At 45.2% G+C, this 57,671-nt stretch carries 49 protein-coding genes, 9 tRNA genes and 1 pseudogene; 12 read left to right on the forward strand and 47 right to left on the reverse strand.

The genetic code is table 11. From position 1 onward, the window contains the following. The 22 genes and pseudogenes from NB504_RS11750 to cysP form a co-directional block, all read right to left on the reverse strand. A pseudogene (locus NB504_RS11750) lies at positions 1-138 on the reverse strand (NADP-dependent oxidoreductase); the annotation flags it as partial. 117 nt (positions 139-255) lie between these two features. Beyond that, a complete protein-coding gene (locus tag NB504_RS11755; protein ID WP_013857700.1) occupies positions 256-1,386 on the reverse strand; it encodes a sodium ion-translocating decarboxylase subunit beta in 1,131 nt (376 codons plus the stop codon). Between the two features lie 9 nt (positions 1,387-1,395). Then, a complete protein-coding gene (oadA, locus tag NB504_RS11760; protein WP_258428953.1) occupies positions 1,396-3,174 on the reverse strand; it encodes a sodium-extruding oxaloacetate decarboxylase subunit alpha in 1,779 nt (592 codons plus the stop codon). 30 nt (positions 3,175-3,204) lie between these two features. Further along, entirely contained in the window at positions 3,205-3,459 is a 255-nt protein-coding gene (locus NB504_RS11765) for an oxaloacetate decarboxylase subunit gamma (protein ID WP_029388148.1), read from the reverse strand. 373 nt (positions 3,460-3,832) lie between these two features. Next, positions 3,833-3,909, reverse strand: a tRNA-Arg gene (locus tag NB504_RS11770). 66 nt (positions 3,910-3,975) lie between these two features. Continuing rightward, a tRNA-Arg gene (locus NB504_RS11775) sits at positions 3,976-4,052 on the reverse strand. A gap of 36 nt (positions 4,053-4,088) precedes the next feature. Continuing rightward, positions 4,089-4,165 (reverse strand) — tRNA-Arg (locus NB504_RS11780). A 66-nt stretch (positions 4,166-4,231) separates the two neighbouring features. Next, positions 4,232-4,308: transfer RNA gene (locus NB504_RS11785), tRNA-Arg, on the reverse strand. 36 nt (positions 4,309-4,344) lie between these two features. After that, positions 4,345-4,421 (reverse strand) — tRNA-Arg (locus NB504_RS11790). 66 nt (positions 4,422-4,487) lie between these two features. Continuing rightward, positions 4,488-4,580: transfer RNA gene (locus NB504_RS11795), tRNA-Ser, on the reverse strand. Between the two features lie 31 nt (positions 4,581-4,611). Next, positions 4,612-4,688: transfer RNA gene (locus NB504_RS11800), tRNA-Arg, on the reverse strand. A gap of 41 nt (positions 4,689-4,729) precedes the next feature. Beyond that, a tRNA-Ser gene (locus NB504_RS11805) sits at positions 4,730-4,822 on the reverse strand. A gap of 186 nt (positions 4,823-5,008) precedes the next feature. Next, entirely contained in the window at positions 5,009-5,206 is a 198-nt protein-coding gene (csrA, locus tag NB504_RS11810) for a carbon storage regulator CsrA (protein ID WP_010320440.1), read from the reverse strand. A 92-nt stretch (positions 5,207-5,298) separates the two neighbouring features. Further along, a complete protein-coding gene (locus tag NB504_RS11815) occupies positions 5,299-6,486 on the reverse strand; it encodes an aspartate kinase (RefSeq protein WP_064624385.1) in 1,188 nt (395 codons plus the stop codon). A 205-nt stretch (positions 6,487-6,691) separates the two neighbouring features. Further along, positions 6,692-9,274, reverse strand: coding sequence for an alanine--tRNA ligase (gene alaS / locus NB504_RS11820; RefSeq protein WP_258428954.1), 2,583 nt, complete (start codon positions 9,272-9,274; stop codon positions 6,692-6,694). Positions 9,275-9,395: 121 nt separating this feature from the next. Further along, a complete protein-coding gene (gene recX / locus NB504_RS11825; protein WP_094123545.1) occupies positions 9,396-9,899 on the reverse strand; it encodes a recombination regulator RecX in 504 nt (167 codons plus the stop codon). A gap of 35 nt (positions 9,900-9,934) precedes the next feature. Then, positions 9,935-10,981: a recombinase RecA gene (gene recA / locus NB504_RS11830; RefSeq protein ID WP_010320444.1), complete on the reverse strand. Its 1,047-nt coding sequence runs from the start codon at positions 10,979-10,981 to the stop codon at positions 9,935-9,937. A 133-nt stretch (positions 10,982-11,114) separates the two neighbouring features. Beyond that, the gene (gene pncC / locus NB504_RS11835; protein ID WP_013857707.1) at positions 11,115-11,606 is read right to left on the reverse strand and encodes a nicotinamide-nucleotide amidase; all 492 of its coding nucleotides are present in this window, start codon (positions 11,604-11,606) and stop codon (positions 11,115-11,117) included. Positions 11,607-11,720: 114 nt separating this feature from the next. After that, positions 11,721-12,848: a sulfate/molybdate ABC transporter ATP-binding protein gene (locus tag NB504_RS11840; RefSeq protein WP_094131718.1), complete on the reverse strand. Its 1,128-nt coding sequence runs from the start codon at positions 12,846-12,848 to the stop codon at positions 11,721-11,723. Further along, entirely contained in the window at positions 12,845-13,708 is an 864-nt protein-coding gene (gene cysW / locus NB504_RS11845) for a sulfate ABC transporter permease subunit CysW (protein WP_017046720.1), read from the reverse strand. Before cysW ends, NB504_RS11840 begins: the two co-directional genes overlap by 4 nt. Before the next feature lie 10 nt (positions 13,709-13,718). Next, positions 13,719-14,576, reverse strand: a complete 858-nt coding sequence (gene cysT, locus NB504_RS11850; protein ID WP_017046719.1) for a sulfate/thiosulfate ABC transporter permease CysT — start codon at positions 14,574-14,576, stop codon at positions 13,719-13,721. A gap of 66 nt (positions 14,577-14,642) precedes the next feature. Beyond that, positions 14,643-15,644, reverse strand: coding sequence for a thiosulfate ABC transporter substrate-binding protein CysP (cysP, locus tag NB504_RS11855; protein ID WP_258428957.1), 1,002 nt, complete (start codon positions 15,642-15,644; stop codon positions 14,643-14,645). 213 nt (positions 15,645-15,857) lie between these two features. Here cysP and cysM point away from each other — a divergent pair, with 213 nt between their 5' ends. Together cysM and mutS are read left to right on the forward strand one after the other, a co-directional pair. Then, complete coding sequence (gene cysM, locus NB504_RS11860) at positions 15,858-16,748, forward strand: cysteine synthase CysM (RefSeq protein WP_029388150.1); 891 nt, start codon at positions 15,858-15,860, stop codon at positions 16,746-16,748. A 242-nt stretch (positions 16,749-16,990) separates the two neighbouring features. Beyond that, positions 16,991-19,579, forward strand: coding sequence for a DNA mismatch repair protein MutS (gene mutS / locus NB504_RS11865; protein WP_258428958.1), 2,589 nt, complete (start codon positions 16,991-16,993; stop codon positions 19,577-19,579). A 116-nt stretch (positions 19,580-19,695) separates the two neighbouring features. Here mutS and rpoS read toward each other — a convergent pair whose 3' ends face one another. From rpoS to folB, 11 genes are all read right to left on the reverse strand, one after another. After that, a complete protein-coding gene (rpoS, locus tag NB504_RS11870; protein WP_017047531.1) occupies positions 19,696-20,697 on the reverse strand; it encodes an RNA polymerase sigma factor RpoS in 1,002 nt (333 codons plus the stop codon). 72 nt (positions 20,698-20,769) lie between these two features. Next, entirely contained in the window at positions 20,770-21,702 is a 933-nt protein-coding gene (nlpD, locus tag NB504_RS11875; RefSeq protein WP_258428976.1) for a murein hydrolase activator NlpD, read from the reverse strand. A 5-nt stretch (positions 21,703-21,707) separates the two neighbouring features. After that, on the reverse strand, positions 21,708-22,334 hold the full coding sequence (locus tag NB504_RS11880; protein WP_013857716.1) for a protein-L-isoaspartate(D-aspartate) O-methyltransferase: 627 nt from the start codon (positions 22,332-22,334) through the stop codon (positions 21,708-21,710). Next, the gene (surE, locus tag NB504_RS11885; RefSeq protein WP_010320454.1) at positions 22,334-23,080 is read right to left on the reverse strand and encodes a 5'/3'-nucleotidase SurE; all 747 of its coding nucleotides are present in this window, start codon (positions 23,078-23,080) and stop codon (positions 22,334-22,336) included. Before surE ends, NB504_RS11880 begins: the two co-directional genes overlap by 1 nt. Before the next feature lie 12 nt (positions 23,081-23,092). Beyond that, a complete protein-coding gene (truD, locus tag NB504_RS11890) occupies positions 23,093-24,190 on the reverse strand; it encodes a tRNA pseudouridine(13) synthase TruD (RefSeq protein WP_194567659.1) in 1,098 nt (365 codons plus the stop codon). A 157-nt stretch (positions 24,191-24,347) separates the two neighbouring features. Further along, complete coding sequence (gene ispF / locus NB504_RS11895) at positions 24,348-24,833, reverse strand: 2-C-methyl-D-erythritol 2,4-cyclodiphosphate synthase (protein WP_013857718.1); 486 nt, start codon at positions 24,831-24,833, stop codon at positions 24,348-24,350. Further along, the gene (gene ispD, locus NB504_RS11900) at positions 24,826-25,557 is read right to left on the reverse strand and encodes a 2-C-methyl-D-erythritol 4-phosphate cytidylyltransferase (RefSeq protein ID WP_010320457.1); all 732 of its coding nucleotides are present in this window, start codon (positions 25,555-25,557) and stop codon (positions 24,826-24,828) included. The genes ispF and ispD overlap by 8 nt, the downstream gene beginning before the upstream one ends. Then, positions 25,558-25,839 (reverse strand): cell division protein FtsB, encoded by a 282-nt coding sequence (gene ftsB, locus NB504_RS11905; protein ID WP_026027578.1) that lies wholly within the window; start codon positions 25,837-25,839, stop codon positions 25,558-25,560. A 129-nt stretch (positions 25,840-25,968) separates the two neighbouring features. Continuing rightward, entirely contained in the window at positions 25,969-26,772 is an 804-nt protein-coding gene (locus NB504_RS11910; protein WP_096035982.1) for an undecaprenyl-diphosphate phosphatase, read from the reverse strand. 12 nt (positions 26,773-26,784) lie between these two features. Further along, positions 26,785-27,276: a 2-amino-4-hydroxy-6-hydroxymethyldihydropteridine diphosphokinase gene (gene folK / locus NB504_RS11915; protein ID WP_258428961.1), complete on the reverse strand. Its 492-nt coding sequence runs from the start codon at positions 27,274-27,276 to the stop codon at positions 26,785-26,787. Then, positions 27,273-27,626, reverse strand: coding sequence for a bifunctional dihydroneopterin aldolase/7,8-dihydroneopterin epimerase (folB, locus tag NB504_RS11920; protein ID WP_013857722.1), 354 nt, complete (start codon positions 27,624-27,626; stop codon positions 27,273-27,275). The genes folK and folB overlap by 4 nt, the downstream gene beginning before the upstream one ends. 187 nt (positions 27,627-27,813) lie before the next feature. On the opposite strand from folB, the gene plsY reads away from it, so the two are divergent. Continuing rightward, positions 27,814-28,416 (forward strand): glycerol-3-phosphate 1-O-acyltransferase PlsY, encoded by a 603-nt coding sequence (gene plsY / locus NB504_RS11925; RefSeq protein WP_017047525.1) that lies wholly within the window; start codon positions 27,814-27,816, stop codon positions 28,414-28,416. A gap of 111 nt (positions 28,417-28,527) precedes the next feature. Here the strand turns inward: plsY and NB504_RS11930 are convergent, their stop codons facing one another. Then, positions 28,528-29,376 carry an alpha/beta fold hydrolase gene (locus tag NB504_RS11930; RefSeq protein WP_013857724.1) on the reverse strand — a complete coding sequence of 283 codons (849 nt, stop codon included), beginning with the start codon at positions 29,374-29,376 and terminating at the stop codon, positions 28,528-28,530. Positions 29,377-29,511: 135 nt separating this feature from the next. Then, positions 29,512-30,528: a tRNA (adenosine(37)-N6)-threonylcarbamoyltransferase complex transferase subunit TsaD gene (gene tsaD / locus NB504_RS11935; protein WP_258428962.1), complete on the reverse strand. Its 1,017-nt coding sequence runs from the start codon at positions 30,526-30,528 to the stop codon at positions 29,512-29,514. Positions 30,529-30,768: 240 nt separating this feature from the next. Between tsaD and rpsU the strand changes: the two genes are divergently transcribed. The 5 genes from rpsU to NB504_RS11960 all read left to right on the forward strand — a co-directional run bounded on the left by rpsU (position 30,769) and on the right by NB504_RS11960 (position 35,469). Further along, positions 30,769-30,984 (forward strand): 30S ribosomal protein S21, encoded by a 216-nt coding sequence (rpsU, locus tag NB504_RS11940; protein ID WP_004396009.1) that lies wholly within the window; start codon positions 30,769-30,771, stop codon positions 30,982-30,984. A gap of 29 nt (positions 30,985-31,013) precedes the next feature. Next, complete coding sequence (locus tag NB504_RS11945; protein WP_010318215.1) at positions 31,014-31,457, forward strand: GatB/YqeY domain-containing protein; 444 nt, start codon at positions 31,014-31,016, stop codon at positions 31,455-31,457. A gap of 95 nt (positions 31,458-31,552) precedes the next feature. After that, positions 31,553-33,295, forward strand: a complete 1,743-nt coding sequence (gene dnaG / locus NB504_RS11950; RefSeq protein ID WP_013857726.1) for a DNA primase — start codon at positions 31,553-31,555, stop codon at positions 33,293-33,295. Between the two features lie 98 nt (positions 33,296-33,393). Beyond that, positions 33,394-35,250, forward strand: a complete 1,857-nt coding sequence (gene rpoD, locus NB504_RS11955) for an RNA polymerase sigma factor RpoD (RefSeq protein ID WP_013857727.1) — start codon at positions 33,394-33,396, stop codon at positions 35,248-35,250. A gap of 143 nt (positions 35,251-35,393) precedes the next feature. Next, positions 35,394-35,469 (forward strand) — tRNA-Ile (locus NB504_RS11960). 263 nt (positions 35,470-35,732) lie between these two features. Here NB504_RS11960 and NB504_RS11965 read toward each other — a convergent pair. From NB504_RS11965 to NB504_RS11995, 7 genes are all read right to left on the reverse strand, one after another. After that, positions 35,733-36,029, reverse strand: coding sequence for a Dabb family protein (locus NB504_RS11965; RefSeq protein ID WP_258428964.1), 297 nt, complete (start codon positions 36,027-36,029; stop codon positions 35,733-35,735). A 144-nt stretch (positions 36,030-36,173) separates the two neighbouring features. Next, entirely contained in the window at positions 36,174-36,458 is a 285-nt protein-coding gene (locus tag NB504_RS11970) for a type VI secretion system PAAR protein (RefSeq protein ID WP_010318209.1), read from the reverse strand. Positions 36,459-36,669: 211 nt separating this feature from the next. Continuing rightward, complete coding sequence (locus NB504_RS11975; RefSeq protein WP_094165400.1) at positions 36,670-37,605, reverse strand: hypothetical protein; 936 nt, start codon at positions 37,603-37,605, stop codon at positions 36,670-36,672. 37 nt (positions 37,606-37,642) lie between these two features. After that, positions 37,643-41,173, reverse strand: a complete 3,531-nt coding sequence (locus NB504_RS11980) for a toxin VasX (protein WP_258428966.1) — start codon at positions 41,171-41,173, stop codon at positions 37,643-37,645. Then, positions 41,163-41,969, reverse strand: coding sequence for a DUF4123 domain-containing protein (locus NB504_RS11985; protein ID WP_094163458.1), 807 nt, complete (start codon positions 41,967-41,969; stop codon positions 41,163-41,165). The genes NB504_RS11980 and NB504_RS11985 overlap by 11 nt, the downstream gene beginning before the upstream one ends. Continuing rightward, the gene (locus NB504_RS11990; protein ID WP_258428968.1) at positions 41,966-44,071 is read right to left on the reverse strand and encodes a type VI secretion system Vgr family protein; all 2,106 of its coding nucleotides are present in this window, start codon (positions 44,069-44,071) and stop codon (positions 41,966-41,968) included. Before NB504_RS11990 ends, NB504_RS11985 begins: the two co-directional genes overlap by 4 nt. Positions 44,072-44,210: 139 nt before the next feature. Then, on the reverse strand, positions 44,211-44,729 hold the full coding sequence (locus NB504_RS11995; RefSeq protein ID WP_013857791.1) for an Hcp family type VI secretion system effector: 519 nt from the start codon (positions 44,727-44,729) through the stop codon (positions 44,211-44,213). Between the two features lie 303 nt (positions 44,730-45,032). On the opposite strand from NB504_RS11995, the gene arfB reads away from it, so the two are divergent. Together arfB and NB504_RS12005 are read left to right on the forward strand one after the other, a co-directional pair. Then, the gene (arfB, locus tag NB504_RS12000) at positions 45,033-45,446 is read left to right on the forward strand and encodes an alternative ribosome rescue aminoacyl-tRNA hydrolase ArfB (RefSeq protein ID WP_017043428.1); all 414 of its coding nucleotides are present in this window, start codon (positions 45,033-45,035) and stop codon (positions 45,444-45,446) included. A gap of 381 nt (positions 45,447-45,827) precedes the next feature. Next, the gene (locus tag NB504_RS12005) at positions 45,828-47,579 is read left to right on the forward strand and encodes a lysophospholipid acyltransferase family protein (protein ID WP_258428970.1); all 1,752 of its coding nucleotides are present in this window, start codon (positions 45,828-45,830) and stop codon (positions 47,577-47,579) included. A 247-nt stretch (positions 47,580-47,826) separates the two neighbouring features. On the opposite strand, the gene accD is transcribed toward NB504_RS12005, so the two are convergent. Continuing rightward, positions 47,827-48,693 (reverse strand): acetyl-CoA carboxylase, carboxyltransferase subunit beta, encoded by an 867-nt coding sequence (accD, locus tag NB504_RS12010; RefSeq protein ID WP_258428971.1) that lies wholly within the window; start codon positions 48,691-48,693, stop codon positions 47,827-47,829. A gap of 106 nt (positions 48,694-48,799) precedes the next feature. Here accD and NB504_RS12015 point away from each other — a divergent pair, with 106 nt between their 5' ends. Next, positions 48,800-49,705 carry a LysR family transcriptional regulator gene (locus NB504_RS12015; protein WP_405054810.1) on the forward strand — a complete coding sequence of 302 codons (906 nt, stop codon included), beginning with the start codon at positions 48,800-48,802 and terminating at the stop codon, positions 49,703-49,705. Between the two features lie 521 nt (positions 49,706-50,226). Here NB504_RS12015 and glmS read toward each other — a convergent pair. Then, on the reverse strand, positions 50,227-52,059 hold the full coding sequence (gene glmS, locus NB504_RS12020) for a glutamine--fructose-6-phosphate transaminase (isomerizing) (RefSeq protein ID WP_017045440.1): 1,833 nt from the start codon (positions 52,057-52,059) through the stop codon (positions 50,227-50,229). A gap of 87 nt (positions 52,060-52,146) precedes the next feature. After that, complete coding sequence (locus tag NB504_RS12025) at positions 52,147-52,908, reverse strand: DeoR/GlpR family DNA-binding transcription regulator (protein WP_088720821.1); 762 nt, start codon at positions 52,906-52,908, stop codon at positions 52,147-52,149. A gap of 424 nt (positions 52,909-53,332) precedes the next feature. On the opposite strand from NB504_RS12025, the gene pykF reads away from it, so the two are divergent. After that, complete coding sequence (gene pykF, locus NB504_RS12030) at positions 53,333-54,745, forward strand: pyruvate kinase PykF (protein ID WP_026027602.1); 1,413 nt, start codon at positions 53,333-53,335, stop codon at positions 54,743-54,745. A gap of 103 nt (positions 54,746-54,848) precedes the next feature. Here the strand turns inward: pykF and NB504_RS12035 are convergent, their stop codons facing one another. After that, positions 54,849-56,714, reverse strand: a complete 1,866-nt coding sequence (locus tag NB504_RS12035; RefSeq protein WP_258428974.1) for a sensor domain-containing diguanylate cyclase — start codon at positions 56,712-56,714, stop codon at positions 54,849-54,851. A gap of 165 nt (positions 56,715-56,879) precedes the next feature. Then, complete coding sequence (locus NB504_RS12040) at positions 56,880-57,572, reverse strand: oxidative stress defense protein (RefSeq protein ID WP_170889067.1); 693 nt, start codon at positions 57,570-57,572, stop codon at positions 56,880-56,882. Positions 57,573-57,671: the final 99 nt, after the last annotated feature.

The raw sequence follows: 57,671 nt of genomic DNA on the forward strand, positions 1-57,671 counted from the left end.
TACATCAATAGGGTTTACACCAGCAAAAGCCACTTTCACTAACACTTCGCCAGCTTTAGGTTGAGGAACGTCACTGGTTTGAATAACGAGCACCTCTGGTCCACCAAACTCAGTAATTGCGATCTGTTTATTATCCATGTCAAACTTCCCTATTGATAAAAAGAAAGGGATGCCTCAGCATCCCTTTGAATATATACCATTTTATTGCTTCTAGTTAATCTTTAGCTCGCAAAATAACCATCGGCTCGTCTAGGCTTAGCCAACAAGAGCAAGCAAAACGCCTGCTGCAACAGCAGAGCCCAGTACACCTGCTACATTTGGCCCCATGGCGTGCATCAGTAAGAAGTTCTGTGGATTAGCTTCAAGCCCCACTTTGTTCACTACTCGCGCCGCCATCGGTACCGCAGACACACCAGCAGCGCCAATAAGAGGGTTAATATCCTCTTTCGAGAATTTATTAAGCACTTTCGCCATCAACACACCACCAGCCGTACCAATACTGAAAGCAATAGCACCGAGCGCCAAAATACCTAATGTTTCCAAGTTCAAAAACTTATCAGCCTGCAGTTTAGAACCAACGCCTAAGCCTAAGAAGATAGTAACGATGTTGATCAGTTCATTTTGCGCTGTCTTGGATAGACGCTCAACCACACCCGATTCACGCATTAAATTACCTAGACAGAACATACCCACTAATGGCGTTGCTGACGGTAAAAATAGAATCGTCATCAATAGCACCGCCAAAGGAAACAGTATTTTTTCTGTCTTCCCAACGTGGCGTAGCTGAGCCATTTTGATTTTTCGCTCTTCAGGTGTTGTGAGTGCCTTCATAATCGGTGGCTGAATGATAGGGACTAATGCCATATAGCTATAAGCCGCCACAGCGATTGCACCTAATAAATCCGGCGATAATTTACTGGCAAGGAAAATAGCGGTTGGGCCATCGGCTCCACCAATGATGGCGATGGACGCAGCATCGGCCATGGTAAATTCCATACCCGGCACATAGTTGAGTAATATCGCACCAAACAGGGTGGCGAAAATACCAAACTGAGCGGCCGCACCTAGCCATAACGTTTTAGGGTTTGCAATCAATGCCCCGAAATCGGTCATCGCGCCCACACCCATAAAGATCAGCAGTGGAAAAACGCCCGTCTCAATACCAACATGATAAACGTAATAAAGCAGACCGCCGGGTTCGGTAAAACCCGCATTCGGAATATTCGCTAAAATCGCACCAAAGCCGATCGGCAATAACAGCAGTGGCTCAAAGCCTTTGCGAATAGCCAAAAACAGCAGTAAACAACCGACCAAAATCATGCAGATTTGGCCTAGCTGAAAATTAGCGATCCCTGTTTCAGACCATAAGGTCAATAATCCGTCCATGGTTCTCCCTTACGCTAAGCTCAGCAATGGTGCACCAACAGTCACAGCATCACCCTCTTTGACATGAAGATCTTGAACAATACCGCCACGTGCCGCACGGATCTCAGTTTCCATCTTCATCGCTTCCAGAATCACTAACACATCCCCTTCTAACACCTCAGAACCGGCTTGAACATTCACTTTAAAAATGTTGCCAGCGAGTGGTGAAGGAACCGCTTCTGCATTGTTACTTGCCGGCACGCTTGATGGCTGTGCTGCTTGAGGCTGGCTGGCAGAAATCGAGCTAAGCTGGCCTTGTGGCCCCACTTCAACCGTGTAAATTTGCCCATCCACTTTAACACTGTAGGTTTCAATACCACCTTTTGTCACAACAGTGGCAGGTGTAGGTTTGGCTGACTCCAAGGTTGGCGCAGGCTCAAATGCATCCGGATTGTGACGATTTTTCAAGAACTTCAAACCGACTTGTGGAAACAATGCATAAGTCAGAACATCATCCACCGTATCTGTAGCTAATGAAATTCCCTCTGCTTTTGCCTTTTCAAGCAATTCAGTGGTCAACACGGCCATTTCTGCATCCAACAAATCGGCTGGACGGCAAGTGATCGGCGTAAGATTACCCAACACCTTGGCTTGCAACTCAGCATTCACTGGCGCAGGCGTTGCACCGTATTCACCTTTTAATACCCCTGCAGTTTCTTTCGTGATGCTCTTATAGCGCTCACCAGTCAGGACGTTGATCACCGCTTGTGTTCCCACGATTTGAGATGTTGGAGTCACAAGGGGAATGAAACCTAAATCTTTTCGCACACGAGGGATCTCTTCAAGAACCTCATCAAGGCGATCGGCCGCTCCTTGTTCTTTTAGTTGACCTTCCATATTAGTCAACATACCACCAGGAACCTGCGCAATAAGAATACGAGAATCGACACCTTTTAACTGCCCTTCCCATTTAGCGTATTTCTTACGCACTTCACGAAAATAAGTGGCAATCGGTTCAAGCTGTGTCAGGCTCAGGCCCGTATCACGCTCGGTTCCTTCAAGCATAGCGACCACTGTTTCGGTTGGTGTGTGCCCGTAAGTTTGGCTCATTGACGAGATAGCGGTATCCAAAATATCGATACCAGCCTCTACCGCTTTAACGGCTGTTGCCGCTGAAAGACCAGTCGTGGCATGACTGTGCAGCGCTAAAGGTACGGCACAAGAGGATTTAATACGGGTGATCAGATCTTCAGCTTCATACGGCTTGAGCAACCCAGACATATCTTTAATACACAAAGAGTGGCAGCCGAGATCTTCCAACCGCTTGGCAAGATCAACCCAAGTATCTGAATTATGAACAGGGCTAGTGGTGTAAGACAGTGTGCCCTGCGCGTGTGCGCCAACATCAATTGTCGCTTTGACCGCTTTTTCAAAATTGCGAACATCATTCATCGCATCAAAAATACGGAAAACATCCATACCATTCGCGTGAGCTCGTTCGACAAACTTTTCAACAACATCGTCAGCATAGTGGCGATAGCCTAGTAAATTCTGGCCGCGTAGCAACATTTGCATTGGGGTATTGGGCATCGCTTGCTTAAGCGAACGTAAACGCTCCCATGGATCTTCACCGAGAAAACGGATGCAAGCATCAAACGTTGCTCCTCCCCAAGTTTCCAGTGACCAATAACCGATCTTATCGAGCTCTGCTGCAATAGGCAGCATGTCTTCGATACGCATGCGCGTGGCAAATAGTGACTGATGGGCATCACGAAGGACCACATCCGTAATAGCTAGTGGTTTAGACATGCTCATAAACTCCTTTTCATCCTTTCTATGCTATTTAGCTAATGCGCGGTGCTGATGCACTGCTGCAGAAATTGCCGCCACAATTTGCGGGCTCACAGCTGAAGGGTTTGGTTGAACTTTTCGATGTTGAATCGGCGCTGCGATCGGTTGTGGTACTTCTTCCGGTACCAAGGTTGACATTAACCGAACGAGATAAACGAGAATAGTTAGAAAAATAAAGACTACAGCCATCCCCGTAATCATAAGGGTGGCGGCGTCAACTAATAGGCTTCCAATAGTAGTCATGTTGCTTCCTTTCTGTGTCATCCTGACAACAATTGCTACGCATTTTTACAAGTGCGATCTTGGCAAGTGGACTAGGATTATCTCGATTGGTTAATAATTGTCAATTTTGTTTAAGGGACTCTTGTAGATAACACACAAAATCGGCGAACAATTACTCACACAAATCACAAAACTCTGAATTTTCTCTATTAAGAAGGGCATTTAACTAGCCAATACGGCTACGTTAATCAAAAAATGATGCAGATACTGAGAGGGAGTTAAAACATTGCAGATTAACAAGATAAAACAAATAGTTGCCATTTTCAATTTAACAAAATAGCAACAAAAAACCAACATAAAAAAAGCCCCGCACAATGCGAGGCTTCTTAATAAATGGCGCGCTCAGGAGGATTCGAACCTCCGACCGCCTGGTTCGTAGCCAGGTACTCTATCCAGCTGAGCTATGAGCGCGCAAGGTTTTGATATTAATCAGCGATAATCGTTAACAATATCAGGGTCAATGACCCTTTGAATAAGTGGCGCGTCCTGGAGGATTCGAACCTCCGACCGCCTGGTTCGTAGCCAGGTACTCTATCCAGCTGAGCTAAGGACGCGCAGAGTTAATGAAAGTATCACTAACTTTAAATAAGTGGCGCGCTCAGGAGGATTCGAACCTCCGACCGCCTGGTTCGTAGCCAGGTACTCTATCCAGCTGAGCTATGAGCGCGCAAGGTTTTGATATTAATCAGCGATAATCGCTAACAGTATCAGGATCAGTGACCCTTTGAATAAGTGGCGCGTCCTGGAGGATTCGAACCTCCGACCGCCTGGTTCGTAGCCAGGTACTCTATCCAGCTGAGCTAAGGACGCGCAGAGTTAATGACAGTATCACTAACTTTAAATAAGTGGCGCGCTCAGGAGGATTCGAACCTCCGACCGCCTGGTTCGTAGCCAGGTACTCTATCCAGCTGAGCTATGAGCGCGCAAGATGTGAATTACATCACAAAAATTTTATTTCTGAACAAAAAAATTGACTCATGGTCAATAAATGGCGGTGAGGGAGGGATTCGAACCCTCGATACGGCTATAAACCGTATACTCCCTTAGCAGGGGAGCGCCTTCGGCCTCTCGGCCACCTCACCGCATTTTCACATTCAATCTTACGAAAGAATATGGCGCGTCCTGGAGGATTCGAACCTCCGACCGCCTGGTTCGTAGCCAGGTACTCTATCCAGCTGAGCTAAGGACGCACATTGTTCTTTATTTGGATGCTAAACCAAATAAGCAAGAATGGCGGTGAGGGAGGGATTCGAACCCTCGATACGGCTATAAACCGTATACTCCCTTAGCAGGGGAGCGCCTTCGGCCTCTCGGCCACCTCACCGTCTTGCGGAGGCACATATTACTTTTTACCAAAAATATGTCAAACACTTTCTTGGTAAAAGCGACAAAAATCAAATCAACCGTTGGCTATTTAATCAAAGCGCTGTGAAATTAAACTTTTCTGTCATATCAGTGACTTCAAAGCATAAAAAAGGCCAGCAAAATTCGCTAGCCTTCCTTGTGATAATTAGTAGTTGCTAGGTGCAACACTACCATTACCTTTTTCAGCTTGAATGCGCATGTAGATTTCTTCACGGTGGACAGAAACCTCTTTCGGTGCATTCACACCGATACGCACTTGGTTACCTTTTACACCAAGAACTGTTACTGTCACTTCATCACCGATCATTAGTGTTTCGCCAACGCGGCGAGTCAAAATTAGCATTCTTTGCTCCTTGAGTAATCTCTGTATTATATTGCAACTGCGCTATTATCCACTAAAAGTTATATTTTCGTAAACTATCTATTAGTGCGCTCTCACCCTAAAGATGCATGTTTTAGGTGAGAAGCTAACAGCTCATCTGACCCTATATAGGCCTCATGTAAAATATTGGCTGCTTTATCAACATGTTGTGGCTGCATAACCAGCATTAACGATTGTTTATCAACCGAAAGAGAACTTACTTCTATTCCTTGTTCTGCCAGTAATTCACATGAGCGCTCAACTAATTCCTGAGCCAGCAAACCTACCGTGGTCAATAAACTAACGGGTTCACTATTACGGATTTTGTCATTGAAAACCAGAGCTAATTTAGCACAAGCGTCTCGTTTTATAATGACACCTGTCCATTCTGCCTCTTCGATCACACTCCACACTTCCACACCGAGCATTTGGCACTGCTTGGCTAAACTCGGGAAATGATCATGTTGCACAGTAATAAGCGCCATATCGCGTTGAATCGCAATGCCACATACTGCTTTATGACACTGCTCACCTTTGATTAGACTGCCTGCGTTTACATCAAAAGTAGACAGTACGCGTAAAGGAACTTCATTTTCCCACGCATATTGCACACAAGGTAAATGCAGAACTTTAGCGCCTTTACGTGCCATTTCTTCCATTGACGGGAAATCAACGATCTCTAATTTTTGAGCCGTTGCAACCACACGTGGATCACATGTGTAAACACCATCCACATCAGTGAATATTTGACACTCATCGGCTTTAAGAGCTCCCGCTAGCGTCACAGCGCTAGTATCAGAACCTCCACGTCCTAAAGTGGTGATATCCCCATTCTCATTCACACCCTGAAAACCCGCTACCACCACAATATGATCTTGTGCCAGCAACTCGGTAATCGTTCGAGTATCAATCATTTTAATCGTCGCGTCATTGTGTTGATTATCGGTCACAATGTTCGCTTGAGCTCCGGTTAGTGAGCGAGCTGAATAGCCTAATTTATTGAGTGTCATCGCTAATAGCGCCATAGACACTTGCTCACCAGCAGAGAGCAAAACATCAAGTTCCCTTGCAGTTGGTACACTATCGATTTGTTGTGCTAAGCCCAACAGTCGATTGGTTTCTCCTGACATTGCAGAAACAACTACAACCACTTGATTACCATCATTCTTCGCCTTAATGATGTGTTCAGCGACGGTATGGATTCGTTCTATTGAACCCACCGAGGTTCCGCCAAACTTTTGCACGATAAGGGGCTTTTTCACCTATCTTCACCTTCCCAAGACCAAAGTCTCATTAGGACCAAATCGAAAGCAGAGCACTATGTTGAGTATCGATTCAGTAGTTACAAAAACAAAACCAAGCAGATAACTGGCTCGTATCCTATTGCGCCAATTAGACCACTTGGTTTGGTAAATAAAATTACGCCCAATCAAAAAACAGTGATTGAGCGTGACTTATTACAGCGGTTTATAGATGCTCAGCAATCCAAGCATCTACTGAAGCTAAAGCGCCAGGCAAGGCATTAACATCCGTACCTCCCGCTTGAGCCATATCCGGACGGCCGCCACCTTTACCACCCACTTGCAAGGCAACCATATTGACCAGCTCCCCTGCTTTAACTTTGGCGGTAAGATCTTTGGTCACACCCGCAATCAAACCCACTTTATCATCAGCCACATTACCCAGCATGATAATGCCACTGCCTAACTGATTTTTTAGCTCATCAACCATACCACGCAGCGCTTTGTTATCAGCGCCATTAAGTTGAGCAACTAGCACTTTCACACCCGCAATTTCTTTTACATTGCTGATCAGATTGGCACTTTCTTTCGCTGCAAGTTTATCTTTTAACTGCTGCAACTCTTTTTCCAAAGATTTCGCTTTAGCCGCCATTTCAGCCACTTTGACTTCATATTGAGCCTGCTGTTGATCCAATAGATCCAGCGCGCCTTCACCCGTCACCGCTTCAATACGACGAATGCCAGCGGCAATACCGCCTTCAGAAACTATTTTGAATAGGCCGATGTCACCGGTGTTACTTGCGTGAATACCACCACACAGTTCGGTTGAGAAATCCCCCATCGACAATACACGAACTTCATCGTCGTATTTTTCACCAAACAGTGCCATAGCACCTTTGGCTTTTGCCGCTTCGATGTCCATAATATTGGTTTCAATCGTGTGGTTACGGCGAATTTGCGCGTTCACTAGACGTTCCACTTCTTTTAGCTCTACGGGCGTCATTGCTTCTAAATGAGAGAAGTCAAAACGCAAGCTTTCCGCTTTTACCAATGAGCCTTTTTGCGCCACGTGCGAACCTAATACTTGGCGAAGTGCAGCATGCAACAAATGTGTGGCGGAGTGGTTCAGTGAAATTGCAGCGCGGCGCTTAGCATCAACAATGGCTTTCGCTTCATCGCCTTTGGCGAGTACGCCCTCGATGAGTTCACCGTGATGAGCAATGGCGTTGCCGAGTTTTTGTGTATCTTCAACTTTAAACAAGCCCGTGGCCGTTTGAATAACACCCGCATCGCCACATTGACCACCGGATTCAGCGTAGAAAGGTGTTTCGCCCAAGATCAAAATCGCTTTATCACCCGCAGATAGAGTGTCAACTTCATTGCCGTCAACAAACATAGCGGCAATGCGGCTCTCGCCTTTTGTCGCGCTGTAGCCACAGAAAGCGGTATTGGCATCAACTTTAATGATTGCATTGTAGTCAGTGCCAAATTGGCCCGCTTCACGCGCTCGTTGACGCTGCTCTTCCATCGCTTTTTCGAAACCTAGTTCGTCAATGGTCAGCTCACGTTCACGTGCAACATCATTAGTTAAATCAGCCGGAAAACCGTAGGTATCGTAAAGTTTAAAGACAGTTTCACCATCCAGTACGCTACCCTCTAAATTATCGAGTGCATCATTGAGGATCGCCATACCGCGTTCAAGAGTGCGACCGAAGTTCTCTTCTTCAATGCGCAGCACTTTTTCTACAAGCGCTTGCTGCTTTTTCAGTTCTTCACCAGCCGTTCCCATCACTTGTGCTAATGGGCCAACCAATTTGTGGAAGAAGGCACCTTGTGCGCCCAATTTATTACCATGACGCACCGCTCGACGAATAATCCGACGCAGTACATAGCCACGGCCTTCATTCGATGGCATCACACCATCCACAATCAAGAAAGCACAAGAACGGATGTGATCAGCAACAACGCGTAGCGATTGATTGGAAAGATCGTCATAACCCGTTACATCAGCGGCGGCTTTAATCAAGGCTTGAAACACATCAATTTCATAGTTTGAGTGAACACCCTGCATGATCGCAGAAATACGTTCAATACCCATACCGGTATCAACGGAAGGTTTTGGAAGTGGCTCCATCGTGCCATCGGCATGACGGTTAAACTGCATGAATACGTTGTTCCAAATTTCAATGAAACGATCGCCATCTTCCTCTGCCGAACCTGGAGGACCACCCCAGATATGATCGCCATGATCGTAGAAAATTTCAGTACAAGGACCACACGGACCCGTATCACCCATTTGCCAGAAGTTGTCTGACTCATAAGCTTTACCACCCGGTTTATCGCCAATGCGAATAATGCGCTCAGCCGGAATGCCTACTTTTTTGTTCCAGATATCAAATGCTTCATCATCGGTTTCATACACGGTAACCAGTAGACGATCAGCGGGCAACTTGAGTGTTACAGTAAGAAACTCCCACGCGTATGCGATAGCGTCTTCTTTGAAGTAATCGCCAAAGCTGAAGTTACCCAACATTTCAAAAAAGGTATGGTGACGAGCGGTAAAACCAACGTTTTCCAGATCGTTATGCTTACCACCAGCTCGCACACAACGTTGAGCCGTTGTTGCACGTGTATAAGCACGCTTTTCTAAACCAAGAAAACAATCTTTAAATTGGTTCATTCCTGCATTTGTGAACAACAGGGTTGGGTCATTAGCGGGGACTAATGATGAACTATCAACAATTTGGTGTCCTTTACTTTCAAAGAACGAGAGGAACGCGCGGCGAACCTCATCAGTGCTCATAAACATGCAGCTCTTCCTGAAATACTCAAGTTAGAATTTTGCGTTATTGTAAAGCATGGATAAGAGTTCGACTAGTTTTCTTATAGAAAAGGCATGGCAGGAAATAAATTGCGGATCAGACGAAGAGTTAAGCTTCCGATGATGATAAAGCGTAGCTAATTTGCTCGAAGCTAAAGCCTCGATACTGCAAAAAACGCACTTGTTTGGCATGTTCTTTTGAACCTTTTTCCGCAGGTTCTCTGAATTTTTTTTCAGCCACCGCTTTTGCCAATTCAAACCAATCTTGAGGCTCTTGATGTAAAGCGGTTTCAATATCATCGCTATTGACTCTTTTTTGGCTCAGCTCTTGTCGAATACGCCGCTCACCATGACCTTTAGTGACATGTTGTCTTATTTGACTTGCGGCATAGCGCAGTTCATCCAAATAATGGTTCTCAAGGCAGTAACTCATGGTTTGAACGATAATTTCCGAATCATACCCTTTACTCATGAGCTTTTGCTGTAGCTCATGCTCGCTGTGATCTCGTCGGCTCAGTAATTGCAATGCGCACTCTTTGCACGATAACGTCGATTTGAATTTAGAGGAATACATACTGTCCCTATTAGTCATGGATAAAACAAAGCCCTGCATTGCAGGGCTTTGTTGAAATATAAACGTGGAGAAGATTACAACTCTTCTTCTTGAGGCATTTCGCTCAAAATAGGTTCTTCAACAATTAACTCGGCTGGATTGAGCAGCATTTCACGTAACTTAGTATCAAGAGCCATAGCTGCAGCTGGATTCTCTCTCAAGAATTTACAAGCGTTTGCTTTACCTTGACCAATTTTATCACCGTTATAGCTATACCAAGCGCCCGCTTTCTCAACCAATTTATGTTTCACGCCAAGATCAACCAATTCACCTTCACGGTTAAAACCTTGTCCGTAAAGAATTTGAGTATCCGCTTGTTTAAAGGGAGCCGCGATTTTGTTCTTAACCACTTTAATACGCGTTTCATTACCCACGACTTCGTCACCCTCTTTAATAGAGCCTGTACGACGAATATCTAAACGAACTGAAGCGTAGAATTTAAGGGCATTACCACCTGTTGTGGTTTCAGGGTTACCAAACATCACACCAATTTTCATACGGATCTGGTTGATGAAGATACACATGCAGTTGGACTGTTTTAGGTTACCCGTTAACTTACGCATCGCTTGAGAAAGCATACGGGCTTGTAGACCCATGTGGCTATCGCCCATTTCACCTTCAATTTCAGCTTTTGGTGTCAGTGCAGCCACAGAGTCAATGACGATAACATCAATGGCACCAGAACGGGCCAAGGCATCACAAATTTCAAGCGCTTGTTCGCCCGTATCAGGTTGTGAAACCAACAGCTCATCGATGTTTACACCCAGTTTTTTAGCATAAATTGGGTCAAGGGCATGTTCTGCATCGATAAAAGCACAGGTTTTACCCACTCGTTGTGCTGCTGCGATCAATTCCAGCGTTAACGTTGTTTTTCCTGATGATTCAGGGCCGTAGACTTCAACGATACGTCCCATTGGTAAACCGCCAGCACCCAATGCAATATCCAAAGAAAGTGAACCGGTAGAAATGGTTTCAACATCCATTGTACGGTTGTCACCAAGGCGCATGATCGAACCTTTACCAAATTGCTTTTCAATTTGACCCAGTGCTGCGGCTAGCGCCTTCTGCTTATTTTCGTCCATTACTTTCTCCAAACTGTCGCTGTGGGTAGCGGCTCGTTAAATTTTTTATCGACTCTTTAGTCGCCAATTGGGGTTAATTATACTGTTGATTCATACAGTGTCTATAGCTGTGTCGAAAAAATTTCGACTAGGTTCAATTTGGCTGCGATAAAAAGTGACTCACCACTTGTAATGCATGAGTAATCGCCTGCTTGCGCACCTGTGCGCGATCGCCTTTAAAACAAAGCGTCTCAGCACGTTCCCAGCCTTGCTTAGAAGCCCATGCAAAGCATACGGTTCCCACTGGTTTTTCTGCGCTACCGCCGTCAGGACCAGCAATACCACTGATCGCTACACCAATAGTGGCTTGGGAATGCAAAAGTGCTCCTTGTACCATTTCGCGCACAACGGGTTCTGAAACCGCGCCAAAATCCACCAGTGTCTGTGCTTTGACACCGAGCATCTCTTGTTTAGCGAGATTACTGTAGGTCACAAATGACCGTTCAAACCAAGCCGAACTTCCTGCAACCTCGGTAAGTGCAAATGCCACACCACCACCAGTGCATGATTCAGCACTGGTGAGGATCTCTTTTTGTGCTAACAATTGCTGACCTAATTGCTCACTTAATGCAAAAATCGCTTTCATTACGCCCTCTCCAAAGCCACGTTATTTTCGCTTGAACCTTTATAGCAGATTGAATCATCAGAAAACAGAATGGGCACGCAAGCGTGCCCATTCTGAATCGTTCGTCCGTTGTATTTAGATCTCAAACATTAAACTATCTGCGTCTAAGAATGGCCAACGAATGGTGTGCGGAGTGCTGCTCTCCCCACCAAAAAAGTAGCCCACTTGTGGTGTAGCAAAGGTTTTGTCACCTCGTGTGAGCGGTTGTTCACTCAATGCTCTATGGGTTAATTTTGCTTCCCATAATTGCTCACTCTCCCAGCCCACTGGCACGAGTTCCACTCGCACTTCCGCGCCAACAGGATTGACAGAGACCACTTCAAAAGGCAATGAAGCTTGGCTATTTTGTTTGTTCGATAGGCTCAACTCATGGCTGCGTACATACAACTTTCCTGATTGATTAATCGCGTGATCTTTCGGCGGTAAGATAAACGATTGACCGTTGACCCACTGCTCGTTATTCCAGTTGGCTTGGAAGACATTCACATTGCCAAAAAAGTCAAAGACGAAGCGACTGTTCGGTTGAGCATAAAGCTGCACTGGCGAGTCGATCTGTTCGATGCGGCCATTGCTCATTACGACCACGCGATCAGAGAGTTCAAGTGCTTCATCTTGATCGTGGGTGACAAATACGCTCGTAAAACCGAGCTCTTCATGCAAGCTGCGCAACCAGCGGCGCAATTCTTTACGCACTTTGGCATCCAGTGCGCCAAAAGGCTCATCCAGCAGTAGCACTTCCGGCTTTGTTGCAAGAGCGCGAGCCAAGGCGATGCGCTGCTTTTGCCCGCCGGAAAGTTGTTCAGGATAGCGCTCTGCTAAATGGCCAAGTTGCACAATATCCAATAGCTGTTTGACTCTTTTGGTGATCTCCGCCGCCGCTGGTCTATGACGGCGATCCATCACTTGCAAACCAAACGCGACATTGTCGGCCACCGTCATATGACGAAAAAGTGCGTAGTTTTGAAACACAAAGCCAACTCGGCGCTCGCGGACGTGGACATGAGTCACATCGCGATCTCTAAAATGAATGGTTCCGCTATCGGCTCCTTCAAGGCCGGCAATAATGCGCAACAAAGTGGTTTTGCCTGAGCCGGAAGGACCAAGTAAGCCAATCATCTCGCCATCATCAATCTGTAACGAGAGCGGAGAGAGCGCTTGAAATTGACCAAATTGTTTGGAAATGTTGTCTAAACGTATACTCATACCGTCTCTTGCTCTCTGTTCGTTTTTGTCTGATTGTTGTGTTGACGCCATTCAACATAAGCTTTAAAAACTAAGGTTAATAATGCAATGAAAGCCAATAGTGAGGCGCTAGCAAACGCCGCTTCCGATTGATAATCTTCATACAGTAGCTGCACATGTAGCGGTAAGGTATTGGTTTCACCACGAATATTGCCAGACACAACTGCTACTGCACCAAATTCACCAATGGCACGCGCATTGGTTAGGATGACACCGTAAATCAACGCCCATTTAATATTCGGTAAGGTGACGCGACGAAACAGTTGCCACCAAGATGCACCCAAAATAACCGCCGCTTCTTCATCGGAGCGACCTTGCTGCTGCATCAGCGGGATCAGCTCACGCGCGACAAACGGGCAAGTCACAAAAACCGTGACCAATAAAATTCCCGGCCAAGCAAACATCACTTGCAGATCGCGCTCAAACAACCACTCACCTAACCAGCCGCTGCTGCCGTAAAGCAGTAAATACAGAAGGCCTGCAACAACCGGTGATACGGCAAACGGAATATCAATTAAAGTGGTTAATATTTTTCTACCCGGAAATTCAAAACGAGTCACAGCCCAAGCCAATAACACGCCAAACACTAAGTTAATTGGCACCGTGAGTAGCGCAACTAACAGTGTTAAACCAATGGCATGACGCGTATCGGGTTCAATTAAATGACTAATATAAGTCGATAAACCACTGGCAAAGGCTTGTTTGAAAATGCTCACTAGCGGGATAATCAGCAACAATGCAACCCAAAACAGCGCAAAGCCAATCAAACTCCACTTCACCCAAGGTGCTTCTCCGACTCGTAACGGTTGATGTGCTTTCATCATCGGTTCCTTAACGTCCATGAATTCGACGCAGGTATGCGCCTTGCCATAGATTGATCAGTAGTAGCAGCGATAACGATGCCATCAATACTACCGAGGCAATGGCACTCGCCGCCGGAAAATCAAATTCTTGTAAGCGTACAAAAATCATTAATGAGGTAATTTCACTGACGTAAGGCATATTGCCCGCAATGAAAATCACTGCACCAAACTCGCCCAAGCTACGCGTAAATGAGAGTGCAATACCAACCAATAGTGCTGGACGAATCGAAGGCATGATCACTTTCCAAAATACGGCGCTGTCTGATGCGCCTAACGTCATTCCCGCTTCTTCCTCTTCTTTGGAGATCTCCTCCAAGACGGGTTGTACCGTGCGCACCACAAACGGAATACTGGTAAACGCCATCGCGACAACAATCCCCAAGGGGGTATAAGCCACTTTAATTCCAAGCTCGCCAAGTACGCTGCCCACCCAGCCATTGGATGAGTAAAGCGTCGCCAACGTGATGCCTGCAACGGCGGTAGGCAAAGCAAACGGTAAATCGACTAAAGCATCAAGAATACGTTTGCCATAAAAATCATAACGAACCAGCACCCAAGCGAGCAATAATCCTAGCAAGCCATTAAACAATGAGGCGATGAGTGCCGCGCCCACCGTTACTTTGTAACTGGCCAGTACACGAGGGTCCGCCACCACCTGCCAATACTCGGTGAGCGACATTTGGCTCGTCTGCATAATCAAACCACTGGCGGGCAATAGCAGCACTAAGCTGACAAAAAACAGCGAAGTACCGAGGCTAATACCAAATCCGGGTAGCACCCTTTTATGGCGTGGGCGAGATAAAGAAGCGGTGAAGGAATGGCTCATAAACCCTCGAAACAAAACGGATGCGTAAGAAAACCACCCACACTCAGCGCAGGTGGCGATGACGAATTAACGACGTTGAAGTTGGTCAAGCTTCGCGCCATTGGCAAAATGAAGTTTCATGGCACTTTCCCACCCGCCAGCAATGCTCTCAACTGTTAGCAATTCAACTTCAGGGAAGCGATCAGCAAATTCTGCGTTCACTTTTTCATCATGAACGCGGTAATTAAACCCAGCCAGCAAACGTTGCGCTTCTTCACTGTACAGATAAGCAAGATATTCGTTGGCTACCTCAAGCGTGCCTTTACGCTTGGCATTTTTTTCCACCACGGCCACGGGAAACTCGGCCAAGATAGAGGTCTTAGGCACCACTACTTGATATTCATCCACGCCATACTGCTGACGAATATTGTTCACTTCAGATTCAAACGTAATCAGCACATCGCCAATACCACGTTCAACAAACGAAGTAGTCGCACCACGGCCGCCAGTATCAAATACCGCTACATTAGATAAAAATTGTTTGAGGAATTGATCCTGCTCGGCTTGGTTTTCTTTGCCAAAAGTCTTTTGTGCATAACCGACCGCGGCCAAATAGGTATAACGTGCATTACCTGAGGTTTTAGGATTGGGGAATACAGAAGCCACATCAGCTTTAGCGAGATCGCCCCAATCTTGAATATTTTTTGGATTCCCCTTGCGCACTAAAAATGCGGTCGTGGAATAGTAAGGTGAGCTTGCATTGGGCAATTTTTCTTGCCAATTAGCATCGATAAGCTTGCCGCGATCGTGCAGCACCTGAACATCCGTTACCTGATTGAATGTCACTACATCGGCGGCTAACCCCTGCAAAATTGAGCGAGCTTGCGCAGATGACCCACCGTGCGACTGTTTGATCTCCACTGTTTGGCCTGTCTTTTGTTGCCAGTGTTTTTCAAACACTGGGTTATAAGAAGCAAACAGCTCGCGAGCGATGTCGTACGATGAGTTGAGAATGGTTTGATCCGCGGCCGAAACATTCAACGATCCTACGGCTAATAAGCTGGCTAAGGCTGACTTGATGAACTTCATATATTGCTACTCCCTAATCACTACGGCCAAAATGGCGTCCTTGGCAATTAGAGTATGAGGAAAATGAATTATAACAAAGAGGATAACTAGAACTTTTTGGAATAAACTCTAGCAATAAATTGTATGCCAATTACCAGCACGACTTTATAGTAGTGTTCGGTAAGGTGGATACGTCATCTTACTCTTCCGACTAAAAAAATTAAGGACAACATGATGGCGGACTTTCCAACGATTGAAGCATATGTCGGGCAAACGCCTTTAGTTCGCTTGCAGCGACTGGCGGCTCACACCTCAAGCACCGTATTGGTCAAGCTAGAAGGCAATAACCCAGCAGGTTCAGTCAAAGATCGCCCAGCACTCAATATGATAGTGCAAGCAGAGCGTCGCCAAGAGCTCCAACCGGGCGATACCATCATTGAAGCGACCAGCGGCAACACGGGTATTGCGCTGGCAATGGCGGCCGCCATCAAAGGCTACAAAATGATTTTAATCATGCCAGATAATGCCACCCAAGAGCGTAAAGACGCGATGAAAGCGTATGGTTGTGAGCTCATTTTAGTCAGCAAACAACAAGGCATGGAAGGAGCGCGCGATTTAGCATTAAAAATGCAAAGTGAAGGCAAAGGAAAAGTACTCGATCAATTCAATAACCCCGACAACCCGCAAGCTCATTTTGATTCAACTGGCCCAGAAATTTGGCAACAAAGCCACGGGGAAATCACCCACTTTGTCTCAAGTATGGGCACAACGGGCACCATCATGGGCACTTCTCGCTATCTAAAAACGAAAAATCCAGAGATAAGCATTGTCGGTTTACAACCAGCAGAAGGCAGTGCAATTCCGGGCATTCGCCGCTGGCCTCAAGCTTATTTACCCGGCATTTTTGAATCATCACGTGTTGATGTGGTACTCGATATCGAAGAGCAAGATGCCATCAATACGGCTCGTGCTTTGGCAACCCAAGAAGGTATTTGCGCTGGCGTCAGCTCTGGAGGCGCCGTTTTCGCTGCGTTACAAATCGCGCAACAAAATCCCGGAGCGGTGGTTGTCGCCATCATTTGCGATCGAGGCGATCGTTATCTCTCATCCGGTCTTTTTTCTTAGATCAAATATCCAACCCAACGGGCTAATCAGTGCTGACGCGCTCATCACTCTTTAGCCCTTGGCTTTGCTTCCACATCAGCATCCCTTGATTGCTCAGCAATAGCGAAGTTTGTTATCCTCTCCAACTATTTAAATGCATGTTCTGACGATTCTTTTTAACTCATGTCAGAGCTAAGGCCGCTGACATTCCTGTACAGTGGTCATTTTCACAGTCAGCCATTGATAATCGAGTGACGAATAACATGAGCAAATCCAGCGCATCTTCCGCCGAGTCTTCACCACAGCACACCCCGATGATGCGGCAATATCTGCAATTGAAAGCCGAAAACCCCGATATTCTGCTCTTTTATCGGATGGGCGATTTCTACGAGCTGTTTTACGATGACGCTAAACGCGCATCGCAATTGCTGGAAATATCACTCACCAAACGCGGTGCTTCTGCGGGTGAGCCTATTCCAATGGCGGGCGTTCCCTATCATGCCGTGGAAGGTTACTTAGCGAAATTGGTACAACAGGGCGAATCCGTCGCGATTTGTGAACAAATTGGCGATCCTGCCACCAGCAAAGGCCCCGTTGAGCGTAAAGTGGTACGGATTGTCACGCCCGGTACGGTCACGGATGAAGCCTTGCTCTCTGAGCGAGTCGATAACTTAATTGCTGCCATCTACCACCACGATGGTCGCTTTGGCTACGCAACCTTAGACATCACTTCAGGGCGCTTCCAACTGAGTGAGCCAGAAACCGAAGAGGCGATGGCCGCCGAACTGCAACGCACCGCACCGCGCGAACTGCTCTTCCCTGAAGATTTCACGCCAGTCACTTTAATGGGCAATCGCAAAGGCAACCGTCGCCGCCCTATTTGGGAATTTGAGTTAGAGACAGCAAAACAGCAGTTGAACCAACAATTTGGTACGCGTGATTTAGTCGGTTTTGGCGTAGAACAGGCTAAACTGGGTTTATGCGCCGCTGGCTGTTTGATTCAATACGTGAAAGATACACAGCGCACTGCACTGCCTCATATTCGTTCGCTGACGTTTGATCGCCAAGATCACTCGGTGATCTTAGATGCCGCCACGCGCCGTAATTTAGAGATCACGCAGAACTTGTCCGGTGGCTTTGATAACACCTTAGCGGAAGTGCTCGATCACTGCGCCACTCCTATGGGCAGCCGTATGCTCAAACGCTGGTTACACCAACCGATGCGCTGTATCGATACGCTGAATCAACGCCTTGATGCGATCGGCGAGTTGAAACAACTTACTTTGTTTAGTGAGTTACAACCTGTGCTGAAACAGATTGGCGATATTGAACGTATTCTTGCACGTTTGGCATTGCGTTCCGCTCGCCCAAGAGACTTAGCACGCCTGCGACATGCGATGCAGCAATTGCCGCAGCTCAGTGAAATACTGCAACCCTTGTCGCAACCCCACTTAGTTCAGTTAACTCATCATGTACAGCCATTGGATGAGCTGTGCACACTGCTTGAGCGAGCGATCAAAGACAACCCACCAGTTGTGATTCGTGATGGTGGCGTGATTGCCGATGGCTACAGCGCCGAACTGGATGAATGGCGTGATTTAGCCAACGGCGCAACCGAATACTTGAATAAATTAGAAGCTGAAGAGCGCGAACGTCACGGCATTGATACGCTAAAAGTCGGCTACAACGCGATTCACGGTTTCTACATTCAAGTCAGCCGTGGCCAGAGTCACCTTGTTCCTCCCCACTATGTGCGCCGCCAAACGCTGAAAAATGCCGAGCGTTATATTATTGCCGAGCTAAAAGCGCATGAAGATAAAGTGCTCAACTCGAAATCAAAAGCACTGGCAGTGGAAAAGCAGCTTTGGGAAGAGTTATTTGACTTATTGTTGCCTCATTTAGAGCAGATGCAAAACCTTGCATCTTCGCTATCGCAGCTCGATGTGTTGCAAAACCTTGCCGAGCGCGCTGAAAGCTTAGACTACTGTCGCCCGACCTTGAGTAAAGAGCCAGCGATCCATATTCAAGCGGGCCGTCACCCTGTCGTTGAGCAAGTGATGAATGACCCCTTCATTGCCAACCCAATTGAGCTCAATCCGCAACGAAAAATGTTGATTATTACCGGGCCTAACATGGGAGGTAAATCGACCTACATGCGCCAAACTGCATTGATTACTTTATTAGCGCATATCGGTTGCTATGTGCCAGCAGAAGCTGCACACATCGGTTCGATTGACCGCATCTTCACCCGCATTGGTGCATCGGACGATCTCGCCTCTGGTCGCTCTACTTTCATGGTTGAAATGACCGAAACTGCCAACATTTTGCATAATGCGACACAAAATAGCTTGGTATTGATGGATGAAATTGGCCGCGGCACCAGTACCTATGATGGGTTATCACTGGCTTGGGCAAGTGCACAATGGCTCGCAAGCCAAATTGGCGCGCTAACGCTATTTGCCACTCATTATTTTGAACTGACCGAGCTGCCAAACCAGCTACCTCACTTAGCCAACGTGCATTTAGATGCCGTGGAACATGGCGATAGCATTGCCTTTATGCATGCGGTTCAAGAAGGGGCGGCAAGTAAATCTTACGGCCTAGCAGTGGCAGGTCTTGCTGGCGTGCCTAAAACAGTGATCAAAAACGCGCGCGCTAAATTGTCGCAGCTCGAGTTATTGAGCCAACAACAGTCCAATGGCAGCAAAAGCTCAACCGTAGATATTGCTAATCAACTCAGTTTGATCCCAGACCCAAGCGAAGTCGAACAGGCATTAGCAGCTATTGATCCTGACGATCTAACGCCTCGCCAAGCATTAGAAGCGCTTTATCGCTTGAAGAAGCTAATGTAAAAATCTGATATTACAAATAAAAAAGGCATCGATTTTAAGTCGGTGCCTTTTGTGCTTTTATGCAATAGTTTTATAAATCAATGGTTCTATGAGTCAAGGTCTTGTTGAACCAACCTTTAGTCGTATTCAACATTAAACAGCGCTTCCATGTTCAAGCCTTGTTTAACCAAGATCTCTCTCAAACGACGTAGGCCTTCCACTTGAATTTGACGAACTCGTTCACGAGTTAAGTTAATTTCGCGCCCTACTTCTTCTAAGGTGGACGGTTCATAACCTAATAGTCCAAAACGGCGTGCAAGTACCTCTTTTTGTTTTGGGTTTAGTTCATCTAACCAATTCAGTAGTGATTCACGGATATCATCATCTTGCGTAGAAATTTCAGGATCAGAGTTGTTCGCATCTGGGATGATATCGAGTAGTGCTTTATCACCATCGCCGCCAATCGGTGTATCAACAGAACTGATACGCTCGTTCAGACGTAGCATTTTACTGACATCTTCTACTGGCTTATCCAGTTGGAACGCAATTTCTTCTGCGGTAGGTTCATGATCTAACTTCTGCGATAGCTCGCGAGCCGTACGAAGGTAGATATTCAACTCTTTAACGACGTGAATTGGCAAACGGATAGTGCGCGTTTGGTTCATTAATGCACGTTCAATGGTTTGACGGATCCACCAAGTAGCATAGGTTGAGAATCTAAAGCCACGTTCTGGATCAAATTTTTCTACCGCACGGATCAAGCCTAAATTACCCTCTTCAATTAGATCGAGTAAAGCTAAGCCACGATTACCATAACGGCGAGAAATTTTAACGACCAAACGTAAGTTACTTTCGATCATGCGTTTACGAGCAGCTTCATCGCCTCTCAGTGAACGACGAGCATAAAGTACTTCTTCTTGGGCTGTTAATAATGGAGAAAAACCAATCTCGCTAAGATACATCTGTGTTGCATCTAAGCTTTTTGTTGACGCGTCAAATCCTTCTTTGGCATCTTCGATTTGAACATCGTCATCGCTTTGGCTTTTAGTGGTGGTGAGTTCTTCATCAACCTCAATCGAATCCATGATCTCTTGGTCTTCAAACTCTTCGACTTTCGTTACTGCATTGCTGATACTCATAGCGCCTCCCCCTGGCGAGCTAGCAAGACATTACTACTTTCTAATGTCGCTACATGACTCTTTCAAGTATGTTTACGGTAAGTAGCGTTTTGGATTCACCGACTTACCTTGATAACGAATTTCAAAGTGTAAACGAACACTACTGGTTCCTGAGCTGCCCATGGTTGCTATTTTTTGGCCAGCTTTAACACTTTGTCCTTCTTTTACCAGTAACCGATCGTTATGAGCATAAGCACTGAGGTAGTTATCATTATGTTTAACAATCACAAGATTGCCGTAACCTCTTAATGCATTTCCCGAATAGACAACGGTTCCTGCAGCAGTTGATAAAATGGATTGACCACGCTGTCCTGCGATATCGATCCCTTTATTTCCTTGATCGCCTGCTGAAAAGTTTTTAATTATTCTCCCTTGTGTCGGCCATAACCATTTTGAAACTTTATCATCTTTTGGTTTAGCAAAGGTTACATTAGCATTAACATTTTGCTTACCTTTTGAATCAACATACTCTTTTGATTTCGATTGTTCAACTACCTTAGGAGGATCTTTCTTTGCGACTTTGGTCGAAGAACTTGCGGCATTAGATCCACTATTTTGATTAGAGTTTTTACTCACTCCGTCTACAACCATTGGGGGGGAAACTAAGCCAGCCATTGTGCTCGAAGGGGTTGCAGACACAATGACTTCTGTTACACCACTACCACCGTAAGCAGGAGGCGTGTAATTGGGGATCCATAATTTGAGTTTTTGACCGGGATGAATGGTGTAAGGTTTTTTTAAATTATTGAAACGGATCAAGTCGTTTACATTTTTATCTGTGACATAAGATATAAAATAGAGCGTATCGCCTTTTTGCACTTCGTAAAAACTGCCGCGATAACTACCACGAGGAATGGCATTATAGTCTTTATTGAGCCCAGAAACGGGTGCAGGAGTATGAGCAGCACATCCGATAAGGACGCTACTAATTAGCACCATTATTACTCTGTTTCTTAGGTTACTCATCATCACTAAGCTAAATCACCGGCAACTAAAGGAACAAAACGCACCATCTCAATGGTGTTAGAAATAAAATCATCGCCTTGGCGAACTATTTTCAATAACTGTTGCTCACTACTGCCGACAGGGATCACTAAACGGCCACCTTCCGCAAGCTGATCAAGCAGCGCATTTGGGACAAATTCGGCCGCTGCCGTAACAATGATCGCATCAAAAGGAGCTTTAGCATCCCAGCCCAACCAGCCATCACCATGCTTAGTGGAGACGTTATAAATATCAAGTTGCTTTAAACGACGCTTCGCGTCCCACTGTAATGACTTGATCCGTTCAATCGAATACACGTGCTCAACCAACTGGGCAAGCACAGCGGTTTGATAACCCGATCCTGTGCCAATTTCTAAGACCTTACTCTGCGGCTCAAGTTCTAAAAGCTGCGTCATTTTTGCCACAATGTAAGGTTGTGAAATCGTTTGTCCTTGGCCTATCGGCAAGGCATTGTTGTCATAGGCTTGATGCATCATCGCCTGAGAAACAAAGCTTTCTCTTGGCAAACAATGAATGGCATCCAAAACGGTTTGATCTTGGATACCATTCGCGATCAGAAATTCAATTAATCTGTCGGCATGTGGATTGGCCATTACCCTTTTTCCTTCAACCAGTTATCCATACTTGGCAGTGACTCATGAGCCGTGAGATCAACCTGCAACGGCGTCAAGGAGACATAACCATGCTCAATCGCATAGAAATCAGTCCCTTGCCCTGCATCTTGCTCTTTACCCGGAGGACCTAACCAATAAATATCATGCCCACGAGGATCTTTCTGCTTAATCATACTTTCTGCGTGATGGCGAGCACCTAAACGCGTCACTTGAATACCCGCTAACTCCTCAAATGGACGATCTGGTACGTTCACATTCAATAATCGATTGGTTGGGATCGGGGCATTGAGATGCTGTTCGACCAACTGGCGTGCTATCTGGGCTGCCGTAGTAAAATTAGCCGTCCCGACCAATGAAAACGCGATCGCTTGCACCCCAAGAAAATGCCCTTCCATCGCCGCCGCAACCGTGCCCGAATAGAGCACGTCATCGCCCAAATTCGCACCATGATTGATGCCTGTCAGCACCAAATCAGGCAGATCATCTTTGAGCAGTTCATTGAGTGCAAAATGCACACAATCGGTTGGTGTGCCTTGCACTGAATAGGTATTGGGTGCAATGAGATCCACACGAAGCGGCTGCTCTAATGTCAGCGAATTGGAGGCTCCTGACCGATTACGATCCGGCGCGACAATCACGATCTCGGCGAGATCCGCCAGCGCGCGTGCTAGGGTATTTAAACCTTGCGCGTATACACCATCATCATTGCTTAATAAAATCTTCATCGAGTTTTTTCCTTAGAACTCGCGTTCAACCGCTATCTCTTCAACCAATTCACGAATGACTGAGGTAGCAAAACTTCCTGCATCTAAATCAAAACGTAACGTCACATTGTCTTGTTCAACTGTCCAAGAAAGATTCTGCGGCTTAAGCATCAGCGCACGGCGCTCATGACGCATACGATTGCTGCGGATCAGTGCCATCAAGTCAGGTTCAGCATCAAGGTGAACTTGTTCTAAATCTAAAGCCTCACCTTGCGTCGGTAGTGCGTTATCGCCCGCCAAAGCAGCACTTATTTGCACTTCATTCAATGCCAGTTTGTTATTGAGATCGGTAAGATTCGCCAAGGTGACTAAGGTCGTTTTCTCTCCCTCAAGTGCGATATCTCCTTCGATAAATTGATGTAACTTATCTTGCTCGATACGGGCAGAGACAATTTGGTTGAAAATCCACGAACGGGCCGCCGAGAGATACAAACTGCGCTGATTTTGGTTACGTGAACGCACGTTCTCTTTTCCCCAGCGACGCGCTTCACTGAGGTTATTACCGTGATTGCCAAAACGTTGGCTACCAAAATAATTAGGCACACCGTGAGTGGCAATGTGCTCTAATCGCGTCACTACTTCGGCGGTATCGGTGACTTCAGAAAGCGTGATTTCAAAATGATTGCCAACTAAATCACCGGGGCGCAACTTTTTATTGTGACGCGTAATTTCCAGAATTTCGATGCTCGGATATTGAGCCAAAAACTCGGTGAAATCTGGCGTCTCACCTTTTGGTAAATGTACACTGAGCCACTGCTGCGTAACCGCATGACGATCTTTCAGACCAGCCCAACTCACATCTTTTGATTTCACACCACATGCTTTAGCCAATTCATTGACCACAAAACTGGTATTTTCACCAGTTTTACGAATATGAACCATTAAGTGTTCACCACTTCCTGCCAGTTCGAATCCTAAGTCTTCAATCACTTTAAAGTGCTCTGGCTTGGCTTTTATTTTGGCTTTAGCGGCTGGTTTACCACAAAGGTAAGCCAATGAAGATAATATATCTGACATGTTTTCATCCGTCGCTGACGCGAGTTGGCGGTAATAATAAAAACAGCGACGCATGAGCCGCTATTGCGCGTTACTGAGCGTGCCATTCGTTGGCGGTAGTCCATCAATAACGTGTTTTTACATAGAAGGAGAGGTAAGTGAATTACCATTACCTCTTCAATTTGTTGGGTCGTTTTATTAAGGCAATATTATGCTTTGATCAACCGTGCATTTAATCTGTAGTACATTTGATCAATAAGACAACCGCTTCGCAAGCAATACCTTCTTTGCGCCCAGTGAAACCAAGGCGCTCGGTTGTGGTTGCTTTGACGTTAATATTATCTAGCGTCGTTTCAAGATCTTGCGCAATGGCAGCGCACATCGCTTCAATATACGGCGCCATCTTCGGCGCTTGCGCGATAATGGTGACGTCGGCATTTCCTAAACGGTAGCCTTGCGCTTTCACACGGCGATAGACATCTTTCAATAATTCACGGCTATCTGCCCCTTTCCATTTATCATCGGTATCGGGGAAATGGCGGCCAATATCACCTGCGGCAATCGCGCCAAGCAGCGCATCACTTAAAGCATGCAAGGCGACATCACCATCGGAATGAGCAATTAAGCCTTGCTCATAAGGAACGGCAATTCCCCCAATGATGACTGGACCTTCACCGCCAAATTTATGAACATCAAAACCGTGGCCAATTCTAATCATGGTTATTTCCTATTGCGGCTAGTGAAGAAGTACGACCTAAATAAAACTCAGCTAAAGCGAGATCTTCGGGTTGCGTAATTTTTAGATTATCCGCCCGCCCAGCGACCAACGCTGGATGTAACCCTTGCCACTCCATTGCGGATGCTTCATCGGTGATGATGACTTGCTGATCTAACGCGTCCGACAAAGCCTCAAAAAGCGGCTTGGCTCTAAACATCTGGGGGGTGAGTGCGTGCCATAATGCAACGCGATCAACGGTATGATCAATGTTGTTTTCGCCATCAGCACGCTTCATTGTGTCTCGAACGGGTGCAGCTAAAATCGCACCTACTGGATGCTCTTTAGCTGTCGTAATCAATCGGTCAATATCTGCAAAAGTAAGACAAGGCCGCGCTGCATCATGCACGAGAACCCATTCACCTAGGGAATTAGCTAAAACATATTGCAGCGCAGAGAGCACCGAGTCGGCTCGCTCTTGACCACCGCTGACGCGAATAACATTGGGATTAGTGGCTAATGGCAGAGCAAAATAGTAAGGATCATCGTCACTGACGGCGACAACAACGCGATCAATATTAGGGTGCGCGAGCAGCGTCGCTATTGTGTGTTCGAGAACGGTTTTGTTGTGTATGGTTAAATACTGTTTCGGACGATCCGCTTGCATTCGGCTGCCAACACCAGCAGCCGGTACAATCGCGGTAAGAGAAAGCGTACTGTGCGGCATTTATTGACTATCCTCACCGACCAATCGATAGAAAGTTTCACCTTCTTTTATCATTCCTAATTCATGACGCGCTCGCTCTTCAATCGCGTCCAATCCTTGTCGTAAATCATCAATTTCGACGAACATTTCCGAATTTCGTAGCGTTAGGTTTTCGTTTACTTGTTGCTGCACGTCAATTTCATCGACAATGGTTCGATAATCAGCAATGCCATTTTTACCGAGCCACAAATCGTACTGTAATAAACCGAATAATAACGCCAATGTCACCGCAAAAAGTCGCATCACATCTATAACCATTCAAAACGCTCACTATGAAAGAGAACGTAAACGATAAACAAAGCGTGCTGTTTAAAAAAAGTGACGCTTTAACACAGCACGAAAATGATGGCTATTTATATCACAAGCCTTTATTTAACTCATCATTAGGAACGCAAATAAGCCGCCACCGAGAATTAAACGGTAAATGACAAACGGAGTCATACCCATTTTAGAAATCAGTTTTAAGAAGAAATGGATACAAATATAAGCACTGATAAAGGAGGTCAGGATACCCGTCATTAAGAAACCGACATGCACAGGTTCGCCACTGGTCACCAGCTTTAACCCTAAATAACCACCCGCCAAAACAATGATGGGAATCGACATCAAGAAAGAAAAACGCGCGGCCGCTTCACGAGTAAAACCAAGATACAACGCCGCAGTGATGGTCGCTCCTGAGCGAGAGGTACCGGGGATCACCGCAACTGCTTGTGCCAAACCAATCATCAGCGATTTTTTCCAATCGGCTTGGTATTCATCATCCGCTAATGGAGCGTTTTTATCGACATACCACAGTAATAGACCAAAAATAATAGTGGTGGTTGCTATCACCCAAGCACTGCGTAGGTAGAGTTCAACAATATCTTTCATAAAAAAGCCGAAAATACAGGCAGGAATGGTTGCTAGTACGATCATCCATGCCAGTTTCGATTCTTTACTGCGCTCGCCTTTAAAAATCGAGGCAAAAAAAGCGCGCAGTAAAGTCACGACTTCTTTCCTAAAATAGATAACCACGGCAGCTAATGTGCCGACATGCACCGCCACATCAAAGGCAAGACCTTGATCTTCCCAGCCTAAAATGGCTGAAGGCAAAATTAAATGGGCGGAGCTGGAGATAGGTAAAAATTCGGTTAAGCCTTGAATCAAAGCCAAAAAAAACGCTTCTAAATAACTCATTACTGACTCTTATTAATTAATGTCGAACCAAAGTTTGACAGGGGTGAGCGATTCTAAGTTGATCGCCTGTTGCCATATTTGACGCACACTACGACCATCATTGGGAACGATCCGTTCCGGTGACAAATCGTAAAGTGGTTGTATGACAAATGGATATTTAAAGATATCACTGCGTGGCAGTTCAGGATCTTGCGCTGAAATGTCTTCACCAAACAAGATGATATCGAGATCTAAGGTGCGATCTTGAAATTTTTTCGCCTGCGGGTCGCGCCCCCATCGAGATTCAATCGCTCGAAGTTGCGCCACGAAATCACTCAACGAAAGCCTTGTTTCCAGCACAACGACTAAATTATAAAAGGCCGCACTATTGAACCCAACCGATGCACATTCGTAAATGGTCGAGATCTGTAGATGATTTCCGATGGTCGACAATTCCTCGATGGCCACTTTGATATGTTTGCGTCTTTCAATATTAGAACCGACGCCAACATAGACCGTAGTCATGCATCGCCTCGCTCAATAATAACGCCAACACTGGATGCCTGTGCTACCGCGCCGGGCTTTGCTAAGCGAATTTTAACCCAAGGAACGGAAAAACGCTGCATCAGAAGCTCTGCTACTTCTTCTGCAACACGCTCTACCAATAAAAAGCGACCATTTTCAATATGTGCGATCACCGCTTGACTCACTTGTGCGTAGTCTAATGCATCGCTCACATCATCACTTTTACCTGCGGGTTGATTGTCGTGCGCCATTTCGATGTCGAGCACCAACTTCTGCTTAATCTCTTGTTCCCAATCATACACGCCAATGGTCGTAATTACCGTCAGCTGTTCAATAAAGACTTTGTCCATTTTTGCGTCTCTTCCTCTAGAGGTCGGATACCCTAATTACGTAAAAAATCGTACTATTTTGCCTAATCGCGATATCATATACCCAAACTGAGTCGAGATGCGAAATCCAAAACATTTTTTTGCTTTTCATCATGGTTAACAATGGCTTGTGAACTTGCTTTAGGGCATTTCCACTGCAGAGGTACTTATGACACCACTCGCACTGATAATGATCATTTCTGCCTATTTACTGGGTTCGATCTCAAGTGCGGTGTTGATCTGCCGTTTATTACGCCTTCCCGATCCTCGCAATATGGGCTCAAATAACCCCGGTGCAACTAACGTATTACGCATTGGTGGAAAAAAAGCCGCCATCGCGGTACTGCTGTGTGACATGCTCAAAGGTACTATTCCAGTATGGGGCAGCTACTATTTGGGGATTGACCCCATTCTATTGGGCCTAGTCGCCATCGCCGCTTGCCTTGGCCATATGTATCCTATTTTCTTTCATTTTAAAGGCGGAAAAGGTGTTGCAACAGCACTGGGAGCAATCGCACCGATCGGTTTAGATCTCACCGCACTTATCATATTGACTTGGGTCAGCGTTGCATTTTTATTTCGCTATTCATCCTTAGCGGCTTTGGTTACCGTGCTGCTCGCTCCGTTCTACACTTGGTTGATCAAACCGCAATATACCTTACCGGTAGCAATGCTGTGCTGCCTTATCGTGTTTCGTCATCACCAAAATATTAAACGGTTATTGGCTGGCACAGAGCCGAAAGTGGGTGAGAAAAAAACGCTTGGTTCTTGAGCTAGCTTGGATGATGGATAAACCCGCTTGCAAATAACGTCAATGACGAATAAGTAAAAGGCCTCTTACGAAGCCTTTTTTGATTAAGCATGACCCGCTAATAAGGGAAGACTAGCTAAGCGCTTTTTTCAAGAAACGGGTCAACATGGCGGTAACGTATTCAGGTTGCTCTAAGTTACTGATATGTCCAGCATTAGCAATAACCTCTAACTCACTGCCGTGAATGGCATCATTCATTAAGTAAGCCTCAAGAGGCGGACGAGGCATATCTTCAGCGCCAGCTGCAATCAACACTGGCAACCTCAATTGCTCCACCTCTTCAATCATGTCACGACGACCGAAGATCATTTTCCCCAACCGAGCCACTTCCACCGCTTGTTGACCAGTAAGCGCCGATAAATGTTGCTTGAATCCAGCCACTAATGCCGGAGATTTCTGCTCGCCATCTTTTGCAAAAAACATCGGTACAACTGCATCAACAATCGGTGATGGCACTTGCTGCATCGCCGCAATCGCATCGAGCATGGCAAAATATTTTGCATGGCTGACTTCAGGCTCTAGACCAACAAAGGTATCCATCATCACTAATGATTTCACGCGCGCAGGCGCAAGAACGGCTAACTCAGCCCCCCACATTCCACCTACAGAAAGACCAATGATAGAAAACTGCTCAATCGATAAGTGGTCCATTAAAGCCAAAATATGCTGAGCATAATCTTTTAGTGTGTTCATGGATGACGGTGCGAAATCTGACTGACCATGCGCCCATAAATCAGGCACGATACAGCGGTAGTGTTGACTCAACGCTTCCACCTGAGGTGCCCACATTGCGCTATCCCACAGATAGCTGTGACCGAAAACAAGCACTTCACCTTGCCCTTGATCCAAATAACGCATCTGGCAATCATCAATAACAAATGTCTTCATTGTGAATCCAATATTAGTAAAGTAGGTTGGCATTGTAGCATTGATATGAGCGATAACAGCTCAGAGCAGAATGTAAGCAATGGCTAATTAAAATCAATACAGAACGCCACAGAAACGGAAGTACCAAAGAACAAAACGGCCTCAAAAAAGAGACCGTTGCGACACCCGCTAAATAATGGGTTTAAGTTGATCAATCGGCCAGCGAGGTGTTGCCTGCACCGCTAAATCGACTGTTTCACCATTTTTTAAACGCTGCATACCCGCATAAGCAATCATTGCACCGTTGTCGGTACAAAACTCAGTACGCGGGTAATACACTTCACCACCAATTTTTTTCGCCAGTGCGCCAAGCTCTGCGCGTAACTGTTTATTGGCACTCACGCCACCGGCAATAACAATGCGTTTCATGCCAGTTTGCTCAAGGGCGCGTTTGCACTTAATCACTAAAGTGCCACACACCGCCTCTTGAAAGGCATACGCAATATCCGCTCGGGTCTGATCATCATTCTCATTAGCTGCAATCGTATTGGCTGTAAATGTTTTTAAACCAGAGAAACTCATGTCTAACCCTGGTCGATCCGTCATCGGACGCGGAAACTTAAAACGCCCTGGCGTTCCTTTTTCAGCCAAACGAGCCAACAATGGCCCCCCAGGATAATCAAGCCCCATCAGCTTCGCGGTTTTATCAAACGCCTCACCGGCCGCGTCATCAATAGACTCTCCGAGGATCTTATATTCACCAATCCCTTTCACCTCTACCATCATGGAATGACCACCGGAAACTAGTACGGCCACAAACGGAAACGGAGGCGGATTATCTTCAAGCATCGGAGCTAAAAGGTGCCCTTCCATATGGTGAACAGGCACCGCTGGCACACTCCACGCATAAGCCAAACTACGGCCAATCGTCGCGCCAACAAGCAGCGCCCCCACTAAACCAGGACCTGCGGTGTAAGCCACGCCATCAATATCCGCAGGCGTCAAATTCGCTTCAGCCATCGCTGCTTTTATCAGTGGAATGGTCTTTTTAACATGGTCTCTAGAAGCAAGCTCCGGCACCACACCGCCGTAATCGGCGTGCAGTTTTACTTGGCTGTACAATTGATGAGAAAGTAAGCCTTTCTCTTCGTCATAAATGGCGATGCCAGTCTCGTCACACGAGGTTTCAATACCAATAATGCGCATAATTTTCTCAGCACGCTTTCATCAACAATTGGAAATGGCCGCCATGTTACCCCGCCTTGGCTCCGTAAACAAATTTTGTACAGACTATAATCGACAAAGTGCTTTACAAAGCTATTGCGATCGGATTAAAATTCCGCACCATTTTTGATCAAGCTGATAACCGAGCAAACAGACAAGAAATCTTGTGGTTTAAGCCTCAAAATATCAGCGTTAACGAATAACCCCTGAGGTGAAAGGCATATGCCAATAGTTAAAGTACGTGAAAACGAACCGTTCGATGTTGCATTACGTCGTTTCAAGCGCTCTTGCGAAAAAGCAGGTATCCTTTCTGAAGTGCGTCGTCGTGAGCACTATGAAAAACCAACTACCGTTCGCAAACGCGCTAAAGCAGCAGCTCAAAAGCGTCACGCTAAGAAGCTAGCTCGCGAAAACGCACGTCGCGTTCGCCTGTACTAATAACCTTTTTCCATTAAGGAACGAGAGTTATGGCTCTAATTGATATCCTCAAAGAAGAGCAAAAATTAGCGATGAAAGCCAAGGATAAAGTACGCCTTGGCACTATTCGTTTAGCCTTATCCGCGATCAAACAACGAGAAGTCGACGAGCAGATCACTCTGAACGACGACGATATTCTTGCTGTGATGGTAAAAATGGTTAAACAGCGTCGCGACTCTGTCGCTCAATATGAAGCTGCCAATCGTCAAGATCTCGCAGATGCAGAGCAAGCAGAAATCACTATCCTTGAGGCATTTATGCCTCAGCCGTTGAGCGATGATGAAGTGAGCGCATTAATTGATGATGCGATCACCCAGTCCGCTGCTGCTGGCATGCAAGACATGGGGAAAGTGATGGCTGTCTTGAAACCGCAAATTCAAGGGCGTGCAGATATGGGTAAAGTCAGCGGATTAGTTCGAACTAAACTCGCTTAAATGCCCGCATCAAATTGCATCAAGCCGTGCTATCCTCTGGAGCGCACGGCTTGTTTGTATCTAATCATTCGTTTTAATCTTTTCTTTTAGGTTTTATGGCAGGACACATCCCTCGCAGTTTTATTGATGATCTCCTTGCTCGACTTGATATTGTCGACATCATAGACGCACGTGTGAAACTTAAGAAAAAAGGTAAGAACTACGGTGCTTGCTGCCCATTCCATAATGAAAAAACGCCCTCATTTAGTGTAAGCCAAGAAAAACAGTTCTATCACTGCTTTGGTTGTGGCGTGCATGGCAACGCCATCGACTTCATGATGGAATATGAACGCCTTGAATTCGTCGAGGCCATCGAAGAATTGGCTTCTTTTGTGGGGCTAGAAGTTCCCCGAGAGCAACGCTCTAGTGGCCATTTCTCATCAGCCCCTAAAGCCAATAGTGAAGAAAAACGCACCCTTTATGACTTAATGGGCAGCATTGCGCAGTTTTACCGCAACCAACTCAAAGTTCCGGGTAATCGTCATGCCATCGAGTATCTGAAAGATCGCGGTCTTTCTGGCGAAATCGTGCAGAAATTTGGTATTGGCTATATCGCTGACGAATGGGATTTAGTGCGCAAAAACTTCGGTCAGCAACAAGAAAGCCAAGAGATGCTCGTCACTGGCGGTATGTTGATCGAAAATGACAAAGGCAACCGCTACGATCGTTTTCGTGGACGTATTATGTTTCCCATTCGCGACCGCCGCGGACGAGTGATCGGCTTTGGTGGACGCGTTACGGGTGATGGAACGCCAAAATACCTGAACTCCCCAGAAACCCCCATTTTCCATAAAGGTAAAGAGCTGTATGGCCTATACGATGTCATGCAAGCCTATCGTGAACCCCCGCAAATATTAGTTGTTGAAGGTTATATGGATGTGGTGGCACTGGCGCAATATGGAGTGGACTACTCGGTTGCTTCGCTAGGAACCTCAACTACTGGCGATCACCTGCAACTGCTTTTTCGCCAAACCAATACGGTGGTCTGTTGCTATGATGGTGACCGAGCAGGACGAGAAGCGGCGTGGCGCGCACTGGAAAATGCGTTGAGTTATCTCAAAAGTGGCAATATTCTTAAATTTCTGTTTTTACCTGATGGTGAAGACCCAGATAGCTACATCAGAACCCATGGAAAAGCGGCCTTTGAACAGTTAGTGCAAGATGCTGAACCCCTATCCAAATACCTATTTACCAACCTACTGTCACAAGTTGATGTCGGTAATAACGAAGGGAAAGCAGCGCTTGAGGCGCTGGCATTACCACTGATTAATAAAGTGCCAGACACATCTCTACAAGCGCAATTGCTCAAAATATTAGGGCAAAAAACTGGGATTTATAAAAAGCCATCACTGCCAGAATCAGACAAACACCGCTCACAACCACACAAAGAGCTCAAACGCACACCGATGCGTGAAGTGATCGCTTTGCTTATTCAAAATCCAAGCTATGCTGAAATGGTACCTGATATTTCCAGCGTTCAATCCTTGCCCATACCCGGTTTAAGTTTATTAATTGAGGTACTTGAGAATTGTCAAGCGTACCCCAATATTACTACAGGCCAATTGCTTGAACACTGGCGCGGTAATAAAAACGAGACCCTTCTGTCTCGCCTCGCAAGTTGGGAAATTCCACTTGTTGAAGACAACCAAGAAGAACTATTTTTAGATTCATTGGACAAAATATTGGCTCAATGCATCGAAAAGCAAATTGAAAACCTGCAGGCAAAAGAAAGAAGCGTCGGTTTATCAGCCGAAGAGAGACGGGAGCTTCAAGACTTAATGAAAGACTTGAAAGCGTAACCCAGTTTAAATAGTCAGCAATGAATAAATTTGTTAGTATATGTGGTTTGCATTTCGCATACTAATTCCTTCACCAGATATGAAGTTGGATACCGTCTATGGATCAAAATCCGCAGTCACAGCTAAAACTACTTGTCATTAAAGGCAAAGAGCAAGGCTATCTGACCTACGCCGAAGTAAATGACCACCTACCAGCAGAAATCGTAGATTCCGAGCAGGTAGAAGATATCATTCAGATGATCAATGACATGGGCATTAAGGTGGTAGAAACTGCCCCTGATGCCGATGATCTTGCTCTAAATGATGACAACGCAATCACCGATGAGGATGCTGCCGAAGCTGCAGCCGCTGCATTATCCAGTGTAGAAAGCGAAATTGGTCGTACTACCGACCCTGTGCGCATGTATATGCGCGAAATGGGTACCGTAGAACTGCTGACTCGCGAAGGTGAAATTGATATCGCTAAGCGTATTGAAGATGGTATTAACCAAGTTCAACGCGCAGTGGCTGAATATCCAGGCACCATTCCATACATCTTAGAGCAATTTGACAAAGTTCTTGCTGAAGAACTTCGTTTAACAGACCTGATCTCAGGTTTTGTTGATCCTGACTCAGATGCAACGAACGCCCCAACAGCGACCCATATCGGTTCAGAGCTTGCTAGCGCTGACCTTGCTGATGAAGACGACCTCGATGATGACGACGATGACGACAGCGAAGATACTGACTCTGAAGAAGATGCAGGAATCGACCCTGAGCTTGCGCTAGAAAAATTCACCGAACTACGCAACAAGTATCAAAATCTTCAACTCGCGAAAAATGAGCATGGCTATGACAGCAATAAAGCCGCCCAAGCCACCGAGTTGATGTTGGATATTTTCCGTGAATTCCGACTCACGCCAAAGCAATTTGACTACCTAGTCAACAAGCTTCGCACCTCTATGGATCGTGTTCGTACTCAAGAACGTCTGATCATGAGAGCTGCGGTCGAATACGGTAAAATGCCTAAAAAATCATTCATTGCCTTATTCACTGGCAATGAATCAAGCGATGCATGGTTAGATGAAGTACTCGCTTCAGAAAAACCTTATGCAGAAAAAATCAGACAGCAAGAAGAAGACATTCGTCGTTCAATTCATAAATTGAAAATGATCGAAGAAGAAACGTCTTTGAATGTGCAAAACATTAAAGACATCAGCCGTCGCATGTCTATCGGTGAAGCGAAAGCTCGTCGAGCGAAAAAAGAGATGGTTGAAGCAAACTTGCGTCTGGTTATTTCTATCGCGAAGAAATACACCAACCGTGGCCTGCAGTTCTTGGATCTTATCCAAGAAGGTAATATCGGCCTGATGAAAGCGGTAGATAAGTTTGAATACCGCCGTGGTTATAAGTTCTCAACTTACGCCACTTGGTGGATTCGCCAAGCTATCACACGTTCAATTGCAGACCAAGCACGTACTATTCGTATTCCAGTGCACATGATCGAAACGATCAACAAACTGAATCGAATCTCACGTCAGATGCTGCAAGAGATGGGCCGTGAGCCTCTGCCAGAAGAATTGGCAGAACGCATGCAAATGCCAGAAGATAAAATTCGTAAAGTACTGAAAATTGCTAAAGAGCCAATCTCTATGGAGACACCTATCGGTGACGACGAAGATTCGCATCTTGGTGACTTTATCGAGGATACAACCCTTGAACTACCACTTGATTCTGCTACGGCCACCAGCCTAAGAGCAGCGACTCGTGACGTTCTTGCTGGCCTAACCCCTCGTGAAGCGAAAGTACTGCGTATGCGTTTCGGTATTGATATGAATACAGACCACACGCTAGAAGAAGTTGGTAAGCAGTTTGACGTAACGCGTGAGCGCATCCGCCAAATTGAAGCGAAAGCACTGCGTAAACTGCGTCACCCAAGCCGCTCTGAAACATTGCGCAGCTTCCTAGACGAGTAATCGCAACCTATCCAATCTAAAAGGTGAGCACAAGCTCACCTTTTTTGTATCTCATAGTTTAAGTGGATAAAAACTAAGCGCATTTACCCTATTTTGCGGGTAGACACTCATAACTCCATCCCCTATAATCACACACCTAATTTGGCCCCTTAGCTCAGTGGTTAGAGCAGTCGACTCATAATCGATTGGTCCCCAGTTCAAGTCTGGGAGGGGCCACCACTCTCTCTCCGATAACATCCGTCAAAACCTACAAAGCCAATTAAATCAATACGTACCAAATTATTCAGCATTCATAATCTCTTGTGACATCAATGATTTAATGTACCATCGAATGTACTAACGGCTAAATATCGACTGTTCTGGTGGTACATCATGGCGAAAAGAATAGCCCCTTAGCTAACACTCAAGCCAAACAAGCTAAAGAATCTAGAGTCCATCCTACCCAACATGGGGTGAGCGCCTCTAGGATTACTGGCTTGTGACTAAATCGAATAATCGAAAACGATGATCTCTTCGAGCAAAGGACGAAAGTTATCCTTTAGCGCGTTATGCTCTGGATGAGGTAGATAATTTTGGCGTGCTTGCTCATCGGTAAATGTCATTAAAACGCTGTGGGTATAACCTTGGTTTTTGCCTTCAGGGCTGTCGTTCACGCCCCACTCAACAGCGGAGACCCCCTCGATTTTCACTGGCATGGCTTCAAACAGCGACTTGAGCTGTTGAATGTCGGCAGGCTGAGCTTGTGGTTTGAATTTGATTAATAAGATATGGCGGATCATTGTTCGCTCCGTTTCTGGCCGTAGAATTTCTTTTCATAAAGAGGGATAACGCTGGCTCACTGGTGCTAAAGCTGCTGTGCTTAAAACAATAAAGCAGCACTCAAGATTTGAAGCGCCGCTTTATTGATTAAATGGGCTACAACCCTAACCAATATTGACCGATGAACCACCAATAATTACGCCACCGCAGTCAACGGCATCGCCTACTCGCGCGGCGGGCTTGCCATCAATCATAACGCTACCCGAGCCGCCTTTAATTGCACGTGGGTGGCTTGGGTTTTTCGGTTTGTCATGAGGCTCTAGCGGGTCGCCCTGCCTTGCCACCGCTTTACCATCAATTTTTACCGTCGGTGACCCAGCGGTGATCGGCGTAGGAGGAAAACCATCATGATCGGATCCGATATCTCCTACTAATGCACCATTTGCCATTGATTTGCTCCTTAATAAAGGTGACTTTTTCTACTTTAAACTTAATTTCAAACGAAACTAGTGCGCGAATGAATCTCTACTAACACGGCAATCTTAAGTAAGTCCCAAACACATTCATCAATCAAGCTCAGCCTTACAATTCCGACCATACTGCAGAGTAAATACTAAATAACTCACTAGATCTTACTTGGCCATCGCCAGATTCAATGCATCAATGTGCAAAAATATCCAACTTTGGCCCCGTATCTGGCTGATTTTTTTGCTGCTCTGCGATTCTTTTCAGAGTTTGCTGATATTCTTCATCACTCATATCACGCCAGCATCGCGGATTGCGCCCAGTTTGCTTATCATAGGCGGCGGTGGTTGGGTCTCTTTCACGTGCAGGCTCAAGCACTAAAATATCAGGCATCGGTTGGCTGATATCCATATAACGTTGAATCATATTCCACAACCGATAATACTCTGCCACCATCTCATTACTGCCGATCAGGTTGCCAATCGGTACTCCAACCGAATAATCATGATAGCGATGCACCAACATCAGGTTGTAATTTAAGTGCCCTTGTGGACTAGGGGCGGACATCAGCACGCAATCAAACTCAATAAACGGATGGCTAAAACGCTCTTTATTGCCTTTTTTAAACAGTGTCACCATGCCGGTTTGGCGATTAAGGCTATAGACTCGCTTACTTTTTAAAAAGGGCGCCAGAAAAAGGTGCCCAGCACTCACCAATTTAAAATGGCCATAAATAAGTAAACAAGGAAGTGTTGTATACAAAGTAACAGTGCCAAAATCGCCAGCCCAATCCTTCCATCCATACGGTCCAAATATCATGGCAGAAATCATGATCAGATAGAGAAGCGGTAAGACAATAATCAGTGAAACTTTTACCATCCCAACAATCATAAAATAGAATTGTGACCAACCAGACAATGCCTCACTATTTAAATCTTTTTCATCCCAAAATAAATTATTTTGATTATATCTTTGCATAGCGGATGGCTCAGTCTCTCTTGCTAGAGCCAATGAAATAGTTTCATTGGCTTTAGTAAAAGGAAATACCTGTCCTTTGGTTAAGACACGCCATAAAAAACCTTGCGCCTCTTTAGGTGGTTGGAGGGTTAATTGCTCTGAGTTATAAGCCATTATCATTCCTAATTTTGTCGATAATCGATTCTACGCTTTACGCTAATACGGTATTTTGCGCCCAATCTTGATCACTGTTGTTATCTAAAGCAAACGTTGGAACCACATTCACAGTGCGAGAATCATCACGCTCTTCTAATGCTAATGTCGGAAAGCTGGCCTGCTCAACGTGCAGCTTGGTTCTGAGCACAAAAACAGACTGGTAGCGATACTGATAAGAGCGCATCATCAGTAGGCTAAAATCGGTACTGTATTCGGGGACGGTTAAATCATATTTAACAAAATAGGCAGTACCTTCATTACGCTGCTCTTGATGGATAACCGTAACATTGTGCGAGCTTAGGTTAATCAGTTCACTGGTTTCCCTTGAACCCGTTCGGCTACTTGTCGTGGTCTTTTTTTCAATCGCTTGCCGAGCGTAAAACTCAACCCTGACCGATTGAGCACTGAGCAATGCCGCTAAATTGGTGTTGACATAAATCACATGGGTAGCACCTAATGCTTGCATCTGCTGAGTAAACGCTTCGGAGAATTCGGTTTGTGCGCCTAAGCGGTACGCTTTAACCGATAGATTGAAAATCAACCCAATAAACCGCTCAAACGCCGTCGTCGGGTCTTGCAAATGTGCGTAAGTCGCCGAGGGTGACTGACCAAACGGGCCATTTTTCAGCCACGCCTCTATTGGAGTATCTTTCCAAAACATGTAGAGCGCGAAACCTGCAACAGACAACCCAATCCCTAACCATGCCACCGGTCCCATACCAAATAACACCGGAGCGCTGGTAGTAAAAAACCCCGTTGCAACCGTGGTGGTTAACGTTCCTATCGCCACCATCCCCATCGCAACGCTGGCATCAAGATCATTTTCTTGCCAACGGCGCATAGCATCCCAACCAGCAATACCCGCAGTTAAAAAACCAGCAACAAGCGTTGTAAGCCCTAAAAAGCTCACTTTTTTTACTAGTTGAACTGCCCCATCTTGAAAAGTAAACCGATCAACCCATGCCTTAGGCATAACAACCGCGGCATTATGTGAAGCTATCGCCAAACGAGAGGCATTTTGTGTATACAGATTTGAAGCATGGGTAATGGCGATACCAAGATCCAGAGCTGCACTTAGCGCGTTAGCAGAAGAGTAAAGAGTATCTGTACGCTGAAGCGCTTTCTCAAAATGATGCTGACTCTGTTTCAGGTTAATCAATTCCACTACCGCAATAAAGTAGGGAATTCTGAATTTTTCATAAGCATTACTGACGTTGAGATCCGTACGATTCATATCCCGTAGCGCTCTTTGCGTATTCGCTTGATTTAGGGCCGCCGCCATGCGACTTTCTTGAGAGATCACCACCACTTTAAGTGGTGATTTAGCCCCGACTGAACCTCGACTTTCTGAAATCAGATCGCTGGAGCTAAAAGCATTTTTATTGCTCGATGCCACCAATTTACCCGAACGATCATACAAACGACCAAAGGCTGACTTCTTCTTCGAGTCAACAAACTCACGATCAGCGGCGCTCAATCCATAACTCAACCCATGACCATGCACGCCAACCACCGTACCTTTAAGCTCAGCGCCACTGACGGGCACATAAGTGATATCTCCCCACATTTTGGCATTAGTGGCTTTCATTAAACCGAGTACAGGGGCATAAGCGGCATTAAATTGGATCACTTTCGCTTCACTGGTGAGATCTTGGCTTAGGTTCAGTAACGTATCAAAGTAACCCTTTAAAATATCATTCATTATACTGGCAATACGCCGTTCAAGGTTAAAAGCCTTTTCCTGGTTGCTATTGGAAGGTGACATAAAAGCCAGATCCATCACTTGTAACTGCTCATCTTGAATGAGCATGTCCTCTTTGGACCACAAAGCTAACGATTCAAGCGTTGCAAATCCAGATCCCGAGTTAAATGGCGGTGGTGCGCTATAGCTAGCTTGCTCCAAATTTATCGTACCTTCTTCTGGAAATAATATTCGGTGCAAAGGATGGTTATCTTTTGGAGAGAGGATTTGTCTAGCGGTTTCTAAATAAGGTGAACGAACGTCACTTTCAGGGTTTGACATTTGATCCAATTTATCAATATTCACGCTCAGAGCGCTCAGCGCATAGCCAACAATCACATGCGCAGCCGATGCGTTAATATCGTTCATTGAACTGATATCACGCAGCACTTGAGCCAATCTCTTCTGGTTCACCTGCAATTGGAGTTTCTCTTGCAATACCTTTACATCTTGGCAACAAAACTGTCGTTCAGTGGTACGTAATGTTCTATGGAAAACGCCTCCATAGTAATTGTCTATATCATTACGATATTGATAGTAAGGATTTTCTTGTTGTCCGAACTTGGCTGGAACCACCAATTTTTGCACTAGCTCTGCAGTGCGATAGTACTTTTGTTGACTCATATCGATATAGACTTGCTGTAAATACCCAACAGCAGATTGAGTAAGAAAAGCGTGATGTCTTAAGTCAAAAAGAGGATCGTCCAATACAATTGCTCTCAGATGACGCTTTTTTGCATCTTCTAAAAAATCTTTCGAGTCACCAATAGTCCACAACTTAGCTTGATTTGGATCTGAGTTGATAATCTCAATCAGTGCGGCTTGCTTAATAGCATATTCATATCGATGAGGTTGAGCATATTTAAAAACCTGTACCGCCTTATCACCGTCTTCATTCGCGGATAAGATTTCCTCTTTAATGGTTTGGTAAGTGCGTGTTACCCACTCCCCAGAGAGATCACGGTTGAGATTAATTGGCTCAGCAAGAAACAACTCCAACTCTGGTGCTCTTATTCGCATTGGCGGCAGTAAGCTAGCTTTCAATACATCGACATTGCTATCCACATTCAACTGATGAAATGCAACAGTTCGTTGAACTAACTCGTTTTGATTCGCCTCAAGATAATTAAGATATTGTGCACTCCACTGAACTTCTGAAAAGGCAAGATGGATCCGTGCCCCCTTGTTATTCTCTTTAGCCGGTATCCAAATCTCTTTTAGTGCCACACCAGTTGCGATTCGAGCTTCATCTTTAAACGGTTTATCTCTACCAGTACGATATTGGTAAAGATTGACATCTTTAAGAGAGTAATCACCGCTATCTTCTGGGCTAATTTGAATTTCACGCCATACTTTATGGTTGTAAAAGATATAAATAAAACCGGCTCGAACAGGAGCAATTCTCTCTTTATAAGTTAACGATGATTGATAAGTAGGTAAAAGCGTTAAAGGTAAAACTGCATGTACCAAATAATCTTGCTCGTCTTTCTTTCTTGGTATGTCTGCCACATTTTGAAAAAGCGGTAATTTGATTGGTTCACCTTCCGCTTCAATTTTCAGCCAAACATTTCGATTGGCACTCTCATCACACCAATCCCAACTGTATACCGTACTTTCATCAAGTTCAGGATCAATACTCTTTTTCGCTTCTAGAGCAGCCTGCTGTGACATATCAGTTAAGTCATAAAACTCAAAGTCTTGTTCAGAGCCATGTTGTATACCCGTTACTTCAATGAAAAACTTTTTACCATCACAGCTCGGACTTGAAGCAAACTTAGTAGACATATGCATTCTCCCTAGACATTAAGTATTCTATGTGTTCGACGATATTTTCTGATGTTTGATGCGATTTCGAATGAAAATTAAGATCATTGAGGGCAACATCATAGCGCTGTATTAAATGGCGTAATCGAGAAGAAATTTGAGGATCTGTTATCTGGTGTTGTGAGCAGAATAAATGAACCATTTTCTGTTTCTGCCAATTCAACTCTTTAATATTGTTTTCTGTAGCCCACTGCACGATCTCATTTTCATGATATTTATCATTGAGAGCATTTTCCTGAGATTCTGTAAGAAGCCAAAGATTTGAAGCAAGCTCCCCCCCCTCACTAACGACTTTGCTCCATTTAGCTAAATCACTGTATGTTTGACGATAAAAATAAAGGCTGCTGAAACATCCCAACCATTTGCCAGTATCGATCGTATCTGAACGCTCAAAAAAATAACTTGCCACTGAAGAACAATAATAATGAAACAGCCCTCTTCGATTACCTGAGAATTGAATATGTAATCGATTCCTTAGTTGAGCTAAGGCAACATCAAAAGAGACATTAAGTGGTGCAGAAAAATACAGTGTATGTTCTTTAGGTAAGATGTTTGTCATTGGATCTTGCTCATACAATGCAATCAACAAAGGGCTACGATTTAGTAATGACTCAACTGACGTCGATAAATATAACGGCTCAACCAAATGCCCAGAGATCCTCTCATAAACTTCAGCATGCATATTATGGTAATCATTGACTAGAGCAAACCAGTTCACTGCAACGTCATTACAGTGGCTATCGAGAACTAACATCATTTATTGTTTCCACAAGGGCAGTCACTTAACGGACAGCTTCCATCAGAACGCTTTTGACAAACCTGAGTGATTGGCATCTCCGTTTTGATATCGGCTATCACTTGTTGAATTAAACTCGCTGTTGGCAAGCTTAAGACCAGCTCATCCGGCGCACTTGGCGCTGCCAACCCCATAGGCAACACCGCTACAACACCGCCATAACCCGAGCCGCTGCCTGCGCTGCCGCCGGAGTTAAGGTTGATCGCAGGCCCGACTAGGTGCACGCCGCCGCCATCCACTTTGATAAAACTGCCCGCAGCTTTGATGGTGATTTCATTACCCGCATCCAACACCAACTTATTGCCTGCTTTAAGGTGCACTTCATTACCTGAGTCAAAAACCGTTTTTTCACCGATTTTTTGGTGCAGTGAGCCACCCACTTCAAGGCTACGATCTAACGCTATTTTCTGACGGCTTTCGCCCTCGACCGTTAGGTGTTGGTTATTTTTAATGTGGCTGAACTGGTCGTTATCCACTGTCAGGTGTTTATCGTGTTTGATGTGTGTGGTGGCATCATTAAGCACTAGCGCTTCATAGTCTTTTTGCGCGTGTAGGTAGATTTTCTCTTGCCCTGCTTGATCTTCAAAACTCAGCTCATTAAAGCCTTCACCTTGGTGGGTTTCACTGCGCAGTACGGTTTTGGTTTTGTTATCTGGCAGTGTGTAGGGCGCTTTATTGGTGGCGTGATAAGCGCGGCCTGTGACGATAGGTTGATCCGGATCGCCATTTAAAAAATCGACAATCACTTCATGGCCAATTCTTGGGATAGCCATCATGCCATATTGGCTGCCAGCCCAACCTTGCGACACCCTCACCCAACATGAACTGTGTTCATCGCCGTTAGAATATCTGTCCCATGGGAAATGCAGTTTAACGCGGCCATACTCATCGCAGAAGATCTCTTCGCCATCGGGGCCAACCACATGGGCGATGCATGGGCCATCCACTTGCGGCTTGGTGTGCGGTGTTGCACGCCACGTTACATCGGCCGGGATCAAGGTAAATTGATTACTGTAGGTTGTTGCACCGCTACCGCCAGACTCTTCTAATGCTTGCGGCTGCCGGCCTTGATGGTTTACTTGCACCACAACCCAATCTCGGTTCACGCTGTCGTCTAAATGTTCGGCCAAATCAAACAGGGTTCCGGCTTGCAAACGCGCTTCATTGCTTTGGCCTTGTGCGGTACGCGCCTGCCTTCTTAAGTACTCTAAACGAATTTGGTTAAACGCTTTACCGCTCTCATCGTCTTTAAATCGACCCGGGAAATCAAAATGTTCATAGTGGGTCTGCTGGTAATCCATCGCGGTGCCGAGTGCACTTTGCTTAAAACCGTAAGTCGGTTTTTTAAAGCTGTAATCCGCCAATTGGCTTTCCGCCACTTGCGATTGCGTATGGCTGATTAAGTTGGAAATGTAAGGTGTATCAGCGATACCACCGGACAGCACATTGTAAGGGATCGGCGTATCAAGCTTCGTTAAGCTTTGGCTGTCGTCACTGAAAAAGAGAGTGTGTTTACCTTCTTCATGCAGGAGGTGGTAGACCAAGCCCTCTTCGGCGGCTAAGCGGTGTAAAAAGTGGATATCGGTTTCACGGTACTGTACGCAGAATTCGCGCTGAACAGATTCTCGTTTGAGCGAGAAGGCATAGTCGTCAATGCCCATCTCTTGCAGCACAATGGAAAGAATTTCAGGTACGGTTTTAAGCTGGAAGATGCGGCTATTTTGGCGCAGCGACAAGCGCTCTAATGCAGGCACTAAAGTGAGTGAGTAAAAGGTGTGATGATGACCAATATCGCCTTTACTGAACTGGCGCACGATGCCATGCACGCGCTGCACCACGCTACCATTCTGGAAAACCGTTAGCTGAGCTGTTTTGTCGACGACGTCGGCTGCACTCAAAATAGATTGACGGCTTGCGAGCTCAATGTGGTAACGAAACCCATAACAAGGCTCGCCATTGGCCAGCACACTCTCCGATAAGGATTCTTGTCCTTGGTATTCTCGCACCACAAATGCATCGTCGGCGAGCCCGTCAACCTTTAACGTAAAATTCAGCGTGGCCATCTTCCATCCTCTTTACACTAGAAACAGCAAAGCCTTAAGCAAGTCACACTCATTGAATGCACTTTGCTTAAGGCTAAAAAAGGTAGCTGGCCTGATTGGCTTTGCTTACGCAACATCAGCCAGCCACCCAAATCAAAGCTTACGCTTCTACTGGTTTGCGCCAGTCATCTGAACCTGAAGTACCCGCGTTCACGTGATCCCACAGGATTTTACGGTAAGACATAGAAACCGTAACGTTTTGCGTGAAGTCGCCGTTCGCAGGATCTTGGCAGTGTGGCATTTCGCAGTGAATATCGACGATAGACGCGCTTTCAAGTTTAGTGGTGAAGAAGTTCTCTTGTTTACCTTCGATAGACGTGCGGTACCATTTTAGCTCAACCGATTTCATCTTCTCGCCAGACGCCAACGCGTTATAAAGAAGAGGAACCGCTTTATTTAGCGCAACGGTGAATTTGAATGGTTTGTGAACACGTTGACCAGAAGGCTGACCTGATTGTGGGTCAGTCGGTACTGTCACAACGTGGTCAAACATTTGAACCAACATTTGATCTTCATGACCTTCAACGAAAGCATCGCCGATAGAGTCAGTAGAAAGAGCGCCAGCAGTGATGAGACCCTGAGTTTCGCCTTCGATAGAGATATAACATGGAGTTGGCATGACTTAATCCTTATTCAGTAAGAAAAAGCGATGGAAATTGCATCGCGTTATGTAATGTTTCTTAAAGCAAAGGGGATGCCAAAACAAAAATAGTTAAATTTCAATCAATTAGATTATAAGCTTTCATTTTCGAGCAAGAACTTGCTCGTCCGGGTAGAAACTTGCTCGTATCAAGCAATTTTTCGCTGCGATTTCGCAATACGTCACTCTGTATCGCTTTTCCTAATCTAGCCACAATCTGCGGTAGATAACCTGGGCCACCTCCACTAGAATGCGGATTGAACACATTTTTACTTTGGTTGTATGCTCAAACTATCCAACACTATTGAACTGGCAGACTGGGAAATCGAACTTACTGCGATTCGTGCAGCCGGAAATGGCGGGCAAAACGTCAATAAAGTCTCCAGTGCGATCCACTTACGTTTTGACATCAGACGCTCAACGTTACCGGACATCTACAAACAAAAATTACTCGAAAGACCAGATTCCAGAATGACCAAAGAGGGCGTTATTGTCCTCAAAGCGCAATCTCACCGCACCCAAGAGCTGAATAAAGAAGATGCACTCAAACGTCTCAAAGAGATTATTCTTTCTGCGATGGTGATAGAAAAACCGCGCCGGGCAACCAAACCGACAAAAAGTTCTCAACGTCGGCGAGTTGACGAGAAAAAACGGATAGCGGCCAATAAATCATTGCGCGGTAAAGTCTCTTTTTAAATGAATGGATTGGCAGCAAGGCAAAACAAAGAAGAAAAGAAATAAGCAACCTCGCGCTAAAAATAGCAACGGGAGCACGAAGCTCCCGTTTATTCCAGATCAGCAAAACAAAGGTTCAATTGACATTTTTATATTTTGTACCGCCCTTATAAGCTAGCACCAAATAAGCAGCACCAAAACAAAACCAGTTCATTTTGTGAGCAGAAAATGATTTATTGTTGCTAAAAAATCATTGTTGCATCAAAGATTCTAGTTCATCTCCAATTTGAGACGGATTTCATTAAACTGTAAAAAAAGAGCAATCAATTACTCACTTAAGCGCAGCCAGATTGTCATCTTCCCTCTTTAGCATAAGCACAAAGCATAAAATGCGAGGTTGCTATGCTCACGATAAGCCCTTTTAAATTACCGAGAAAAACGCCGTTTGGACTAGGTGAACACTTCACTGAGTGGGCTACAGGCCTAACTCGTTTAGATAAGTTTTATGCACAACGCCCACCCCATTGTGATACCGCAACATTTTTGCGTTTTACGTTAGAGGTATTGGGTATTGACTATCAAGTGGTGAAAGGATCATTAGCTCAAGTGCCCACTCAAGGCGCGACAGTCGTTGTTGCAAATCACCCACTTGGTTGTGTGGAAGGCGTGATTCTGGCTGAGATGCTGCTTTCAATTCGCTCTGACGTGCAGATATTGGCCAATCACTATTTAAAAACAGTACCAGAGTTAGATTCACTGTTCATTGGTGTGGATGTTTTTGAAGACAAAGCCGCGCAAAAAGCGAATATGCAAGCCTTGAGAGCCGCCAATAAACACCTTGCTCAAGGAGGGCTGCTATTGATGTTTCCTGCGGGCGAAGTGTCACAACTGGTTGATAGTAAAACGCAGAAACTGGAAGACAAACAGTGGAGCCGTTCAGTCAGCCGACTGATACAAAAGCATCAAGCGACGGCGTTACCAGTGTTCATCAACGGGAAAAATTCGAAACGCTTTTACATGGCTGGAAAAATCCACCCGCTACTAAGAACGTTAATGTTGGGCCGTGAACTGCTCAATAAACAGCATCAACGTATCGAAATCGCCATTGGCGATGCGATCAATCATAAAGAAATCCAACATCTGTGTGATGAGACGCTGGTCAGCTATTTAAGGCTCAACACCTACCTTTTAAGTCACATCAGCCCAACCAAGCGCAATAAAACCAATGATGAGCCGTTACAACCCATTGCACAGCGGCTCCCCCTAAGCGCTTTGTTACACGATATTGAGCAGCTTTCTTTTTCTGATCATCTATTAAGGCATAACGAATTCGATGTGTATTGTACCAGCGCAGAAAACATCCCCTCGTTACTGCACGAAATAGGACGAGTGCGAGAGCACAATTTCAGGCTGGTAGGTGAAGGCACTGGCACCGAGCTCGATATCGATCAATACGATCGCAACTACCTACATCTATTCATTTGGGATCGCGAAGCGCAGAAATTAGTCGGAGCTTACCGTTTAGGCTTAGTCGACCGTATTATGCCGATAAGCGGTATTGCAGGTTTGTACTCACGAACGCTGTTTCAGTATGACCACCGCTTTCTCAATACCATAGGTAATGCAATTGAAATGGGGCGTTCAGTCGTCGACATCGAGTATCAAAAAAGTATGGCTCCGCTATTGCTGCTTTGGAAGGGAATCGCAACCTATGTGCACCGAAACCCGCACTATACGCACCTATTTGGCCCCGTAAGTATCAGCAATGATTACAGTGAAAGTGCGCGCCGTTTATTAGCCGATACAATGACGCAGCACTACTACAATAACCAACACGCCCATTTGGTAGAGGCAAGTAACCCACTCCCCAAGCAACAAGCTCCTTGGAATGCCAGTTTGCTGAGTGCATTGGCTGATTTACAGCTGCTTTCAAAAGTGATTGCCCGGTTGGATGAAGGGAAAAGCGTACCGGTGCTACTGCGTCAATACCTCGGTTTAAATGGCAAGTTAGTCAGTTTTAACGTAGACCCTGATTTTAATGATTCGTTAGATGGCTTGATTGTGGTCGATTTACGCAACGTTCCGGTGCGCAGCTTAAGCCGCTACATGGGCACTAAGGAAGCATACGAATACCTCACCCATCATACGCTTTAACTCTGTTGTTCGGGTTGTTTATACCTCCTCTTTTTAAGGGGAGGTATCCCTATAACACACTCCCCCAACCTAGCACTCCTTTTGAAGAAAACAGAGCTGAGTTTCGCATGTTGGATAGCACTATCAGGGGCGCTTTCAAATTAAAAATGGCTTACTCCCAACGCTCACAAAACTGATTCCCTCCCCTTTAAGGGGAGGGACAGAACGTTTATCAACTTCCGCTCTAGAGCATAACTGAGCCTATAAACTATACATCCAGTGGAATAGTGGTATTGGTCATTTTAGCGACCAGTCCACCAATTCGTTTGCGCATCTCACGTCTATCCACAATCATATCTAGAGCACCATGTTCTAAGAGGAATTCACTTTGCTGAAAGTCCTCTGGTAGTTTCTCTCGAACGGTTTGTTCAATAACTCGGCGTCCTGCAAATCCGATCCTTGCTTTCGGCTCACCAATGTTAATATCACCCAACATGGCGATACTTGCAGATACCCCCCCATAAGTTTGATCGGTCAGCACAGATATGTAGGGTAACTTAGCCATTGATAACTGATTCAAGGCAGCACTGGTTTTAGCCATCTGCATCAATGCGATGAGTGATTCTTGCATTCGAGCGCCCCCACAAGCAGAAAAGCATACCAATCCACAATTTGCATCAATAGCCGTATTAATAGCCTTAACGAAGCGTGCGCCTACCACTGCCCCCATTGAACCAGCCATAAAAGAGAATTCGAATGCACAGGCCACAATATGTAAGCCCATTAGTTTTCCTTTCATTGCAATTAACGCATCTTTTTCTCCTGTACTTTTCTGGGCGAGAACAAGACGTTCCTTGTAGCGTTTTAGATCCTTAAAATTCAGCAAATCTTTCGGCTCATATTCACTGGCAATCTCAATTCGCTCTGCTTTATCCAAAAAGCTATCTAATCGGCGGCGAGCTGACATCCTCATATGGTGATCGCATTTTGGGCACACATCTAAATTTCCCTCGAGGGCTATACGGTACAAGATCTGGTCACAGGACGGACATTTAATCCATACTCCCTCGGGAATCGGCGCTTTATGTGTACTGATGATCTTCTTCTTATCTATTAACCTTTCTAACCAACTCATGGGATGCCTCACTAGGTAACGTAGTGAGGAATATTGTATAAGCCAACTTCTGGTAATAAAGTGGTTTAAATGGATTTGATAATCCAACTTAATGGGATTAAATGAGATGCTTGATAAGATTGATCAGCAGTGGCTAAAAAGTTTTCACTGCGTTTATGAGAACAAAAGCTTTAAACGAGCCGCGGAATGTCTATCTTTACCGAGTTCAAATGTCAGTCGCCATATCGCTTTACTCGAAGAGCGGCTAGATATAAGACTATTTGACAGAACCACACGCCGAATCGCTCCGACAGACGCAGGAGAACATCTTTACTTACGCACACAGCCGTTGCTAGACAAACTTAATGATGCTCTTGAGGAAGTGACACTGCACTCCCATGAAGTCATGGGTCAACTGAGAGTTTTGATGCCTGATGCACCAACTTTAGCCCAAGCAGTGGTTTCATTTTGTACTCAACATCCCTCAATTTCATTATGTTGCGATACGAGTCTTAGCCCTAAAGAGGATCTGTTTGATCGGTTTGACATCATTTTAAGTTTTCATAGAGGAAGGCTCGAAGACACTAATTGGGTCGCGAAGAAGGTTAAATGTTGGCCAAGTGCGGTGGTGGCATCTCCCAAACTCCTTCAGACTACGCGAAGACCTTTCCAGATTACCGATTTGAAACATGTTCCTTGTATAAGTAGTTTTACCGCGTTAAACGGGACACCGTGGGTCTTCAAAAACGCTAAAGGTGAGCTGACAACCCAAAAGGTAAAGTCTTCATTTAAAGTCAATAGTGGACATTTAGCTAAATTAGGCGCGTTAGCTGGTTTGGGGTTCGCGATATTGCCAACCGAATCTTGTCGTAATGAGATAGAGGTAGGTTCTCTGGAAATAATAAAAATGGAGTACGCGCCTGAAGATTTGGTTTTATATGTCTTTTACGCTTCCAGAAAACACTTGGCAAAAAAGGTCTCAATGTTTATTGAACACTTACAGTGCCACGCAAATTTAGATACAAGTATATAGGCAGAAGAACAATTTCCGTGAACAGCTTCGTCTAAACCACTTATTTAGAGTAGAGGATTTGCTAAGCGAATTGCTATGCAAAGTTAGGCTACTTAGCATACGCAGGGTGATTCACTACACTGGTAGAAAGGGCGCATCGGTTCTGAATGGTCAGTTATTAGGAAGAATCGGGCAATGTTCTGCGAAGGAAGAGCATCATTTTGTTACGCAAACTCGTAATGGGACAAAAACTGTTTTAGCAAACTGCATCCATTATAATAAATGGCTTACTCCCAACGCTCACAAAACTGATTCCCTCCCCTTCAAGGGGAGGGTTAGGGTGGGGTGAACACCCCCTCCTAGCCTCCCCTAAAAGAGGGAGGAACAAAAGCGTTATGAGCTTCTACTTTGAAGCATTAAGTGGCAGAAGCGGGTTTGTGCTGAATCGCTTGTTTACATCACTTGAGCTAAGTGTTTGAGCAAAGAAAAACGATGATACTTTATTCTACTCACACAACAATATACGCTCTAACCACCTTGTATCACTCAACCGTTACGGCTTTGGCCAGGTTACGAGGTTGGTCGACATCCGTACCTTTGATTAAAGCAACATAATAAGAAAGAAGCTGCATTGGAATGGTGTAGTAGATCGGCGCGGTAATTTCACTCACGTGTGGCATGGTGATGATTTTCATTGTTTCATCAGCCGCAAAGCCAGCGTCTTGATCGGCAAACACATACAGCAAACCGCCACGAGCACGTACTTCTTCAATGTTAGATTTTAGCTTCTCTAACAGCTCGTTATTTGGCGCAACCACGACAACGGGCATATCAGCATCAATCAGTGCTAATGGGCCGTGCTTTAATTCGCCTGCCGCGTATGCTTCAGCATGAATGTAAGAGATTTCCTTCAGCTTTAATGACGCTTCAAGCGCGATAGGATAAAACTCACCACGGCCCAAGAATAGAGTGTGGTGTTTATCTGCGAAATCTTCAGCCAGTGCTTCAATCTGCTTTTCATAGGCAAGGGCTGCATTAATTTGTGCAGGCAGTGCATGCAGAGCTTCAACAATTTCCGCCTCTTTTTCTTTATTAATGCACTGCTTTTGTTTACCAAGAGCGGTCACTAACATTAGCAAGGTTGCAAGCTGAGTAGTGAAGGCTTTGGTTGACGCCACACCAATCTCTGTTCCAGCGCGAGTCATGAATGCAAAGTCAGATTCACGAACCAGCGAAGAACCCGCTACGTTACAAATAGTCATCGCGGCCATGTAACCTTTTTCTTTCGCCAAGCGCAAAGCGGCTAAGGTATCTGCCGTTTCACCGGATTGAGAAAGCGTGATCAACAAGCTATTTGGACGAGTCACAAATTTGCGATAGCGAAATTCAGAGGCAATTTCCACATCGCAACTCACGCCTGCCAATGCTTCAAACCAATAACGCGCTGTCATGCCTGCGTTGTACGACGTTCCGCAAGCGACGATTTGTACATGTTCCACTTGGCTAAGAATTTCGGCAGCGTTCACGCCAATGCTTTCTGTCACTACGCTGTCTTTGGTGATGCGGCCTTCCATGGTGTTAATCAATGCCGTTGGCTGTTCAAAGATCTCTTTTTGCATGAAATGACGATATTTACCTTTATCGCCAGCGTCGTGCTCTGCGTTAGATTCGCTAATTTCACGCGTCACCTGTTCGCCGTTTGCAGCAAAAACCGTCACATCGCGGCGCGTAACTTCCGCAACATCACCCTCTTCAAGATACATAAAGCGGCGTGTAACATTCAGCAAAGCTAATTGGTCTGAAGCTAAGAAATTCTCACCGACACCAAAACCGATCACGATCGGGCTACCAGAGCGAGCAACCACAACACGGCTTGGATCTTTGCGATCAAGTACCACAGTACCGTAAGCACCCTCGAGTTGTTTAACCGTTTTTTGCACCGCTTCAAGCAGTGAACTGGCCGTGCGCAGTTCCCACTCAACAAGGTGAGCAATCACTTCGGTATCGGTTTGCGATTCAAAAAGGTAGCCGCGTTCACGCAGAACGTCACGTAGCGTTTCATGGTTTTCGATAATGCCGTTATGCACAACCGCAATATCGCCCGACATGTGTGGGTGAGCATTAATTTCGGAAGGTTCACCGTGTGTCGCCCAGCGTGTGTGCGCAATGCCAGTGCCTCCGGCAACATGTTGTTTTTCGACTGCATCGGCTAGCTCTTGCACTTTGCCTAAACGACGAACGCGCGTTAATTGACTCGCACTATCCACCACAGCAACACCGGCTGAATCATAGCCGCGGTATTCCAAGCGGCGTAGTCCTTCCACTAAAATTTCAGCCACATCTCGTTGTGCTACTGCACCGACGATTCCACACATAAGGTTTTTACTCCATTTTAGATTTATGCTTCATCCCTAAAGCCGCAAGCGAAGGCCTTTATTTAGGAATGGTTGAATAGGGGTTAATTAAGCTCGGATCACTCGCACTTGGTGCGATTCAATCAATGCGGCATCTTGAACGGTTAGATCGTTATCGGTCACTAACACGTCGATATGCTCCCAAGCGAGCTCAAGGTTGGGAATTTTTCGGCCGACTTTGTCTGATTCGATCATCACGATCACTTCTCGTGAGACTTCGGCCATCACTTTGCTCAGGCCAATCAGTTCATTGAAGGTGGTGGTGCCACGTTCAAGATCAATACCGTCAGCGCCAATAAACAGTTGGTCAAAATCGTAAGAACGCAGTACCGATTCAGCCACTTTGCCCTGAAAGGACTCGGAATGGGTATCCCAAGTACCGCCCGTCATTAATAGTGTCGGTTCACTTTCTAGTTCATTAAGGGCATTCGCTACGTGCAATGAGTTGGTCATCACCACCAAACCGCGTTTATCATTCAGTTGCTGAATTAATGCTGCCGTAGTACTACCACAGTCAATAACGATGCGATTGTGGTCTCGAATTAACTTAGCCGCCGCTTTAGCCAGCTTTATCTTTCGATTCGAAACTTTAGGATTAAACTCATCATTGACCACCTCTTTAGGCAGTGCAATCGCACCACCGTAACGGCGTAAGAGTTGACCGTTTTTCTCTAAAGAGGCCAAATCCTTTCTAATCGTCACCTCTGAGGTTTCAAACTGAGCAGAGAGTACATCAACACTGACCTCACCCTGTTCATTCACAAGGTTAGCGATGGTGTGTCTTCTCAGTTGCGTGTTTCGTTTCGACATTTATATTTTTCTTCAAGATTACGAATCGAAAGCAATATTAATCGAATCGAAACTTTATTGTCTATTTATTTCGATCTAAAAAATTAATAATTCACGCTAAAACCTTGTCCTAAGACAATTCTTAGGCAGTGATATTGAACTCATTAGGTGGTAGAATTCGCGCCGAAAAGAAAAAAAATTACAGAATTGACTGTTATTCTTTTGCAACTTAACCGATTTAAACTCAATAAGTGGCAAAATAACGCTATAAAATCGACAATGCTTGGTCATAAAATGACTAAACTGTTGAAAGACTTTCAGCTCTAATGTCACAAAATCACACTAATATTGTTGGGTAATAGATAAGAAAAATTGCCGCTTGTGATGACGCTAGAACACTCAACCAACTTCAAATTGTAATCATATTTACCGGAGAGAACCTTCCATGAAAAAGACCAAAATCGTATGTACGATTGGCCCTAAAACTGAATCTGTAGAGAAGCTTACTGAGCTAGTGAATGCTGGCATGAACGTTATGCGTTTGAACTTCTCTCACGGTGACTTCGTAGAACACGGCACTCGTATTGCGAACTTCCGTAAAGTAATGGAAAACACTGGTAAACAGCTTGCGATCCTTTTAGACACTAAAGGTCCTGAAATCCGTACCATCAAACTAGAAAATGGTGATGACGTTGATCTCGTGGCTGGCCAGGATTTCACTTTCACTACTGATGCAACCGTTGTAGGTAACAAAGATAAAGTTGCCGTGACTTACTTAGGTTTTGCTAAAGACCTTACTGTAGGTAACAAAATTTTGGTTGATGACGGCCTGATTGAAATGGAAGTGATTGCAACCACAGAAACTGAAGTGAAATGTAAAGTGCTGAACAACGGCGCGCTAGGTGAAAACAAAGGTGTTAACCTTCCTAACGTTTCAGTGAACCTTCCAGCTCTTTCTGAAAAAGATAAAGCAGACCTTAAATTTGGTTGTGAGCAAGGCGTTGATTTTGTTGCGGCTTCTTTCATTCGTAAAGCTGACGACGTACGTGAAATCCGCGAACTGCTAACAGCAAACGGTGGCGCAGATATCCAAATCATCTCTAAAATTGAAAACCAAGAAGGCGTTGATAACTTCGACGAAATTCTTGAGCTTTCTGACGGTATCATGGTTGCTCGTGGCGACCTAGGTGTTGAGATCCCTGCTGAAGAAGTTATCTTTGCACAGAAGATGATGATCGAAAAATGTAACCGCGCACGTAAAGTGGTTATCACAGCAACTCAAATGCTTGATTCAATGATCAAGAACCCACGTCCAACTCGCGCAGAAGCTGGCGACGTAGCCAACGCGGTAATGGATGGTACAGATGCAGTGATGCTTTCTGGCGAAACAGCAAAAGGTAAATACCCTGTTGAAGCGGTCACTATCATGGCGCAAATCTGTGCTCGTACAGACCGCGTTCTACAAGCTGAGTTGGGTTCTCGTTTAGACAGCCCACGCCTACGCATTACTGAAGCCGTATGTAAAGGTGCGGTAGATACTGCTGAGAAATTGGCGGCTCCACTTATCGTGGTCGCAACTGAAGCGGGTAAATCAGCTCGTTCAGTGCGTAAGTACTTCCCAACTGCGAACATCATTGCTGTAACCACTAACAAGAAAACGGCGGCTCAACTTGTTCTGACTAAAGGTGTAACACCGGTTGTTGTTGATACTATCGACAGCACTGATGCGTTCTACATCAATGGTAAAGAGATTGCACTGGCTTCTGGTCTAGGCAAGAAGGGTGACATCGTAGTGATGGTTTCTGGTGCACTTGTTGCCTCAGGTACAACCAACACAGCTTCTGTTCACGTTCTATAATCGAACGTCGAATACAAAGCAGAAAAAATCGGGGCTTGCCCCGATTTTTTATTTTCGCTATTTACACTTTACTTGCCAAACCCATCACTCTTTGCGGTATGCCTTAAGCAAGATCATCACTGCTTTTACACAGTGAAATTCGATTTCGTCCTAAGGTTTTCGCCTCATATAAAGCAATGTCAGCGCATTTATACGAGCGTTTACCATCTGCGGTTAAGTCAGTAAAGCCAGCGCTGATAGTCACGGTGAGGCTTTGCTCTACCGCTACTCGTAAGCGGTTCAAGACAATCTCCGCCTCTTCGACAGAAGTATGCGGCATAATAATCGCAAACTCTTCACCGCCAATACGTGCCAGAAAATCCGTGGTACGCAATGTTTGGCTCAAAATCTCACCAACTTTAATAATGACGCGATCCCCTTCATCATGTCCTTGTTCATCATTCACTCGTTTAAAGTAATCAATATCAATTAAGACAAGGCAAACATGATGGCTTTCGGGATAACGTTGAATGAGGTGCGTATGATGCTGCAATTCTGCTTCAAATTTGCGGCGATTCCATAGCTGAGTTAACGCGTCTTTTTCGCTCAATTCTCGTAATCGGTTTTCAAGCTCTTTGTGCTGAGTAATATCGACTAAAGACGTAATATAATAACTGACTTTAGTCGCCTCTTTAATCGCTTGAATTCTCATGATGGCGGTTAGAGTCTCACCTTGCGTATTGACCATTTCTACTTCACCTTCCCAGAAATGTTGCTGCGATACCTCTTCAAGTACTTCGAGCATAAACTCCATACCATTTGGACTGAGCAGTAACTTTAATGCGTTACTGCCTTTTATCTCGTCAATAGTCAGACCGGTAATCTTTTCAAATTCGCCATTAACCATCATCACTTTGTGCTTTCTGTCTGAGATCATCACTGCAGACATACCATTCAAGGCTGCTCTTGCCAGTTTGCTTTCAATACTTCGATGATGGTAATGCAACGCCATGGAAACCATGGGAAGCGCAAAAATGAGTACAACGAAGAAGACAAAAAAAGCTTCTTTGATTAAGTCGTTGACGTCACGCTGGGCTCGATGATCTAACTGCTCATCAGTGAATTGAATAATTAAAAAGACGGGTTTCAGTGAGGTAAACTTAAGGGTTGTATATACAGTCATCTTGTTATTTTCTAGCACGTACCCAGAAGGCTTAAGCTGCATCTGTTGCCAGGTTTTCGGTAATTGAAGTGCCAGATTTACGTGCTGGTTAGAGGGTAATAAATCTCCAAATAATTTGGTTTTATCGCTAGAAGACAAGTAGAAACCGGAGTCGCCGATAAGCTCAGGAGTTAACTGTGGATCACGCGCATGAGTTAAGCGCGAAGATTGTGACCAAATATCAACATTGAGAACCAAATAGCCTTTTCGCTCCCCTAATACGGTAACTGGCGTGATTACGCATAGCATAGGCTGTATAGCCGCTCTGCTCGGAGCATCTGCCAATGTAATGCCCCATACACCCACATCTCCCTCTGAGAGATTTTCTGCAAAAGCAATGTAGTCATGATGTGAGCTGTCTTGCTGTGTTTTTACACTAGAAGCCAAATGATTAGTCGCAGAATAATGAATCCGAAGTTGTTCATGCCCAGACACGTCTAAAAGCGCAATTGAGCTATACCATGTTTGCTTTTCAGCAACCGAAGACCATATATTTTCAAGATGCTGCTGATTTATCTCTGAAGGAGAAAAAATAAATTCATACAAACTTTGGCTTCGACTAAGCAAATCAATAATGGAACCGACCTGAGCTTTCAACCCCCGATACTGTCGCTCACTTTCATTGAGTTGATCAAACGCTTCCGCTACTGTGTTTTGCGTTGCGTTGTCTTTCACTTCTTGGTAGCGCTGATAGTAATACCCAGTCACTATTGCGCTGAATAAGAAACAAATGATGAGAAGGATGCTGATTATTTTTGTGTATCTCATGACTTGTCTAAATATTAACCCTAAATAGTGATGAGCGGATTATAGCATCTTAAAAAATAGACAAAACAAAAAGCTACCGATTAATAATACAATCAATTTATGGAAGTAAAAGCTCGTTTTTATCCATTTTAAATTAACTAATTAATCAGTAGCTTAGATAAGGGCTTAGTTGTTTAATTGATAGACTACGTCCACCCTATCGCGAATAATAAGCGTCGAGTCTTGGTAACTATTAGATTCAGATTTTGCATCCATTGCCATAGCACGCATCATAATCGGCTGCACGCTGGGCGAGTTGTAGTCTATCTGCCACACATCACCTAATTTCAACTTAAATCCTTCCGCCAATGATAGCGCTTTGGTATTCGCATCTTGAATCGCCGCTAGCCGAGCTTGTTGCTGGTATTGCTCTTGATTCCGAACTTTAAGTTGAATATTGTCGACTTGGTTAATGCCCTCACCGAGTGCTACATCAAGGTATTGATTAAGCTGGCTTAAATCTTCAACCTCAACCGTGACACTTCTTGTTGCTTGATAACCCACTAACTCAGGCTTGCCGGACTTAGGGTAGTGATATTGAGGGGCAAGGTAGAGATTTGAACTCGATATTTGTTGGGAAGTCACACCGGATTCTTTCAAACGCGCCACAAATGCTTCTACCACTTTGTCGACCGCTCTTTTTGCCTGCTCCGCCGTCAGCGTTGATTCAACCACTTTAACTGAAAACTCAGCCATATCAGGTGCCGCAACGACTTCACCATAACCTGTCGTTGAAAGATGAGGAAAATTCATTTCCTGCGCCATAGAACCAAAACTGAGCAATCCAGATAATAGCGTTACACTTGTCATTAATTTCATGGGAGTTACCTTACTCAAATGGGTGAATACATCATAGGCGATACTCTATATAAGCACAGTTAATAGCTTATGAAATGACACAACTTTGACGTTGAACTT

The organism is Vibrio sp. RM-69-4 (assembly GCF_024743775.1).
Taxonomy (GTDB): domain Bacteria; phylum Pseudomonadota; class Gammaproteobacteria; order Enterobacterales; family Vibrionaceae; genus Vibrio; species Vibrio anguillarum.

Excerpts from the sequence above, each read along its gene's own strand:
- NB504_RS11975 (WP_094165400.1), bottom strand. The coding sequence starts at position 37,605 with ATGGCTTATAACTCAGAGCAATTAACCCTCCAACCACCTAAAGAGGCG.
- csrA (WP_010320440.1), bottom strand. The coding sequence starts at position 5,206 with ATGCTAATTTTGACTCGCCGCGTTGGCGAAACACTAATGATCGGTGAT.
- cysP (WP_258428957.1), bottom strand. The coding sequence starts at position 15,644 with ATGAAGTTCATCAAGTCAGCCTTAGCCAGCTTATTAGCCGTAGGATCG.
- recA (WP_010320444.1), bottom strand. The coding sequence starts at position 10,981 with ATGGACGAAAATAAGCAGAAGGCGCTAGCCGCAGCACTGGGTCAAATT.
- NB504_RS11995 (WP_013857791.1), bottom strand. The coding sequence starts at position 44,729 with ATGCCAACTCCATGTTATATCTCTATCGAAGGCGAAACTCAGGGTCTC.
- rpoS (WP_017047531.1), bottom strand. The coding sequence starts at position 20,697 with ATGAGTATCAGCAATGCAGTAACGAAAGTCGAAGAGTTTGAAGACCAA.
- NB504_RS12025 (WP_088720821.1), bottom strand. The coding sequence starts at position 52,908 with ATGTCGAAACGAAACACGCAACTGAGAAGACACACCATCGCTAACCTT.
- NB504_RS11880 (WP_013857716.1), bottom strand. The coding sequence starts at position 22,334 with ATGGCCAATCCACATGCCGACAGATTAATTGAATTTCTGATCGCGAAT.
- cysT (WP_017046719.1), bottom strand. The coding sequence starts at position 14,576 with ATGAGCCATTCCTTCACCGCTTCTTTATCTCGCCCACGCCATAAAAGG.
- NB504_RS11765 (WP_029388148.1), bottom strand. The coding sequence starts at position 3,459 with ATGACTACTATTGGAAGCCTATTAGTTGACGCCGCCACCCTTATGATT.
- plsY (WP_017047525.1), top strand. The coding sequence starts at position 27,814 with ATGACACCACTCGCACTGATAATGATCATTTCTGCCTATTTACTGGGT.
- pykF (WP_026027602.1), top strand. The coding sequence starts at position 53,333 with ATGAAAAAGACCAAAATCGTATGTACGATTGGCCCTAAAACTGAATCT.
- ispD (WP_010320457.1), bottom strand. The coding sequence starts at position 25,557 with ATGCCGCACAGTACGCTTTCTCTTACCGCGATTGTACCGGCTGCTGGT.
- mutS (WP_258428958.1), top strand. The coding sequence starts at position 16,991 with ATGAGCAAATCCAGCGCATCTTCCGCCGAGTCTTCACCACAGCACACC.
- alaS (WP_258428954.1), bottom strand. The coding sequence starts at position 9,274 with ATGTTTATGAGCACTGATGAGGTTCGCCGCGCGTTCCTCTCGTTCTTT.
- rpsU (WP_004396009.1), top strand. The coding sequence starts at position 30,769 with ATGCCAATAGTTAAAGTACGTGAAAACGAACCGTTCGATGTTGCATTA.
- accD (WP_258428971.1), bottom strand. The coding sequence starts at position 48,693 with ATGAGTTGGTTAGAAAGGTTAATAGATAAGAAGAAGATCATCAGTACA.
- NB504_RS11980 (WP_258428966.1), bottom strand. The coding sequence starts at position 41,173 with ATGTCTACTAAGTTTGCTTCAAGTCCGAGCTGTGATGGTAAAAAGTTT.
- pncC (WP_013857707.1), bottom strand. The coding sequence starts at position 11,606 with ATGAAAGCGATTTTTGCATTAAGTGAGCAATTAGGTCAGCAATTGTTA.
- NB504_RS11945 (WP_010318215.1), top strand. The coding sequence starts at position 31,014 with ATGGCTCTAATTGATATCCTCAAAGAAGAGCAAAAATTAGCGATGAAA.
- dnaG (WP_013857726.1), top strand. The coding sequence starts at position 31,553 with ATGGCAGGACACATCCCTCGCAGTTTTATTGATGATCTCCTTGCTCGA.
- NB504_RS12005 (WP_258428970.1), top strand. The coding sequence starts at position 45,828 with ATGCTCACGATAAGCCCTTTTAAATTACCGAGAAAAACGCCGTTTGGA.
- ispF (WP_013857718.1), bottom strand. The coding sequence starts at position 24,833 with ATGATTAGAATTGGCCACGGTTTTGATGTTCATAAATTTGGCGGTGAA.
- arfB (WP_017043428.1), top strand. The coding sequence starts at position 45,033 with ATGCTCAAACTATCCAACACTATTGAACTGGCAGACTGGGAAATCGAA.
- folB (WP_013857722.1), bottom strand. The coding sequence starts at position 27,626 with ATGGACAAAGTCTTTATTGAACAGCTGACGGTAATTACGACCATTGGC.
- NB504_RS11755 (WP_013857700.1), bottom strand. The coding sequence starts at position 1,386 with ATGGACGGATTATTGACCTTATGGTCTGAAACAGGGATCGCTAATTTT.
- surE (WP_010320454.1), bottom strand. The coding sequence starts at position 23,080 with ATGAAGATTTTATTAAGCAATGATGATGGTGTATACGCGCAAGGTTTA.
- tsaD (WP_258428962.1), bottom strand. The coding sequence starts at position 30,528 with ATGCGCATTATTGGTATTGAAACCTCGTGTGACGAGACTGGCATCGCC.
- oadA (WP_258428953.1), bottom strand. The coding sequence starts at position 3,174 with ATGTCTAAACCACTAGCTATTACGGATGTGGTCCTTCGTGATGCCCAT.
- NB504_RS11985 (WP_094163458.1), bottom strand. The coding sequence starts at position 41,969 with ATGATGTTAGTTCTCGATAGCCACTGTAATGACGTTGCAGTGAACTGG.
- nlpD (WP_258428976.1), bottom strand. The coding sequence starts at position 21,702 with ATGAGTAACCTAAGAAACAGAGTAATAATGGTGCTAATTAGTAGCGTC.
- NB504_RS11990 (WP_258428968.1), bottom strand. The coding sequence starts at position 44,071 with ATGGCCACGCTGAATTTTACGTTAAAGGTTGACGGGCTCGCCGACGAT.
- NB504_RS12015 (WP_405054810.1), top strand. The coding sequence starts at position 48,800 with ATGCTTGATAAGATTGATCAGCAGTGGCTAAAAAGTTTTCACTGCGTT.
- truD (WP_194567659.1), bottom strand. The coding sequence starts at position 24,190 with ATGCGTCGCTGTTTTTATTATTACCGCCAACTCGCGTCAGCGACGGAT.
- glmS (WP_017045440.1), bottom strand. The coding sequence starts at position 52,059 with ATGTGTGGAATCGTCGGTGCAGTAGCACAACGAGATGTGGCTGAAATT.
- cysM (WP_029388150.1), top strand. The coding sequence starts at position 15,858 with ATGGCGGACTTTCCAACGATTGAAGCATATGTCGGGCAAACGCCTTTA.
- NB504_RS12040 (WP_170889067.1), bottom strand. The coding sequence starts at position 57,572 with ATGAAATTAATGACAAGTGTAACGCTATTATCTGGATTGCTCAGTTTT.
- rpoD (WP_013857727.1), top strand. The coding sequence starts at position 33,394 with ATGGATCAAAATCCGCAGTCACAGCTAAAACTACTTGTCATTAAAGGC.
- NB504_RS12035 (WP_258428974.1), bottom strand. The coding sequence starts at position 56,714 with ATGAGATACACAAAAATAATCAGCATCCTTCTCATCATTTGTTTCTTA.
- folK (WP_258428961.1), bottom strand. The coding sequence starts at position 27,276 with ATGACTACGGTCTATGTTGGCGTCGGTTCTAATATTGAAAGACGCAAA.
- NB504_RS11840 (WP_094131718.1), bottom strand. The coding sequence starts at position 12,848 with ATGAGTATACGTTTAGACAACATTTCCAAACAATTTGGTCAATTTCAA.
- NB504_RS11970 (WP_010318209.1), bottom strand. The coding sequence starts at position 36,458 with ATGGCAAATGGTGCATTAGTAGGAGATATCGGATCCGATCATGATGGT.
- NB504_RS11930 (WP_013857724.1), bottom strand. The coding sequence starts at position 29,376 with ATGCCAACCTACTTTACTAATATTGGATTCACAATGAAGACATTTGTT.
- recX (WP_094123545.1), bottom strand. The coding sequence starts at position 9,899 with ATGCAGGGCTTTGTTTTATCCATGACTAATAGGGACAGTATGTATTCC.
- ftsB (WP_026027578.1), bottom strand. The coding sequence starts at position 25,839 with ATGCGACTTTTTGCGGTGACATTGGCGTTATTATTCGGTTTATTACAG.
- NB504_RS11910 (WP_096035982.1), bottom strand. The coding sequence starts at position 26,772 with ATGAGTTATTTAGAAGCGTTTTTTTTGGCTTTGATTCAAGGCTTAACC.
- cysW (WP_017046720.1), bottom strand. The coding sequence starts at position 13,708 with ATGAAAGCACATCAACCGTTACGAGTCGGAGAAGCACCTTGGGTGAAG.
- NB504_RS11965 (WP_258428964.1), bottom strand. The coding sequence starts at position 36,029 with ATGATCCGCCATATCTTATTAATCAAATTCAAACCACAAGCTCAGCCT.